The 57156-nt window shown below is 62.9% G+C and carries 54 protein-coding genes and 1 tRNA gene (2 of these 55 running past the window's edge); 5 read left to right on the forward strand and 50 right to left on the reverse strand.

Annotation, left to right across the window (positions count from 1 at the left end; all coding sequences use genetic code 11):
* The 38 genes from rseP to AB4097_RS04090 form a co-directional block, all read right to left on the reverse strand.
* A protein-coding gene (gene rseP / locus AB4097_RS03905) for an RIP metalloprotease RseP (RefSeq protein ID WP_442037297.1) crosses the window boundary here: on the reverse strand, positions 1-434 show its start. The gene continues 730 nt to the left of window position 1, outside the view; the window shows 434 of its 1164 coding nt (coding positions 1-434); it begins with the start codon at positions 432-434; its stop codon lies off the left edge, out of view.
* Positions 435-454: 20 nt separating this feature from the next.
* Positions 455-1636, reverse strand: a complete 1182-nt coding sequence (gene dxr, locus AB4097_RS03910; protein WP_442037298.1) for a 1-deoxy-D-xylulose-5-phosphate reductoisomerase — start codon at positions 1634-1636, stop codon at positions 455-457.
* Between the two features lie 6 nt (positions 1637-1642).
* Complete coding sequence (locus AB4097_RS03915) at positions 1643-2428, reverse strand: phosphatidate cytidylyltransferase (RefSeq protein ID WP_442037299.1); 786 nt, start codon at positions 2426-2428, stop codon at positions 1643-1645.
* 74 nt (positions 2429-2502) lie between these two features.
* Positions 2503-3270 (reverse strand): isoprenyl transferase, encoded by a 768-nt coding sequence (locus AB4097_RS03920; RefSeq protein WP_442037300.1) that lies wholly within the window; start codon positions 3268-3270, stop codon positions 2503-2505.
* Between the two features lie 26 nt (positions 3271-3296).
* A complete protein-coding gene (gene frr, locus AB4097_RS03925) occupies positions 3297-3857 on the reverse strand; it encodes a ribosome recycling factor (protein WP_442037301.1) in 561 nt (186 codons plus the stop codon).
* 72 nt (positions 3858-3929) lie between these two features.
* On the reverse strand, positions 3930-4643 hold the full coding sequence (gene pyrH / locus AB4097_RS03930; protein WP_442037372.1) for a UMP kinase: 714 nt from the start codon (positions 4641-4643) through the stop codon (positions 3930-3932).
* A gap of 71 nt (positions 4644-4714) precedes the next feature.
* Positions 4715-5644 (reverse strand): translation elongation factor Ts, encoded by a 930-nt coding sequence (gene tsf, locus AB4097_RS03935; RefSeq protein WP_442037302.1) that lies wholly within the window; start codon positions 5642-5644, stop codon positions 4715-4717.
* 105 nt (positions 5645-5749) lie between these two features.
* On the reverse strand, positions 5750-6772 hold the full coding sequence (locus tag AB4097_RS03940; RefSeq protein WP_442037303.1) for a 30S ribosomal protein S2: 1023 nt from the start codon (positions 6770-6772) through the stop codon (positions 5750-5752).
* A 175-nt stretch (positions 6773-6947) separates the two neighbouring features.
* Positions 6948-10421 (reverse strand): DNA polymerase III subunit alpha, encoded by a 3474-nt coding sequence (gene dnaE, locus AB4097_RS03945; protein ID WP_442037304.1) that lies wholly within the window; start codon positions 10419-10421, stop codon positions 6948-6950.
* Positions 10422-10812: 391 nt separating this feature from the next.
* On the reverse strand, positions 10813-11508 hold the full coding sequence (locus AB4097_RS03950; protein ID WP_442037305.1) for an ABC transporter ATP-binding protein: 696 nt from the start codon (positions 11506-11508) through the stop codon (positions 10813-10815).
* A 2-nt stretch (positions 11509-11510) separates the two neighbouring features.
* Positions 11511-12800 (reverse strand): lipoprotein-releasing ABC transporter permease subunit, encoded by a 1290-nt coding sequence (locus AB4097_RS03955; protein WP_442037306.1) that lies wholly within the window; start codon positions 12798-12800, stop codon positions 11511-11513.
* Between the two features lie 6 nt (positions 12801-12806).
* The gene (proS, locus tag AB4097_RS03960; RefSeq protein WP_442037307.1) at positions 12807-14135 is read right to left on the reverse strand and encodes a proline--tRNA ligase; all 1329 of its coding nucleotides are present in this window, start codon (positions 14133-14135) and stop codon (positions 12807-12809) included.
* 392 nt (positions 14136-14527) lie between these two features.
* Positions 14528-14866, reverse strand: a complete 339-nt coding sequence (locus AB4097_RS03965; protein WP_442037308.1) for a DUF1467 family protein — start codon at positions 14864-14866, stop codon at positions 14528-14530.
* 7 nt (positions 14867-14873) lie between these two features.
* A complete protein-coding gene (gene mce / locus AB4097_RS03970; protein WP_442037309.1) occupies positions 14874-15278 on the reverse strand; it encodes a methylmalonyl-CoA epimerase in 405 nt (134 codons plus the stop codon).
* A 14-nt stretch (positions 15279-15292) separates the two neighbouring features.
* Positions 15293-16966, reverse strand: a complete 1674-nt coding sequence (locus tag AB4097_RS03975; RefSeq protein ID WP_442037310.1) for a ribonuclease J — start codon at positions 16964-16966, stop codon at positions 15293-15295.
* Positions 16967-16971: 5 nt separating this feature from the next.
* Positions 16972-17796 (reverse strand): biotin--[acetyl-CoA-carboxylase] ligase, encoded by an 825-nt coding sequence (locus AB4097_RS03980; RefSeq protein ID WP_442037311.1) that lies wholly within the window; start codon positions 17794-17796, stop codon positions 16972-16974.
* 2 nt (positions 17797-17798) lie between these two features.
* Positions 17799-19238 carry an NADH-quinone oxidoreductase subunit NuoN gene (gene nuoN, locus AB4097_RS03985; RefSeq protein WP_442037312.1) on the reverse strand — a complete coding sequence of 480 codons (1440 nt, stop codon included), beginning with the start codon at positions 19236-19238 and terminating at the stop codon, positions 17799-17801.
* Between the two features lie 7 nt (positions 19239-19245).
* Entirely contained in the window at positions 19246-20757 is a 1512-nt protein-coding gene (locus AB4097_RS03990) for an NADH-quinone oxidoreductase subunit M (RefSeq protein WP_442037313.1), read from the reverse strand.
* Positions 20757-22796, reverse strand: a complete 2040-nt coding sequence (nuoL, locus tag AB4097_RS03995; RefSeq protein WP_442037314.1) for an NADH-quinone oxidoreductase subunit L — start codon at positions 22794-22796, stop codon at positions 20757-20759. The genes AB4097_RS03990 and nuoL overlap by 1 nt, the downstream gene beginning before the upstream one ends.
* Positions 22797-22825: 29 nt before the next feature.
* Positions 22826-23134 carry an NADH-quinone oxidoreductase subunit NuoK gene (nuoK, locus tag AB4097_RS04000; RefSeq protein WP_114943804.1) on the reverse strand — a complete coding sequence of 103 codons (309 nt, stop codon included), beginning with the start codon at positions 23132-23134 and terminating at the stop codon, positions 22826-22828.
* A gap of 11 nt (positions 23135-23145) precedes the next feature.
* Positions 23146-23760 carry an NADH-quinone oxidoreductase subunit J gene (locus AB4097_RS04005; protein WP_009491125.1) on the reverse strand — a complete coding sequence of 205 codons (615 nt, stop codon included), beginning with the start codon at positions 23758-23760 and terminating at the stop codon, positions 23146-23148.
* A 138-nt stretch (positions 23761-23898) separates the two neighbouring features.
* Positions 23899-24387: an NADH-quinone oxidoreductase subunit NuoI gene (gene nuoI, locus AB4097_RS04010; protein WP_009491124.1), complete on the reverse strand. Its 489-nt coding sequence runs from the start codon at positions 24385-24387 to the stop codon at positions 23899-23901.
* Positions 24388-24399: 12 nt separating this feature from the next.
* The gene (gene nuoH, locus AB4097_RS04015) at positions 24400-25425 is read right to left on the reverse strand and encodes an NADH-quinone oxidoreductase subunit NuoH (protein ID WP_442037315.1); all 1026 of its coding nucleotides are present in this window, start codon (positions 25423-25425) and stop codon (positions 24400-24402) included.
* Positions 25426-25437: 12 nt separating this feature from the next.
* Positions 25438-27516 carry an NADH-quinone oxidoreductase subunit NuoG gene (nuoG, locus tag AB4097_RS04020; RefSeq protein ID WP_442037316.1) on the reverse strand — a complete coding sequence of 693 codons (2079 nt, stop codon included), beginning with the start codon at positions 27514-27516 and terminating at the stop codon, positions 25438-25440.
* A gap of 8 nt (positions 27517-27524) precedes the next feature.
* Entirely contained in the window at positions 27525-28826 is a 1302-nt protein-coding gene (gene nuoF / locus AB4097_RS04025; RefSeq protein WP_442037317.1) for an NADH-quinone oxidoreductase subunit NuoF, read from the reverse strand.
* Positions 28827-28840: 14 nt separating this feature from the next.
* Positions 28841-29896 (reverse strand): NADH-quinone oxidoreductase subunit NuoE, encoded by a 1056-nt coding sequence (gene nuoE / locus AB4097_RS04030; RefSeq protein ID WP_442037318.1) that lies wholly within the window; start codon positions 29894-29896, stop codon positions 28841-28843.
* A gap of 113 nt (positions 29897-30009) precedes the next feature.
* A complete protein-coding gene (locus tag AB4097_RS04035) occupies positions 30010-31200 on the reverse strand; it encodes an NADH-quinone oxidoreductase subunit D (RefSeq protein WP_442037319.1) in 1191 nt (396 codons plus the stop codon).
* 18 nt (positions 31201-31218) lie between these two features.
* Complete coding sequence (locus tag AB4097_RS04040) at positions 31219-31821, reverse strand: NADH-quinone oxidoreductase subunit C (RefSeq protein ID WP_442037320.1); 603 nt, start codon at positions 31819-31821, stop codon at positions 31219-31221.
* A 14-nt stretch (positions 31822-31835) separates the two neighbouring features.
* Complete coding sequence (locus AB4097_RS04045; protein WP_442037321.1) at positions 31836-32420, reverse strand: NuoB/complex I 20 kDa subunit family protein; 585 nt, start codon at positions 32418-32420, stop codon at positions 31836-31838.
* A complete protein-coding gene (locus AB4097_RS04050) occupies positions 32411-32776 on the reverse strand; it encodes an NADH-quinone oxidoreductase subunit A (RefSeq protein WP_442037322.1) in 366 nt (121 codons plus the stop codon). Before AB4097_RS04050 ends, AB4097_RS04045 begins: the two co-directional genes overlap by 10 nt.
* A 173-nt stretch (positions 32777-32949) precedes the next feature.
* Positions 32950-33378 (reverse strand): low affinity iron permease family protein, encoded by a 429-nt coding sequence (locus AB4097_RS04055; RefSeq protein ID WP_442037373.1) that lies wholly within the window; start codon positions 33376-33378, stop codon positions 32950-32952.
* Positions 33379-33561: 183 nt separating this feature from the next.
* Positions 33562-33638 (reverse strand) — tRNA-Asp (locus AB4097_RS04060).
* A 123-nt stretch (positions 33639-33761) separates the two neighbouring features.
* Positions 33762-34265: a MerR family transcriptional regulator gene (locus tag AB4097_RS04065; RefSeq protein WP_442037323.1), complete on the reverse strand. Its 504-nt coding sequence runs from the start codon at positions 34263-34265 to the stop codon at positions 33762-33764.
* A 22-nt stretch (positions 34266-34287) separates the two neighbouring features.
* Positions 34288-34599, reverse strand: a complete 312-nt coding sequence (locus tag AB4097_RS04070) for an integration host factor subunit alpha (protein ID WP_009491113.1) — start codon at positions 34597-34599, stop codon at positions 34288-34290.
* 119 nt (positions 34600-34718) lie between these two features.
* Positions 34719-35696: a beta-ketoacyl-ACP synthase III gene (locus tag AB4097_RS04075; RefSeq protein WP_442037324.1), complete on the reverse strand. Its 978-nt coding sequence runs from the start codon at positions 35694-35696 to the stop codon at positions 34719-34721.
* Positions 35697-35708: 12 nt separating this feature from the next.
* The gene (plsX, locus tag AB4097_RS04080; RefSeq protein WP_442037325.1) at positions 35709-36743 is read right to left on the reverse strand and encodes a phosphate acyltransferase PlsX; all 1035 of its coding nucleotides are present in this window, start codon (positions 36741-36743) and stop codon (positions 35709-35711) included.
* A gap of 139 nt (positions 36744-36882) precedes the next feature.
* Complete coding sequence (locus AB4097_RS04085) at positions 36883-37398, reverse strand: YceD family protein (RefSeq protein WP_442037326.1); 516 nt, start codon at positions 37396-37398, stop codon at positions 36883-36885.
* 12 nt (positions 37399-37410) lie between these two features.
* Complete coding sequence (locus tag AB4097_RS04090; RefSeq protein WP_442037327.1) at positions 37411-37941, reverse strand: ubiquinol-cytochrome C chaperone family protein; 531 nt, start codon at positions 37939-37941, stop codon at positions 37411-37413.
* Between the two features lie 102 nt (positions 37942-38043).
* Between AB4097_RS04090 and AB4097_RS04095 the strand changes: the two genes are divergently transcribed.
* The gene (locus AB4097_RS04095; protein ID WP_442037328.1) at positions 38044-38499 is read left to right on the forward strand and encodes an outer membrane protein assembly factor BamE; all 456 of its coding nucleotides are present in this window, start codon (positions 38044-38046) and stop codon (positions 38497-38499) included.
* Between the two features lie 127 nt (positions 38500-38626).
* Here the strand turns inward: AB4097_RS04095 and AB4097_RS04100 are convergent, their stop codons facing one another.
* The 9 genes from AB4097_RS04100 to glyA form a co-directional block, all read right to left on the reverse strand.
* Positions 38627-40753 (reverse strand): sodium-translocating pyrophosphatase, encoded by a 2127-nt coding sequence (locus AB4097_RS04100; protein WP_442037374.1) that lies wholly within the window; start codon positions 40751-40753, stop codon positions 38627-38629.
* Positions 40754-40909: 156 nt separating this feature from the next.
* Entirely contained in the window at positions 40910-42139 is a 1230-nt protein-coding gene (locus AB4097_RS04105) for an MFS transporter (RefSeq protein WP_442037329.1), read from the reverse strand.
* Positions 42114-43103: a thiamine-phosphate kinase gene (thiL, locus tag AB4097_RS04110; RefSeq protein WP_442037330.1), complete on the reverse strand. Its 990-nt coding sequence runs from the start codon at positions 43101-43103 to the stop codon at positions 42114-42116. The genes AB4097_RS04105 and thiL overlap by 26 nt, the downstream gene beginning before the upstream one ends.
* A 28-nt stretch (positions 43104-43131) precedes the next feature.
* Positions 43132-43614 carry a transcription antitermination factor NusB gene (gene nusB / locus AB4097_RS04115; RefSeq protein WP_442037331.1) on the reverse strand — a complete coding sequence of 161 codons (483 nt, stop codon included), beginning with the start codon at positions 43612-43614 and terminating at the stop codon, positions 43132-43134.
* A 2-nt stretch (positions 43615-43616) separates the two neighbouring features.
* The gene (gene ribH, locus AB4097_RS04120) at positions 43617-44105 is read right to left on the reverse strand and encodes a 6,7-dimethyl-8-ribityllumazine synthase (protein ID WP_442037332.1); all 489 of its coding nucleotides are present in this window, start codon (positions 44103-44105) and stop codon (positions 43617-43619) included.
* Between the two features lie 178 nt (positions 44106-44283).
* Complete coding sequence (locus AB4097_RS04125; RefSeq protein ID WP_442037333.1) at positions 44284-44919, reverse strand: riboflavin synthase; 636 nt, start codon at positions 44917-44919, stop codon at positions 44284-44286.
* Complete coding sequence (ribD, locus tag AB4097_RS04130) at positions 44919-46058, reverse strand: bifunctional diaminohydroxyphosphoribosylaminopyrimidine deaminase/5-amino-6-(5-phosphoribosylamino)uracil reductase RibD (protein WP_442037334.1); 1140 nt, start codon at positions 46056-46058, stop codon at positions 44919-44921. Before ribD ends, AB4097_RS04125 begins: the two co-directional genes overlap by 1 nt.
* A complete protein-coding gene (gene nrdR, locus AB4097_RS04135) occupies positions 46055-46558 on the reverse strand; it encodes a transcriptional regulator NrdR (RefSeq protein WP_009491100.1) in 504 nt (167 codons plus the stop codon). The genes ribD and nrdR overlap by 4 nt, the downstream gene beginning before the upstream one ends.
* 179 nt (positions 46559-46737) lie before the next feature.
* Positions 46738-48036, reverse strand: a complete 1299-nt coding sequence (glyA, locus tag AB4097_RS04140; protein ID WP_442037335.1) for a serine hydroxymethyltransferase — start codon at positions 48034-48036, stop codon at positions 46738-46740.
* 248 nt (positions 48037-48284) lie between these two features.
* On the opposite strand from glyA, the gene AB4097_RS04145 reads away from it, so the two are divergent.
* The gene (locus tag AB4097_RS04145; RefSeq protein WP_442037336.1) at positions 48285-50063 is read left to right on the forward strand and encodes a cadherin domain-containing protein; all 1779 of its coding nucleotides are present in this window, start codon (positions 48285-48287) and stop codon (positions 50061-50063) included.
* Positions 50064-50169: 106 nt separating this feature from the next.
* On the opposite strand, the gene AB4097_RS04150 is transcribed toward AB4097_RS04145, so the two are convergent.
* The 3 genes from AB4097_RS04150 to AB4097_RS04160 all read right to left on the reverse strand — a co-directional run bounded on the left by AB4097_RS04150 (position 50170) and on the right by AB4097_RS04160 (position 53192).
* Positions 50170-51426, reverse strand: coding sequence for a L,D-transpeptidase family protein (locus AB4097_RS04150; protein ID WP_442037337.1), 1257 nt, complete (start codon positions 51424-51426; stop codon positions 50170-50172).
* A gap of 252 nt (positions 51427-51678) precedes the next feature.
* Positions 51679-52140, reverse strand: coding sequence for a hypothetical protein (locus AB4097_RS04155; RefSeq protein ID WP_442037338.1), 462 nt, complete (start codon positions 52138-52140; stop codon positions 51679-51681).
* On the reverse strand, positions 52140-53192 hold the full coding sequence (locus AB4097_RS04160) for an enoyl-CoA hydratase/isomerase family protein (protein ID WP_442037339.1): 1053 nt from the start codon (positions 53190-53192) through the stop codon (positions 52140-52142). The genes AB4097_RS04155 and AB4097_RS04160 overlap by 1 nt, the downstream gene beginning before the upstream one ends.
* A gap of 316 nt (positions 53193-53508) precedes the next feature.
* Between AB4097_RS04160 and hemB the strand changes: the two genes are divergently transcribed.
* The 3 genes from hemB to AB4097_RS04175 all read left to right on the forward strand — a co-directional run.
* On the forward strand, positions 53509-54552 hold the full coding sequence (hemB, locus tag AB4097_RS04165; RefSeq protein WP_442037340.1) for a porphobilinogen synthase: 1044 nt from the start codon (positions 53509-53511) through the stop codon (positions 54550-54552).
* Positions 54553-54661: 109 nt separating this feature from the next.
* A complete protein-coding gene (locus AB4097_RS04170; RefSeq protein ID WP_442037341.1) occupies positions 54662-56044 on the forward strand; it encodes a branched-chain amino acid ABC transporter permease in 1383 nt (460 codons plus the stop codon).
* A gap of 28 nt (positions 56045-56072) precedes the next feature.
* A protein-coding gene (locus tag AB4097_RS04175; protein ID WP_442037342.1) for a threonine ammonia-lyase crosses the window boundary here: on the forward strand, positions 56073-57156 show its 5' portion. Its footprint extends 158 nt past the window's final position; only the first 1084 of its 1242 coding nucleotides appear in the window; it begins with the start codon at positions 56073-56075; its stop codon lies off the right edge, out of view.

Here is a 57156-nt window from a genome sequence, read left to right on the forward strand (position 1 = left end):
CGGCCGCTGAAGTAGTTGAAGCCTGCGAAGATGGCGATCGCCAGGATGAAATTGGCGATGGGGCCGGCAGCCACGATGGCGGCGCGCTTGGCGACATTCTGGTGGGGAAAACTGATCGACCGCTCCGCGGGCGGCATCCGGTCGAGCTCATCCTGATCCGGAACGCTCGCCGCATTGAGGTCGCCGACGAACTTGACGTAGCCGCCCAGGGGAATCGCGCAGATCTTCCAGCGGGTGCCCTTCCTGTCCGTCCATCCGACCAGCTCACGCCCAAAGCCGATCGAGAAGGCCGTCACGCCGACGCCGCAGAGGCGCCCAACCCAGAAATGGCCGAATTCGTGGATGAACACGACGACCGTGAGAACCACCAGGAAAGAGATCAGGGTGAGGAACAGGGAACCTGTCGCACCGCTGATCGTCGAAAGAACGTCCATCGTCATCCCTTTCGCGCGCTCTAGAGCCGCGTCGCTTCAGCATAGGTCGGAATGAGCTGCCGTGTCACTTGCCGGGCCTCCTGGTCGATCCCGAGGGCATCCGCCACGGTCGCCGGTGCGGAGATCCGTCTTCCCGAGAAAGTTGAGCAGACGCGCTCAACTATCTCTGAAATATCATAGAACCTGATATGACCTGCCATATAGAATTCAACGGCGATCTCATTGGCTGCATTCAGGATCGTGGGCATCGCCCCACCGGCCCTCAATGCGGCTTTGGCCAGAGATAGGCATGGAAACCGCTCTTCGTCAGGCCTCTCGAAGCTTAATCGGCCAATCGCAGCGAGATCGAGACGCGGCAGGTCCATCCTCAGGCGCCCCTGGTGCCGCAGGGCGTTGGCGATAGGGACCTTCATGTCCGGAAGGGCAATCCCGGCCGTCACGGCCCCATCGCTCCACTGCACAAGACCATGAACGATGGCCTCAGGATGGACCAGGACGTCGAGGCGGCCCTCCTCAAGGTCGAACAGGTGGTGCGCCTCGATCAGTTCAAGGCCCTTGTTCATCAAGGTGGCCGAGTCGATGTTGATCTTCGATCCCATGGACCACACCGGATGAGCCGATGCCTCCTTGGCGCTCGCCCGCGCGATGGCGTCTCTCGTCCAGGAGCGGAAAGGACCGCCGGAGGCGGTTATCACCGCCTTTTCCACATCCCTGCTCAAACCCGCTGCAAGAGCATGGTCGAGGGCGTTATGCTCGGAATCCACCGGCATGACCTCGACGCCGAGACGCCGGGCATCGGCCATGAAGGCAGCCCCCGCGCTGACGAGGCTTTCCTTGTTGGCGAGGGCGATCCGGCGACCCGGCTTCAGGGCCGCATGGGTCGGAGCCAAGCCGGCCGTGCCGCTGATGGCGGCCATGACAATGTCAGCCTCACGCTCGGCAGCTTCGAGAACGGCCGATGGCCCCGCACCGCTCCCGATTCCTGTTCCCGACAAGGCTTCCCTGAGCGTCTCGCCCCCGTTCTCATCAGCCAGGGCGGCGAACTTGGCGCCTAGTCTCCGTGCGACACCGGCGAGGGCAACCGCATCGCGTCCCCCGACCACAGCCTCTACATGGAACTCCCCCTGATGGGCGAGAACGACATCGGCCGTGGAGCGGCCGATCGAACCGGTTGCTCCAAGAATCGTAAGGGAACGGGTCATCAATGCCTATGAGGTCAAATGAATCGTCAAAAGAACGGCCGCAACGATAAGACATACGGCCCAGAAGCCATCCAGGCGATCCATCACCCCGCCGTGGCCTGGAATGAGATGGCTCGAATCCTTGACGTTGCAATGGCGCTTGAGAGCCGACTCGCCAAGGTCTCCGACCTGGCTCGCGACAGACGCGACGATGGAGATGACAGCAGTCCCGAGAAAGCCAAACGGCAAAGTCAGGCCGAATTTCTGCCCTGCCCAGGCGACGAGCATCCCACCCAGGGCAGCCGCGACAACCCCGCCTATGAAGCCGGACCACGTCTTCTTCGGGCTGATCGGCGGACAAAGCTTCGGACCGCCGAAAGTCCGACCCGTGAAATATGCGGCGATATCCGTAGCCCACACGACGGCGAACATCCACAAAAGGCCCAGGATGCCGAGTTCAGGATGGTCGCGCACGACTGGCGGAACAAGGACGATCGGCAATGCATAGAGAAAGCCCGTTGCGGACCAGATTTTGGCACTGCCGTCCCGCGTCAGGAGTGCGCCTGCAGCCAGGAAGGACAGCCCCGCAGCGATAAAGAGCCCGAGTTTCGCCTCCGATAGGAAAAGAGCTACCAGGACGCCAAGGCCGACGGCGAGAACGCCCTGCACCAGCAGCCGTGGCTCAACCCCTGTCATACGGGTCCATTCGACCATGATCGCGATGCCGGCAGCCAGCCAGAACAGAGCAAAGGGCCAACCGCCCCAATAGGCCGTGAAAAGGGCTATGGCGACCATGACGAGAGCGGACAACACTCGGGTCGTCAGCTCCTTGGACGCGGCTGGCTCGGAACTGGACGGCAAGCTGGAGCCTTGGTCCGAGACCATCGTCAGCCTGCCCGGACGCTCAGGCCGCCGAACCGGCGGTCACGCCTGAAATATTCGTCAATGGCCGACTTGAATGCAGCCTCGTCGAAATCCGGCCAGAAGCAGGGCAGAAAAATGAACTCGGAATAGGCTGTCTGCCACGTCAGGAAGTTCGACACCCTCTGCTCGCCCGAGGTTCGGATCACAAGGTCCGGATCCGGAATGTCATGGGTATCGAGGGCCATACCGACCGTAGCCATATCGATATCGGCCGGGTCGAGCGTCCCTTCCTTCACCTTGCGCGCAAGAGCCCGCATGGCGCTCACGATTTCCTGGCGCCCGCCGTAATTGAAGGCGATGACGAGCGTCAGGCCAGTATTGGACGCGGTGAGATGCTCCGCTTCATCCAGCAACAGGCGAATGTCGGAGGCCAATCCTTCACGCTCACCAATGATCCGAACGCGAATATTATTGGCGTGAAGCTCGGCCAGATCATGCCGGACGAAACGCTTGAGCAAACTCATGAGGTAGGAGACCTCATCCGCAGGCCTGCGCCAATTCTCGGCCGAAAAGCTGTAGACCGTCAGGTATCCGATACCAAGATCCGTTGCCGTGCGAACCGCACGGCGGATCGCCTCGATCCCCTTTCGATGTCCTTCGAACCGGGGCAGCCCTCTCTGAGCGGCCCAGCGCCCGTTTCCATCCATGATGATGGCAACATGGCTTGGAATTCCCTCGCCTGCCTCTTGCTGGGCAAGAATGGGGGCCGACCGCTTGGCTTCGCCGCTCATATTTCCGTCCCGATGCACGCCTGAGATCAAACGTGCATGATTTCCTTTTCCTTGGTCACAAGAAGCGTATCGATCTCGGCTACGAACTGATCGGTGGCCTTCTGGACCTGGTCAGCATGACGCTTGCCGTCATCCTCGCTGATCGTGCTGTCCTTCTCAAGCTTCTTGAGCAGATCGAGACCGTCGCGGCGCACGTGACGGACAGCAATCTTCGCCTCCTCGGCGTATTTATGTGCGACCTTCACCATCTCCTTGCGGCGCTGCTCGTTCATCTCGGGGATGCGCAGGCGGATCACCTGGCCTTCGGTCTGCGGGTTGAGGCCAAGGTCCGACTCCCGGATCGCCTTCTCGACAGCGGCGACCATGCCCCGATCCCACACCTGGACGCTCAGGAGGCGCGGCTCAGGAACGTTGATCGTGGCGACCTGGGTAATCGGCATCAGGGAGCCATAAGCGTCGATCTGGATAGGATCGAGAAGGTTCGGCGAGGCGCGCCCGGTCCGAAGGCTAGCCAGGTCGTTCTTGAAAGCGGTGATGGCGCCCTGCATGCGGCGCTTCACATCGGCGAGATCAAAGGTCGTGGCCATCAGATTTTGTCCTTACGCGAACTATTTAAAACGGGCTTACGCCGCCCAGGGTCCAGCATCAAGGCCCTTGGATCAAGGGGCGACGACCGTCGAGGGCACTTTCCCCTGGAGAAGAGCGGTTACGGAGCTGGGGGCGTGCACTGAACCGACGATGATCGAGAGCTTACTCTCGCGCGCCAGGGCGAACGCCGCCGTATCCATCACCTTCAGGTCCTTGGCGATGGCCTCGTCATGAGTCAGGCGGTCGAATCGAATGGCAGCCGAGTCCTTCTTCGGATCAGCCGAATAGACGCCATCGACCTGGGTCGCCTTCAGGACCGCGTCGCAGCGCAGCTCGGCCGCACGCAGGACGGCAGCCGTGTCGGTGGTGAAGAAGGGGTTGCCTGTGCCTCCCGCCAAAACCACCACTTGTCCTTTGTCGAGGTGGTGAAGAGCCGGCTGACGGGCATAGGTCTCGCAGATCGTCGGCATGGAGACCGCCGACATGGTTCGAGCGGGTACACCCGCGGCGTTCAGAGCCGTCTCGACGGCGAGGGAATTCATGACCGTGCCGAGCATGCCCATCGAATCGGCGGTGGGGCGGTCGATCCAGCCGGCGGCGCTCATGCGGGCACCGCGAATGATGTTGCCGCCACCGATGACGACTGCGATCTCGAAACCGGCGCGGGTGGCCTGAGCTAGGTCTTCGGCCAAGGAAGACAGGATCTGAGTGTCGAGCCAGTAGCCGTCGGGAGCCATCAAGGCCTCACCGGAAAGCTTCACCAGGATGCGCCGGAACGTTGCCATCATCAGACCTTTCTTTTCGAGACCTCTCATGAAAACGGCGGCTGAAGAGCCGCCGTTTACTTGGGTTCGATTTAGGCCTTGAGACCGGCCTGGGCGGCCACTTCCGCCGCGAAGTCCGGAGCCTCCTCCTTCTCAATGCCCTCGCCGAGGGCATAGCGGACGAAGGCCTTGAGGGTGACCGGCTTGCCGGCCTTGGACTCGGCCTCCTTGAGGACCTGGGTCACGGTCTTCGACGGATCGTGCACGAAGGGCTGCTCCAGGAGGGTGACTTCCTTGAAGTAGCTCTTCAGGCCGCTCTCGATGATCTTCTGCATGACATGGTCCGGCTTGCCGGCGTTCTTGTCGCGCAGGATGGCGCTCTCGCGCTCGACGGTCGCCTGATCGACGCCGGAGGCATCGAGGGCCACCGGGTTGGTGGCGGCCACGTGCATGGCGATCTGGCGGCCGAGCGTGCTCAGGGCATCGACGTCACCTTCGGACTCGAGCGCCACGAGAACGCCGATCTTGCCGAGGCCTTCGCTCACGGCGTTATGCACGTAGGAAGCAATCACGCCCTTCGAGACTTCGAGCTTGGCGATGCGGCGCAGGGTCATGTTCTCGCCGATGGTGGCGATGAGCTCCTGCAGGCGGTCCTTCACGGTCGTGGAGGAGCCGGGGAAGGTGGCGGCTTCCAGCGACTCGATGGTGCCGTTGCCCATCAGGCCGATCTTGGCGGCTTCGCGGACGAAGGCCTGGAACTGATCGTTGCGGGCGACGAAGTCCGTCTCGGAGTTGACCTCGAGGATCGTGGCCGTGTGACCAGACGACTCGACAGCCACGAGGCCCTCAGCCGCGACGCGACCGGCCTTCTTGGCGGCCTTAGACAAGCCCTTCTTTCGGAGCCAGTCAATCGCGGCCTCCATGTCGCCATTGGTCTCGGCGAGAGCGGCCTTGCAGTCCATCATGCCGGCGCTGGTCGTCTCGCGCAGCTCTTTCACCATCGCAGCGGTAATGTTCGCCATGGCTTTTCCTTTCAAAGGTTCACGCATAGAGGGAGCCCGGCGCTCGTGGAACGCCGGGCTCGATCATTCGTTCAAGCGGCGCTGCATCTTGCGGCGCCGTAAGGCTTACGCAGCAGCGGCTTCGATCATCGAGCGGGCCTGGTTGATCCAGCCGTCACGCTCGAGGCGGCCGTTCAGCTTCAGGTCCTTGTCGAGCTGGGCAACATCGCCCGCCTGCATGGCGGCCAGCTGCCAGTAATGGAAGATACCGGCTTCGTTGAGCTTCTTCTCGAGCTGCGGGCCGACGCCGTTCAGCTTGGTCAGGTCGTCGGGAGCGCCACGGGGGGCAGCCAGACGCTCGAACTGCTCGCCTTCGTAGGCGGCGACAGGCGTGTCGTTCGCCGGAAGCTCCTCGGCCATCGGGTTCTCGGACTCGCCGATGTCGATGCCCATGGCGCCGGCGCCACGGGAGATGCCGTCGAGAGCGGCGCGGGCAATGAGGTCGCAGTAGAGCGAGATCGCGCGGCCGGCGTCGTCATTGGCCGGAACCGGGAAGGTGATACCGTCCGGATCGCAGTTCGTGTCGACGATGGCAGCCACCGGGATGCCGAGGCGCTTGGCCTCCTGGATCGCCAGCTGCTCCTTGTTGGTGTCAATGATGAAGATCAGGTCGGGCGTGCCGCCCATGTCCTTGATGCCACCGAGAGCGCGCTCGAGCTTCTCTTTCTCGCGGGCGAGCATGAGACGCTCTTTCTTCGTGAGGCCCTGTCCGCCGCCGGCGAGGATCTCGTCGACCTTGCGCAGGCGCGCAATCGAGCCGGAGATCGTCTTCCAGTTGGTCAGCATGCCGCCGAGCCAGCGGGCGTTCACGTAGTATTGAGCCGAGCGCTTGGCCGCATCGGCAACCGCATCGGAAGCCTGACGCTTGGTGCCAACGAAGAGCACGCGACCGCCCTTGGCCACCGTGTCGCTGACCGCTTGGAGGGCGCGGTGCAGCATCGGAACCGTCTGGGCGAGGTCGATGATATGGATGTTATTGCGGGTGCCAAAGATGTACTGACCCATCTTCGGGTTCCAACGGTGGGCCTGGTGGCCAAAGTGAGCGCCAGCCTCAAGCAGGCTGCGCATCGAGAAATCGGGAAGCGCCATAGTTTATTCTCCGGTTAAGCCTCCGCGGAACAGTGGACCGGTCTAGCCGGCCACCGGGACACCTCAAGGGCTTATGAGGTTGATTCCGCGTGTGGGATAGGCGCGCATATAGGGGCAAGCGGCTCCAAACGCAAGCCCGACGTTACCCTGAGCCACTCAGACTATAGCGGAAAGGCTAGTTCACATGAACGTCGACGACGCCTGGCACGGCCCGGAGCGCTCCCGCGATCTGGGGGGTGGCCATGTACCTGCCTGGAAGCTTGACCTCGACCTCCCGGTCGCCGTCGTCGAGGATGAGGACGAGGGACACCTCTCCCTCGCCCCGGGCCTTGAGCCGTTCATAGACGCTGGTGATCGGACGCTCGTCCCGAAGGAAGATCCGCATGCTCTTCTGGTGCTTGGCGACAGCCTCGTCCAGGGGCTCGGCCATGCCGATCCGCGCCCTCACCTCCTCGCCTTCGAGACCCGCCTGGAGCATCAGGACCACGGCGGAGCCGGGTTCCAGAACCTCGCGCAGACGTTGAAGGCCTTCCGAGAAGATGATGGCCTCGAACTGCCCGGTCTGATCCGAGAGAGTGAGAATGCCCATCTTGTTGCCGGTCTTGGTCCGACGCTCCTGACGGTCGAGGATGGTGGCGGCGACCCGCCCCACGGAGTTGCCGGCCTTTACCGAACGGCAGAACTCGACCCAGGTTTGCACGCGCAGCTTCTTGAGAAGATCGCCATATTCGTCGAGCGGGTGGCCTGAGAGGAAGAACCCGATGGCATCGTATTCCCGCTGCAATCTCTCGGCGGACGGCCAGGGCTCGTAAGGGCCGATACGCAGTTGGACACCGGCTGCGGCGACCCCGCCGAACATGTCTATCATGCCGCCATTGGCCGCCTCGTGCGATTGCTGGGCGAGGCTCATCATGGCGTCGATGGAGGCGCAGGCCTTCGCACGATCCGGCTCCAGCTCGTCGAAGGCCCCGGCGGCGATGAGATTTTCGAGCGTGCGCTTGTTGATTGCCTTCGGATTGATGCGCCGGGCGAAGTCGGCAAGATCCTTGAAGGGTTTGTCGCCTCTCGCCTCGACCACCGCCTCGATGGCCTGCCGGCCCACGCCCTTCACGGCCGCGAGCGCGTAGAGAATCTGGCCCTTGCCCTCATCGTCGTATTTCACGTCGAAGACGACTCCCGAGCGGTTGATCGAGGGTGGGATAACCTTGAATCCGAGGCGCTGGGCCTCACGGCGGAATTCCGAAAGCTTGTCGGTGTTGTCGAGATCGAGCGTCATCGACGCGGCCAGGAACTCGACCGCGTGATTGGCCTTCAGATAGGCCGTCTGGAACGCGACCAGCGCGTAGGCTGCCGCGTGGCTCTTGTTGAAGCCGTAATCCGCAAACTTGGCAAGCAGATCGAAGATCTCGTTCGACTTCGCCTTATCGAGACCGCCCTCCTTCGCGCCGGACACGAAGCGTTCGCGCTGCGCGTCCATTTCGGCTTTGATCTTCTTACCCATGGCACGGCGCAGAAGGTCGGCGTCGCCGAGCGAGTATCCGGAGAGGACCTTCGCCACCTCCATCACCTGCTCCTGATACACGATGATACCGAAGGTCTCGCGCAGGATCGGCTCCAGCTTGTCGTGAGGATACCAATCCTTCTTGTTGTGCTCGTCCTTACCGAGCTTGCGCGCGCAATAGACCGGAATGTTTGCCATCGGGCCTGGACGATAAAGCGCCACGAGGGCGATGATGTCTTCGAAGCGGTCGGTCTCCATCTCGACGAGCGCTTTTCGCATGCCCACCGATTCCACCTGGAACACGCCGACCGTCTCGCCGCGCTGGAGCATCTCGTAGGTCTTGCGGTCGTCGAGCGGCAGGGCCGAGAGATCGATCTCGATTCCCTTTCGCCGGATGAGATCGACCGCCGTGCGCAGAACGGTAAGAGTCTTGAGGCCCAGGAAGTCGAACTTCACGAGACCCGCCTGCTCAACCCATTTCATGTTGAACTGGGTCACACGCATACCGGTCTTCGGATCTCGGTAGAGCGGCACCAACTCCTGAAGCGGACGGTCGCCGATCACCACGCCGGCAGCGTGGGTCGAGGCGTGCCGGTGCAGGCCTTCGAGCTTCTGCGCGATGTCGAGCATGCGCTTGACGACAGGCTCCTCATCGATGGCAGCCTGCAGCTTCGGCTCGCCCTCGATGGCTTGCGCCAGCGTCACCGGATTGGCCGGGTTCTGCGGCACCAGCTTGGTGAGCTTGTCGACCTGGCCGTAAGGCATCTCGAGCACGCGGCCGACGTCCCGGATCACGCCGCGCGCGAGCAGCGTACCGAAGGTGATGATCTGCGCGACCTGCTCCTCGCCGTAGCGCTGCTGCACGTACTCGATGACGCGCTCGCGCCCCTCGACGCAGAAGTCGATATCGAAGTCCGGCATCGAAACGCGTTCCGGATTGAGGAAGCGCTCGAAGAGCAGAGCGAACCGCAAGGGATCGAGATCGGTGATGGTGAGCGCATAGGCCACGAGCGATCCCGCACCCGAGCCACGGCCCGGCCCGACCGGGATGTCGTGATCCTTCGCCCACTTGATGAAGTCGGAAACGATTAGGAAGTAGCCCGGGAACTTCATGTTCCGGATGATGCCAATCTCATAGGCGAGACGGTCGCGGTAATCCTGCTCGGTCAGGCCCGGCGCCGGGCCATGGGCAGCGAGGCGCTTCTCGAGCCCCTCTTCCGCCTGCCGTTTCAGCTCCTCTCCCTCATCCAGAGAAGCGGCGTCTGGACCTGTGCCGAAATTCGGTAGAATGGGTTTGCGGGTTCTCACGCGCGTGGCGCAGCGCATGGCTATCTCGACGCTGGCCTGGAGCGCATCAGGCAAGTCCGAGAACAGCTCCATCATCTGCTGGCGCGTCTTGAAGTGATGTTCCGGCGAAAGGCGGCGGCGATCCGGATTGGAGACTATCTGCCCTTCGGCGATGGCGAGCAGCGCGTCGTGCGCCTCGTAATCCTTGGACGACGAGAAGAAGGGCTCGTTCGCCGCCACGATCGGCAGCCCGTTGCGATCCGCCAGGGCGAGCAACTCGCCTTCGATCAGGCGTTCATCTTCCAGGCCGTGACGTTGAATCTCGACATAGAGTTGATGGCCGAAGGCATTCTTCAGCACCTCGAGCCGTGCCTGTGCCAGGTCCTGGCGCGCACCGTTGCGCAGGGCGCAATCCAGTGGACCCGAGAAGCCGCCTGTCAGGGCAATCAGCCCCTCGCTGTGGGCCGACAGCACCGGTCCCATCACACGTGGGTTCTCGCCCAGCGGCACACCGAAATAGGCATGGCTCACGAGGCGCATGAGGTTGCGATAGCCCTCCTCATTCTGCGCGAGGAGCACGATGTCGGACGGCTGCGGAACCACGCGGGCAACAGGATCCGGCTCCTCGAAGCAGACAGACAGCTGGACGCCTGCGATGGGCTGGATACCGGAGCCTGCGAGCTTCTCGGAAAACTCGAGGGCGCCGAAGAGATTGTTGGTGTCGGTTAGCGCAAGAGCCGGCTGCTTGTCCGCAGCTGCGAGTTTGGCCAGTTGCGCGACCTTCAATGCCCCCTCGAGCAGCGAGTAGGATGAATGGACATGCAGATGGACGAAACCGATATCGTGAAGAATGCGCGCCATGGAACTCTACTCAGCAAACGGCACGCATAGTGGCACGATTCTTTTCTAAGGAAGCCTAACCTCCGGCCACGAGGACTATGTTCCTGTGAATCCCGGTGAGTTGTTGTGGATCCCGGTATCAAGCAATGGGAGAAAGGACCAGAGCCCAGATTGCCACGGCAGAGCCGAACATTGCCAACGAGGCGATTTCAGCGGTGGTCTCAAGGATGAAGCGAAGCATGGTGTGTTCTCCGTGTTCCCAATATGTTCATCTTTGTTCATTGGATGTTCTGTGTAAAGCGTGTGCAGAGTCCAGGCTCGAGACGGAGTCAACAGAACGTTAAGGCATACAAGCGTGCGTCGTCACCCGCGCTGACCACGCGTCTCCCAATGTGAATTTGAAGGATTGCCCTTAAGGCAGCTGGACGATCAGGCCATCGCGGATCGTTACGCGCCGGTCCATGCGGGCTGCGAGATCCAGGTTGTGCGTGGCGATCAGGGCCGCGAGCTTGGACGCTCGGACGATGGCGACAAGCGTCTGGAAGACGCGATCAGCCGTGTTGGGGTCGAGATTCCCCGTCGGCTCGTCGGCCAGAAGCAGACGCGGCGCATTGGCGACTGCTCGGGCGATCGCGACGCGCTGCTGCTCTCCGCCTGACAGTTCGCCAGGACGGTGATCGAGGCGCTTGCCCAAGCCTAGGAATGTCAGAAGCTGCGTGCCGCGATCCTGGGCTTCCGTCTTCGACAGGCCGCGGATGAGTTGCGGGATCACCACGTTCTCAAGGGCTGAAAACTCGGGCAGGAGGTGGTGGAACTGGTAGACGAAGCCGAGTTCCTCGCGCCGGATGCGGGTGCGCTCCTGATCGTTCATGGCAGCGGTCTGCTTCGAGCCGACGAAGACCTCGCCGCCATCGGGCCTCTCGAGCAAACCCGCGAGATGAAGCAGGGTCGACTTGCCCGTGCCGGATGGTGCGATGAGCGCAACGATCTCACCCGGCCAGATCGCGAGATCGGCGCCGCGCAGCACTTCGAGGAAGCCGTCCCCTTGCGGGTAACGGCGTTCGACCTTGGAGAGGTACAGGGCGGGTTGGGCTTGAGTCGGCGACATACTTATCCGTAACGCAACGCTTCGACGGGATCGAGCTTCGCGGCTCGCCAGGAGGGATACAGGGTCGCTAGGAGCGACAGCACCATGGCCATGATGAGGATGGTCGCCACTTCAGTGGGATTCACCTCTGCCGGCAACCGGCTCAGGAAGTAGAGCTCCGCCGGGAAGAGATTGGTATTCGTCAGCCGGGAGATGACGTCGCGGATCGTCTCGACATTGAGCGCCAGCAGCAGCCCCAGGCCGAAACCCGCGATGGTGCCGACGATGCCGATCGACGCCCCCGTGATCAGGAAGACGCGCATAATGGCGCCGCGCGTCGCTCCCATGGTGCGCAGGATCGCAATGTCCTCCGACTTGTCCTTCACGAGCATGATGAGCCCGGAGATGATGTTGAGCGCCGCCACCAACACGATGAGCGTCAGGATGAGGAACATGACGTTCCGCTCGACTTCGAGCGCGCCGAAGAACGTTCGGTTGCGCTGGCGCCAGTCGGTCATGAGGATCGGGCGCCCCGCCGCCTCGTCGATGGCGACACGAGCCTCGTCGACCCGGTCCGCGTTATCGAGATAGACCTCGATGAGCTGCACGTCGTTCTGGCGGTTGAAGTAGTTCTGCGCCTCGGTCAGCGGCATGAACACGAAGGTCGAGTCGAACTCCGACATGCCGATCTCGAAGATCGCCTTGACCGGGTATCCCTTGACCCTGGGCGCCGTGCCGAAGGGGGTCGAGGCTCCACGCGGCGTGATGATCGTGAGAGTATCGCCGGCCTGGAGAGAGAGCGCATCGGCGAGCCGCCGGCCGATGGCGACCCCCTCGCTGTCCTCGAAGTTCTCCAGCGTACCCTGGCGCAGATTGCCGGCGATATGATCAATCTTGCGCAGGTCCTCCGCCCGTATGCCGCGAACGAGGATGCCGCTGCCGTTATATTGGGAGGAACCGAAAGCCTGCCCCTCAACAAGCGGGATTGCCCGCTTGACGCCGGGCACTGCCGCAATGCGCGCAGCGACCTCCGGATAATCAGTAAGGGGACTTTCGAGCGGCGCAACGAAGATGTGGCCGTTGATACCGACGATCTTGTCGAGCAGCTCCTTGCGGAAGCCGTTCATCACCGAAAGCACCACGATCAACGTGGCCACGCCGAGCATGATACCAAGGAAGGAAAACCCCGCGATGACCGAGACGAAGCCCTCCCGCCGCCGCGTGCGCAGGTAACGCCCTGCGAGCATCCACTCGAAGAGCGAAAAGGGCTTCGTTCCCGTCGGGGTCGTCTTGGCGTCTCTTTCCTTGGCCATAGCCGCCTATTTACGAATCGTGAGCCGAGTGACCACGTCGTCGAGCGCAAGGTGCTCGCGCTCTCCGGTGGCGCGATTTTTCAACTCTACCTTGCCTTCGGCAAGCCCCTTCGGTCCGACCAGGATCTGCCAGGGAACGCCGATAAGGTCGGCCGTGGCGAACTTGCCGCCGGGACGCTCGTCCCGGTCGTCATAGAGAACATCGCGTCCCGCGGCTCCCAGCTCGCGATAGAGCTGCTCCGAGGCGGCATCGGTCGCGGCGTCCCCGACCTTCAGGTTCAGGACCGTGACGTCGAAGGGAGCGACTGCTTCGGGCCAGATAATACCGTTCTCGTCGTGGCTCGCCTCGATGATGGCTGCGATGAGGCGGCTCGGGCCGATACCGTAGGAGCCCATATGGACGGGCTTCTCCTGCCCGTCGGGCCCCATGACCTTCGCGCCCATGGGCTCGGAGTACTTGGTTCCGAAGTAGAAGATGTGGCCGACCTCGATACCGCGAGCCGACATCTTCTTGTCCTCCGACACCGCTTCGAAGGCCGCTTCATCGTGCATCTCGGACGTGGCGGCATAGAGCGACGTCCATTTGTCGACGGTGCTCTGAAGACCGGCCACGTCGTCGAAATTCGTCTCGGCCGGCGGAATGTCGAAGTTCAGGTAATCCGCGTGGCAGAACACCTCGCTCTCGCCCGTCGAAGCCAGGATGATGAATTCGTGGCTCAGGTTTCCGCCGATGGGGCCCGTATCGGCGCGCATCGGGATTGCCTTGAGGCCCATGCGGGCGAAGGTGCGAAGGTAGGCCACGAACATCTTGTTGTAGGAATGCACGGCCCCGGCCTGATCCAGGTCGAAGGAATAGGCATCCTTCATCAGGAACTCACGCGAGCGCATGACGCCGAAGCGCGGACGCACCTCGTCGCGGAACTTCCATTGGATATGGTAGAGGTTCAGTGGCAGATCCTTGTAGGATCGCACATAGCCCCGGAAAATCTCCGTCACCATCTCCTCGTTAGTCGGACCGAAGAGCATTTCGCGCTCATGCCGGTCCTGGATGCGCAGCATCTCCTTGCCATAGGCATCGTAACGGCCGGATTCTCGCCACAGGTCCGCCGACTGGATCGTGGGCATGAGAAGCTCGATAGCGCCGGAGCGGTTCTGCTCCTCGCGGACGATGGCATTGACCTTGTTGAGCACCTTCAAGCCAAGCGGCAGCCAGGCATAGATGCCTGCCGCTTCCTGGCGGATCATACCGGCGCGCAGCATCAGGCGGTGAGACACGATCTCCGCCTCTTTCGGCGTCTCACGGAGAATGGGGAGGAAGTAGCGGCTCAAACGCATGGGACGCCTTTAGGTCTCGATCAGAATAGGAAATAGGTAGCGACTCGCTTCCAGCACACAACACAGGCACCACTCAAAAGACAAGCTGTGATCGTCTTGACGGGCCTGCGGCGAGATGGATTAGACCAAAGATCAATACAAGAAATGCCGAAAAATGCATCAGGGCGTGCCTACAAAAGGTGACACCGCAGGGCAAGGTGACTATAAACGAAATCCTAACGCCTTGGACCTTCAAAGGTCGGAGGCTACGGTCCGAGTTTCGGGAGGAACAAGATCCCCAAGCGCCAAGAGGCGCTGGTCTGAGAAAGCCAGGGATCAAAAATTGCCAAAAGGCAGTTTAGGCAAGGCGAAAGCCTTGCTTTTCTTTTTTGGCTTCCCGGATCTGCTTCCGATCAGAGACCCGCCAGTGGAAAGACTGCGGCGGCGATGACGAGAACGACGGATGCGACGAGCGTCGTCCAGATCGCCTTTTCCTGCAGAGCTGGAAGCGATGGGGCTCCGGGCTCGCTTCCACGGACGACATCTCCGGTCTCAGCTTGGCTGCGAATGCCGAAGGGCAGAACGGCGAAGAGCAGGATCCACCAGATCACGAAGTAAAGCGCCAGGCCTCCGCTCACCCTGAGACCAAAAACGCTGACACTGATGGCGACAGCGATTCCCGACACGATCATCACGACGGCGATCGTGGACCAGAGCGACCCTGCGAGATTTTTTACAAAGCTTATCAACACCTTGTCCTCAGGCCTGCTCAAGTTCTATGAGCGTGCCGTTGAAATCCTTGGGATGCAGGAAAAGCACGGGCTTTCCATGGGCTCCGATCCGTGGCTCGGCTGAGCCAAGCACCCTTGCACCGGAATTCACAAGCTGATCCCGCGCCGCGATGATATCATCCACCTCGTAGCAGACGTGGTGCATGCCGCCATCTGGGTTCCTCTCCAGGAACCGGGCGACGGGCGATTCCCCGCCCAACGGCTCTAGGAGCTCTATCTTGGTGTTGGGAAGGGTAATAAAGACGACCGTCACGCCATGCTCTTCCAGAGCTTCGGGCGCCGAAACCTCGGCCCCGAGCGTCTTGCGATACATTTCAGCGGCAGCTGCGATGTCGGGCACAGCGATGGCGACATGGTTGAGACGTCCGATCATCGGAACTTTCCCTTTCAGGCCTCGATGACGAGTACGTGGCAGGCGGGCTTCTTGCCCCATTCCTGGTTCACCGCCGCACGGACAGCCCGATGAACCGCATTTTCGACGGCCTCCGGATCCCGCCTCTTGGCTTTCGGCAGACTGTCGAGCAGATCGCCCACCGTATCGGCAATGATGTCGGTCAGATCCCGCCCTTGGCGATTCTTATCAGGCAGGCCCATGGCATCGATCACGGGGTCGCCGACGAGCTCGCCTCGGTTGTCGATAGCGATAGCCACGGTGACGATGCCGGCGAAAGCAAGTTTACGGCGCTCCGGCAGGGCCCGTTCGCCAGCTCCGATGACGATATTGCCATCGCGGTAAAGGCGGCCCGCCGGAATGTTGTCGACGATCTCGGCCGTGCCCGGGGCAAGGCGCACGAGGGCTCCGTTCTTGGCGCGCACGACTTCCGGCACACCTTGGGCTCTGGCGAATTTCGCATGCTCGCTCAGGTGCAGCGGCTCGCCATGGGCGGGAATGGCGATGCGCGGCCGGGTCCACCGGTACATCTGCTCCAGCTCTCCGCGACGAGGGTGGCCGGAGACGTGGACAAGCTCCGTGCGGTCGGTAATGACCTCGATACCCTGCTCGATCAGGCTGTTGATGATCGAGCCGACACCCTTCTCGTTACCTGGGATAGCCCTGGATGAAAAGATCACCCGGTCGCCCGATGAGAGTGCGATATCCGGGTGCTCGTCCTGGGCGATCCTGGCAAGAGCTGCGCGGGGTTCGCCCTGGGAACCCGTCAGGATTGCAACGATCTTGTCGCGGGGAATGTAACCGAAGTTCTCCGCAGAGCGGAATTCGGGCAGGCCCTCCAGATAGCCGCACTCCTTGGCCACCTCGACGACTCTGTCCATGGCGCGGCCGACCACCACCACATCACGTCCGCACTCGCGGGCCGCCTCCGCTACGGAGCGGATGCGGGCAACATTCGACGCGAAGGTGGTAACCGCGACGCGATGGGGCGCGTCCTTGATCAGCTGAGCAAGATTCCTGGCAACGTCGGACTCGCTTGGGCTGGTGCCCTCTCGGACCACGTTGGTGGAATCGCAAACAAGTGCCAGCACCCCCTCGTCTCCCAACGCGCGGAAGGCGCCCTCCGATGTCAGGCTGCCGAGGTAAGGGGTATTGTCGAGCTTCCAGTCGCCCGTATGCACCACGAGCCCTCGAGGCGTACGGATGGCGAGCGCATTCGACTCCGGGATCGAGTGGGCGACCGGCACGTACTCGATATCGAAAGGGCCAAGCTTCAGGCGCTGGCCGGGCACGATCTCGTTGAGGTCGACCTTCGGTGCATCGGGCTCCGACAACCGCCGCGTCTCCAGAAGACCGATGGCGAACTTTGTCGCATAGACTGGAGCCTGGAGGCGTGGCCACATCTCGACGAGCGCGCCGATATGGTCCTCATGGGCATGGGTGATGAAGATGCCCAGCAAATTGTGGCGTTCTTCCTCGATGAAGCGCAGATCAGGATAGACGAGGTCGATGCCAGGCAGGTTCTCCTCACCGCCGAAGCCCATGCCGCAATCGACCAGAATCCACTGCCGCTCAGCCTCCGATCCGAAGCCGTAGAGCGCGGCATTCATTCCGATTTCGCCGAGCCCTCCAAGAGGGAGAAAGACCAATTCGTCCTGATTGGATGCCATTCAATTCAAAACCTTCTCGAGCCAGCCGCAGGCTTGGCTATATCGTGCAGCAAATTGGGAAAATAAAGGTCGCCTGCATCGATGAGTTCCAAGCCGCAAGGGCTTTTCAACTGCAAGCGTCCGAACCTGTCGAGCCCCTCGAATGTTCCCTTCTTCTCACCCGAAGGCAAGCGGAGCGTCACCTCCTGCCCGACGCCTGCGGCACGCTCCAGCCAGAGCCGCCGGATTGCGCCGAAGGGATCCGATGCATTCATCCTCGACGATGTGCGCCATGCGGAGAACGTCCGGGCGAAGGCGGAGGACAGGGCGTGGAGGACGTCGCCCCTGTCGAGCCCTGACCGAAGCGTCTGCAAGGTCGTTGCCGGGTAAGGCGTCCCGGTGGGCGCGAAAGCGACGTTCACCCCGAAGCCGATGACAATGGCGAGAGCCCCGTTAGGCCGAAGTCGATGCCCCTCCAGCAGCAGGCCGGAGACCTTGGCGCCGTCGAGCAGAAGGTCGTTCGGCCATTTCAACAAGAGGCGCGGAGCACCAATTCCCGTCACGGCCTCGACAGCCTCATGCAAGGCAAGCCCGGCGACGAAGCCGAGCTGTGGGGCGGAGGGCATGTCGCACGGATCAATCAGAAGCAGGCTGGCATAGAGATTGCCAGGAGGCGACGACCATTGCCTGCCGTGCCGCCCCCTACCCGCCAGCTGCTCGGCTGCAGTGATCCAGAGTTGCCCTGGATCACCGTCACGCGCAGCCTGGAGAGCATCGTCGTTCGTCGAGCCCGTCGCCTCAAGCGAGAGAAGCCGATAGCCGGCGGTCTCGGTCTCGGGCGACAGATGCACGATCAGAACAAGGAGCGCGCAGCGGCGCCCGCGGCGTTGACGATAGGAGCCGGCACCAGCCAGAACAGCAGTACCACGGCGCTCGACACCACGAGAACGAAGCTCACGCCCGGGGACATGCGCTCGAACCGCTCGACCGGCGCATCGAAGTACATGACCTTTACGATCCGCAGATAGTAATAGGCACCGATCACGCTCGTCACGACACCGATCACCGCAAGCGTCACCAGATTGGCTTGGATCGCGGCAGCGAAGACGTAGAACTTGGCGAAGAAGCCTGCCAGCGGCGGAATTCCGGCCAGAGAGAACATCATCATCGCCAGGCAGAACGCCAGGGCCGGATGGGTTCGGGCGAGACCGGAGAGATCGTCGATCGACTCGAACATCACGTTGCCACGGCGCATACCGAGAATGACCGCGAAGGTGCCGAGCGTCATGGCAAGGTAGATCGCCATGTAGATGACGACGCCCTGGATGCCCTCGGGCGTGCCGGCTGCAAGGCCGATCAGCGCATAGCCCACATTGCCGATGGAGGAATAGGCCATCAGGCGCTTGAGGTTGCGCTGGCCGATAGCCGCGAAGGAGCCGAGCGCCATCGAGGCGATCGAGATGAAGACGATGATCTGCTGCCACTGGACCAGGATGCCAGGGAAGCAATCGATGAAGACGCGGGTGGCCATGGCCATGCCGGCCATCTTGGGCGCGGCGGCGAAGAAGGCCGTCACGGGGGTCGGCGAACCTTCGTAGACGTCCGGCGTCCACATGTGGAACGGCACGGCGGAGATCTTGAAGGCAATGCCGGCTGACACGAACACGAGGCCGACAATGGCGCCGATGCCCACATTCCCCTGCAGGACCCCGGCGATCACCGGGAAGGACACGCTGCCGGCGAAGCCATAGACCAGCGACGCACCATACAGCAGCATGCCCGAGGAGAGCGCACCCAGCACGAAGTACTTCAGGCCGGCCTCGGTCGAGCGCCCATTGTCACGGTCGAAGGCCGCGATCACATAGGACGAGAGGCTGAGTAGCTCGAGGCCGAGATAGAGAGCGATCAGGTCGTTCGCCGAAATGACCATCATCATGCCGATGGTCGAGAGAATGATCAGGATCGGGTACTCGAACCGGTAGATCCCCTCACGGCGCATATAGTCCAGGGAGAGGATGATGCCGCCGGCCGAACCCAGAAGCGTCAGCGCCTTCATGAACTTGGCAAACTGGTCGACCACAAAGGAGCCGGCCATGGTCTCGACACGCTCGCCGGGCAGCATCAGCACCGCCACGAAGGTGACGGCGAGAAGCGCCAGAGCGATGATGCTCATGCCGTAGCCGGGACGCTCGCCGCGGAACGCGCCGAACAGGACCAGGACGAGGACTCCGACTGCCATGAGGATCTCTGGCAGCATCGGACCGAAAGCTGGAATGGTGAGGGCGGGATTCATCGGAACCTCAGTGTGCGGCGACAGCGGCCGTTTTCACGGTGGCGAGCGCAGCCTGAACGTTGCTCATGAGCGCATCCGTCGGAGCCGCGAAGGCGTCGAGGATGGGGCCGGGCTGCACGCCGTAATAGATGATGAGCAGGATGAGCGGCGCGAAGGTGATGATCTCGCGACGGTTCAAATCCTTGATGCCCTGGAGGGCTGGCTTGTCGAGCGGTCCGTAGACCACGCGCCGGTACAGCCAGAGCGCATAGGCGGCCGAGAGGATCACACCGCTCGCGGCGAAGAAGGCAACCCAGGTATTGGACCGGAAGGCCCCCATGAGGGTCAGGAACTCGCCGATGAAGCCGGAGGTGCCGGGAAGCGCCACGTTCGCCATGGTCAGGATGAGGAACACGACCGCATAGAGAGGCATCCGATTCACCAAGCCGCCATAGGCCTTGATCTCGCGGGTGTGCATCCGGTCATAGATCACGCCGACGCTGAGGAAGAGCGCGCCCGAGACGAGGCCGTGGGAGATCATGGTGAACATGGCACCCTGAATGCCCTGCTCGTTCATGCTGAACAGGCCCATGGTCACGAAGCCCATATGCGCCACTGATGAGTAGGCGATGAGCTTCTTGATGTCCTCCTGCATCAGCGCGACCAGCGACGTGTAGATGATCGCGATGACGGAGAGAGCGTAGACCAGCGGCGCGAAATAGAGCGACGCATCCGGAAACATGGGAAGCGACACTCGGACGAACCCGTAGCCGCCCATCTTCAAGAGAACGCCCGCCAGGATCACCGAACCTGCCGTCGGCGCTTCCACGTGCGCATCCGGCAACCAGGTGTGAACCGGCCACATTGGCATTTTTACTGCAAAGGAGGCAAAGAACGCCAGCCAGAGCCAAATTTGCAGGTTCGAAGCGAACTTGTAGGCAAGCAGGGTCGGAATGTCGGTCGTGCCGGCGGTCCAGTACATGGCCATGATCGCCAGCAGCATCAGGACAGAGCCGAGCAGAGTGTAGAGGAAGAACTTGAAGCTCGCGTAGATGCGCCGCTTGCCGCCCCAGATGCCGATGATGAGGAACATCGGGATGAGGCCTGCCTCGAAGAACAGGTAGAACAGTACGAGGTCGAGCGCGCAGAACACGCCGATCATCGTGGTTTCGAGCACCAGGAAGGCGACGAAGTATTCCTTCACCCGGGTTTCAATCGAATCCCAAGAAGCCAGGATGCAGAACGGCATCAGGAACGTGGTGAGCAGGACGAGCGGCATGGAGAAGCCATCGACGCCGAGCTTGAACCGGATCGTGTCGGTCAACCAGACATGACTTTCCACGAGCTGGAACGAGGCCGCCGCGATGTCGAAGCGCGCCCAAGCCACGAGCGACAGCAGGAAGGTCGCGATGGTCGTCGCAAGAGCGGCCCAGCGGGCGTTCGAGCGAGCAGAATCGCTGTCGCCACGCAGGGTCAGGATGAAGGCCGCTCCGACGAGAGGAAGGATCAGAAGGCCGGAGAGGATGCCGAAGCCGAGCATTAGTGGGCTCCCCTGAAGAGATAGAAGGTCACGAGAGCGGCAACGCCGATCAGCATCGCGAAGGCATAGTGGTAGACGTAGCCGGTCTGGACACGCACCACGCCACGCGTCACATCGAGGACGCGCGCCGAGATGCCGTCAGGACCGAGCCCATCGATGATCCGCTGGTCGCCCGTGCGCCAGAAGAAGCGCCCGATGGCCATGGCCGGCCGCACGAAGATCGCATCGTACAGCTCGTCGAAGTACCACTTGTTCAAGAGGAAGCGGTACAGGATCGGGTGATCGGCCGCGAGCTTCGCCGGCTGCTTGTTGTCGATGATGTACATGTACACAGCGACCAGGAAACCGAGGATCATCATGATTGTGGGCAGCAGCGGGACCCAGCCCGGGAGATGGTGCATCGTCTCCAGGATCTCGTTCTCGGGACGGGTGAACAGGGCCCCCTTCCAGAACTCCTGGTAACCCTCGCCGATGAAGGCACCGTGGAATACGAAGCCGGCAACGACCGCTCCGATGGCCAGCACGAGGAGCGGCAGAAGCATCACGAGAGGGCTCTCGTGAGGCATGTGCGAAGCATGGTGGCCATGCTCGTGCTGAGCATGTGTCGCAGGTTCCACATCCCGGTTATGATCGTCATGCTCCACGCCTTCATGATCATGCGGCGCATGGGCATGATGGTCGTGGTGGCCCCAGCGGGCGCTTCCCTCGAAGGTCAGGAAGAACAGACGCCATGAGTAGAACGAGGTCATGAAAGCCGCGACGACGGTCGCCAAGAAGGCAAAGGAGCCTGCTGACGAGTGAGCTGCATAAGCCGCCTCGATGATCGCGTCCTTCGAGTAGTAGCCTGCCGTGAAAGGGAAGCCGGTGAGAGCCAGGGTTCCGACAGCCATCATCGCCGTGGTGAAGGGGATGTAGCGACGGAGCGCTCCCATGTGGCGGATATCCTGCTCATGGTGCATAGCATGGATGACCGAGCCGGCGCCGAGGAACAGCAACGCCTTGAAGAAGGCGTGCGTGAACAGGTGGAACACGCCGGCCCCATAGGCTCCGACACCCAGGCCGACGAACATATAGCCGAGCTGCGAGCAGGTCGAATAAGCGATGACGCGCTTGATGTCGTTTTGGACCAGACCGACGGTCGCAGCGAAGAAGGCCGTAATGCCACCAATGACGGTGACGACCGTCAGAGCCGCCGGAGCGTACTCGAAGACCGGCGACAGGCGGGCGACCATGAACACGCCGGCGGTCACCATGGTGGCGGCATGGATGAGCGCGGAAACCGGAGTCGGGCCTTCCATCGCGTCCGGAAGCCAGGTGTGCAGCAGGAACTGAGCCGACTTGCCCATGGCGCCCATGAACAGCAGCAGGCAGGCGATGGTCAGGGCGTGCCACTCGATCCCGAGGAAGTGGAACTTCGCATCGGCGAACTCGGCCACGCGCGGGAAGATCTGGTCGAAGGTAACGCCGTTGAACAGGACGAAGATCGTGAAGATACCGAGCAGGAAGCCGAAATCACCGACGCGGTTGACGATGAAGGCCTTCATGGCAGCCGCGTTGGCGGAATCCTTCTGGTACCAGAAGCCGATCAGCAGATAGCTCGCGAGGCCCACGCCTTCCCAGCCGAAGAACATCTGGACGAGGTTGTCCGCCGTCACCAGCATGAGCATGGTGAAGGTGAAGAGCGACAAGTAGGCGAAGAAGCGCGGGCGGTGCGGGTCCTCATGCATGTAGCCGATGGAATAGAGATGCACGAGCGCCGAGACCGTGTTGACCACCACCAGCATCATGGCGGTTAGCGTGTCGATGCGGAATGCCCAATCGACCTGAAGGTCGCCCACGGACATCCACTGAGCGATCTGCACCCGGATCATCGGCTCTTCGCCGAAGCCCACATGGATGAAGGACACCCAGGAGAGGACCGCCGCCACGAACAGCAGAGCTGTGGTAATGATCTCGCTCGGCCGAGCGCCGAGGAGGCGCCCGAAAATGCCTGCGATGAGGAAGCCGACGAGCGGCAGGAAGACGATTGCGTGATACATGTTCGTTTACTTCGCCAATCCGTTCGGGCTTAGCCCCTCAACCTGTTGACATCCTCGACCGCGATCGAGCCGCGGTTGCGGAAGAACACCACCAGAATGGCAAGGCCGATCGCCGCCTCCGCCGCCGCGACCGTCAGGATCAACATGGCGAAGATCTGGCCGACGATGTCGTTCAGATGGGTCGAGAACGCGACCATGTTGATGTTCACCGCGAGCAGAATGAGCTCGATCGACATCAGGATGACGATCACGTTCTTCCGGTTGATGAAGATGCCAAAAACCCCGAGCGTGAAGAGCACGGCAGCGACGGTGAGATAATGACCCAGTCCGATAACCATTGCCTGCCTCCTTAGATACCCTGACGGAAGGGAACCTTCCGCACCTCGACGGCTGTTTCCTGCGTCCGGGCGTTCTGCTTGGAAATGTCCTGGCGCCGGACACCGACGCGCTCGCGCAGGGTCAGCACGATGGCACCGATCATGGCGACCAGCAGGATCAGGCCGGCGGCCTGAAAGAAGTAGAAGTAACGGGTGTAGAGCACCTGGCCGAGAGCCTCGGTATTGGTCATGACCTCGGGCGACGGAATGGGAACCGCCGGCGAGCGGACGAGGCCCGGGTCGATGGAATAGGCACCGACAACCAGGATCAGCTCGAGCAGGAAGATCACCCCGATCACCCCGCCGATGGGCAGGTATTGCAGGAAGCCCTGGCGGAGCGCAGCGAAATCCACGTCGAGCATCATGACGACGAAGAGGAAGAGCACCGCGACCGCGCCCACATAGACGATGACCAGGATCATCGCCAGGAACTCGGCTCCCATCATCAGGAACAGGCCCGCCGCGTTGACGAAGGCCAGAATGAGAAACAGCACCGACTGCACGGGATTGCGGGAAGCAATCACCATGAAGCCGGAGGCGATCGTGATCGTCGCGAACAGATAGAAGAAGGCGGCGGTAACCGTCATGCTCAGCTTAAGCCGCTAAAGAGCGGCCCCTTCCGACGTGGCCCCGGAGAATCCGGCGGCCTGTCTATAAAATCCGAATCCGACGGGCACAACCCGCCGGACCTGCTTGACCCCTGCCCTTATTGGCAGAAAGAGCTCTTACCGGTACGGCGCTGTCTTCGCGATGTTGCGCGCGATTTCCCGCTCCCAGCGCTCCCCATTCTCGAGAAGCTTGGCCTTATCGTAATAGAGTTCCTCGCGGGTCTCCACGGAGAACTCGAAGTTCGGCCCCTCCACGATGGCATCCACCGGGCAGGCCTCCTGGCACATGCCGCAATAGATGCACTTCACCATGTCGATGTCGTAGCGCGTCGTGCGACGGGTGCCGTCGTTGCGGCGCGGACCGGCTTCGATGGTGATGGCCTGGGCCGGGCAGATGGCCTCGCAGAGCTTGCAGGCGATGCAGCGCTCTTCCCCGTTGGGGTAGCGGCGCAGGGCGTGCTCGCCGCGGAAGCGAGGTCCGCGATGGCCCATTTCGAACGGGTAGTTGAGTGTGGCCTTCGGCTTGAAGAAGTACTTCACCGTCAGGACGAAGCCCGAGATGAACTCCTTCAGCAGGAGGGACTGAGCGATGCGGTCGAGCTGCATGGCCGATCTCCTTTAGCGGACGCCCGGCGCATTGCCGGTCGCCATCAGGACGGCTGCCACGATCACGACCATCGCCAGGGAAAGCGGAAGGAAGACCTTCCAACCGAGGCGCATGAGTTGATCGTAGCGGTAGCGTGGAACCAGGGCTTTCACCATGGCAATGAGGAAGAAGAGGAAGCTTGCCTTCAGCACGAACCAGATCACGCCCGGTACCCAGGTAAAGGGTGCAAACGGGATCGGTGACAGCCAGCCGCCGAGGAACAGGATCGTGCCGAGCGCGCACATGGTCATGATGGCCACGTACTCGCCGAGCATGAAGAGCAGGTACGGGGTGGAGGAATACTCGACCATGTAGCCTGCCACGAGCTCGGATTCGGCTTCCGGAAGGTCGAAAGGCGGGCGGTTCGTCTCGGCCATGGCCGAAATGAAGAACACCACGAACATCGGGAAGAGCGGCAGCCAGTACCAGCCGAGGATGCCCAGGCGGGTGTTCTGCGATTCCACGATAGCCGACAGGTTCAGCGTTCCCGCGCACATGAGGACCGTCACGATCACGAAGCCGATGGAGACCTCGTAGGACACCATCTGGGCCGCGGAGCGGAGGGCGCCGAGGAACGGGTACTTCGAGTTCGACGCCCATCCGCCCATGATGACGCCGTAAACGCCGAGGGACGAGATCGCGAAGATGTAGAGAATGCCCACGTTGATGTCGGCGATCGCCCAGCCCGCATTGAGCGGAATGACCGCCCAGGCGGCGAGCGACAGGGTGCACATCACCAGGGGGGCCAGCAGGAACATGCCCTTGTTGGCCGGCGCCGGGATCACCGGCTCCTTCAGGACGAACTTCAGCAGGTCGGCGAATGACTGGAACAGACCCCAGGGACCTACGACGTTCGGGCCACGGCGCAGCTGGACCGCCGCCCAGACCTTGCGGTCGGCATAGAGGGCATAGGCGATGAAGATGAGCAACGCCACCAGCATGAGCAGGCTCTTGCCCAGCATGATCGCGACTGCGAGGAGGATGTCTCCAAATTCCATGATCCGTTCCTCTTACTCAGCCGCCTCGAGCTTCAGCTCACGGGCGAGCGCGGAGCACTCGGCCATGACGCCGGAGGCGCGGGCAATCGGGTTCGTCAGATAAAAGTCCTTCACCGGGCTCACGAACGGCTCGCGGCCCGGGGTGCCGCCGATTCCGGCAAGCGCCTGAACGGCAGCGAAACCGTCGGCCGGCTGGACCGTGTCGATAGCCGCGAAGTGCGGGTAATGGGTATAGAGCTTCGCCCGCAGCGCATTGAGCGAGTCGAAGGGCAGACGGTGGCCCAGCACGTCCGAGAGGGCGCGCAGGATGGCCCAATCCTCACGGGCCTCGCCGGGTGCGAAGGCCGCCCGGTTGGCGAGCTGAACCCGTCCTTCCGTGTTCACGTATGTGCCGGACTTCTCCGTGTAGGTCGCCCCAGGCAGGATCACGTCGGCCCGGTGAGCGCCGCGGTCGCCGTGGGTGCCCTGATAGATCACGAAAGCGCCGGGCGCGATGTCGATCTCGTCCGCGCCGAGGTTGAACAGCACGTCCACCTCGCCCTGCGCCATGGTTCGGGCATCGAGGCCCCACTCACCCGGTACGAGGCCGAGATCGAGCGCGCCGACCCGGGAGGCGGCGGTGTGGAGGACAGAGAAGCCGTTCCAGCCGTCCTTCACGGCACCCACATCGCGGGCGAGCTGCGCCACGGCCGAGAGAACGGCCAGACCGTCCGGGCGCGAGAGCGCGCCCTGCCCCACGATGATCAGCGGACGCCCAGCCGCACGCAGCTTCTCGATGAAGCTGTGACGGCCGCCGGTCAGTTCCGCCAGGGTCTCGGGGCCGGCGCCGATGTAGTCGTAGGGATAGGTCAGGTCGGCATGCTCGCCGATCAGGGCGATCGGCGGCGGGGCCATGCGCCAGCGCTTGCGGATGCGCACATTGACGAGCGAAGCCTCGATGCGCGGGTTTGCCCCAACGATCAGGATCGCGTCCGCGTCCTCGATGCCCGAGATGGTGGTGTTGAAGAGATAGGAGCCGCGCCCGTAGACCGGGTTCAACACGGTGCCGTCCTGGCGAGCGTCGATGTTGGTGACACCGAGGCTCTCCATGAGGAGCTTCAGGGCATACATTTCCTCGACCGCCGCGAGATCGCCGACGATGGCGCCGACGCGCTTGGGATCCGTGCTCTTCACCCGGTTGGCAATGGTGGCAAAAGCCTCCTGCCAGGACGCGGGGCGCAACCGGCCGTTCTCACGCACGAAGGGGCGGTCGAGGCGCTGCAGGCGCAGGCCGTCGACAATCTGACGTGTCTTGTCCGTGATCCACTCCTCGTTCACCGCCTCGTTCACGCGCGGCAGAATGCGCATGACCTCACGGCCGCGGGAATCGACCCGGATCGAGGAGCCGACCGCGTCCATCACGTCGATGGAATCGGTCTTGGTGAGCTCCCAGGGACGGTAATGGAACGCTTCGGGCTTATGGGTGAGCGCGCCGACCGGGCAGAGGTCCGCCACGTTGGCCTGCAGCTCGGAGCCGAGGGCCCGTTCGAGATAGCTCGTGATCTCCATGTCCTCGCCGCGCCAGATGGCGCCGAGATCCGGCACGCCGGCCACTTCGGCGGAGAAGCGCACGCAACGGGTGCAGTGGATGCACCGGTTCATGGAGGTGCGCACCAACGGGCCGAGATACTTGTCGGTCACGGCACGCTTGTTCTCGTGATAGCGGCTAGTGTCGACGCCGTAGGCCATGGCCTGGTCCTGCAGGTCGCACTGGCCGCCCTGGTCGCAGATCGGGCAGTCGAGCGGGTGGTTGATGAGCAGGAACTCCATCACCCCTTCCCGTGCCTTCTTCACCGTCGGCGACTTGGTCGAGATTTCCGGCGGCTCACCGTTCGGGCCCGGACGGCAGTCGCGCACGCCCCAGGCGCAGGACGCCACCGGCTTCGGCGCGCCCTTTACCTCGACGAGGCACATGCGGCAATTGCCGGCGATCGAAAGCCGCTCGTGGTAGCAGAAGCGCGGAATTTCCGCCCCCGCCGCTTCTGCGGCCTGGAGCAGGGTGTATTCCGCGGGGACGTCGACCTCGACGCCATCAACGATGATTTTCGCCATCTTCAATCTCACTCCGCCGCGATCAGGACGGATTCGGAATGCGGGTTTGCCGCGTAATCGTCGATCCGCTTCTCGATCTCATGACGGAAGTGACGGATCAGACCCTGAACCGGCCAAGCCGCCGCGTCGCCGAGCGCGCAGATGGTATGGCCTTCGATCTGGGTCGAGACTTCGAGGAGCATGTCGATCTCGCGCTTCTGGGCGCGACCTTCGGCCATGCGGGTCAGCACGCGCCACATCCACCCAGTGCCCTCACGGCACGGCGTGCACTGGCCGCAGCTCTCGTGCTTGTAGAAGTACGAGATGCGGGCGATGGCCCGGACGATGTCGGTCGACTTGTCCATGACGATCACGGCGGCGGTGCCGAGACCTGACTTGAGGTTCCGCAGCGTATCGAAGTCCATGTAGGCATCGGCAATCTCGTGGGCCGGAACGATCGGCACGGACGAGCCGCCGGGGATGACCCCGAGCAGGTTGTCCCAGCCGCCCCGGATGCCGCCGCAATGGCGGTCGATCAGTTCGCGGAAGGTGAGGCCCATCGCCTCTTCCACGTTGCAGGGCTTGTTGACGTGGCCCGACACGCAGAACAGCTTCGTACCGACGTTGTTCGGACGGCCGATGCTGGAGAACCAGGCGGCGCCGCGGCGCAGGATCGTGCCGGCGACGGCAATCGACTCGACGTTGTTGACCGTAGTCGGGCAGCCGTAGAGGCCCATATTCGCCGGGAACGGAGGCTTCAGGCGCGGCATGCCCTTCTTGCCTTCCATGCTCTCGATGAGAGCCGTCTCCTCGCCGCAGATGTAAGCGCCTGCGCCGTGATGGACGTAGAGATCGAAGGGATAGCCGTAGATGTTGTCCTTACCGATGAGCTTGGCCTCGTAGGCCTCGTCCACCGCCCGTTGGAGCGCATGGCGCTCGGCCACGTACTCGCCGCGGATGTAGATATACGCCGCATGGGCTCCCATGGCGAAGGACGCGATAAGGCAGCCCTCGACGAGGAGATGCGGATCGTTCCGCATGATCTCCCGGTCCTTACAGGTGCCCGGCTCCGACTCATCGGCGTTCACGACCAGGTAATGCGGACGGCCGTCCGACTGCTTGGGCATGAAGGACCATTTCAGGCCCGTGGGGAAGCCGGCGCCGCCGCGACCGCGCAGGCCGGACGCCTTCATCTCGTTAACGATCCAGTCGCGGCCCTGTTCGAGAAGGAACTTCGTTCCGTCCCAGGCGCCGCGCATCTTCGCAGCTTTGAGATCCGGCGAATGGAAGCCGTAGAGATTGGTGAAAATACGATCTTTGTCCTGAAGCATTCCCGATCACTCCATCAGGACGACTTGTTGTCTTTGTCGACGATCACGCCCGGCTTGCTCTCGCTGCCGTCGCGACGGGTCTCCGCCTTTGACGGCGGCGTCCCTGCGGAAGGTGTCGTTGGGCTGGAAGGCACAGCCTCACCCTTCTTCTTAGGCGAAGCCACATAGGACTTGCCGCTCTGCGGGGCCGGCTGGGCGCCCGCCTGCTTGGGCTCGACCTTGGTCGCCTTCGACGAATCCGCGGCTTCCTTCTGGTCCGCCGTGCTGATCGGCTTCTCACCCTCTTTGGCGCGCTTGGCCGGAGTATCGGCGGCGTCGCTCTCGATGGGGCGACCGGCCGTCGGCTTGGCGGCCTTGGCTTCCTGGGGGACGCTCGCCATCGCAGCAGCAGCCTCGCCGGTTTCCGCGACCTTCGCCTGCTCCTCGAAGCGCTTGCGCCAGGCGCCAACGACCGAGCCGTCGTAGAGAGCCGGGTCCTGAAGGGTGTTCACGGCCTCGAAGGGCTCAGAGCGGTTGCGGCCGATCTGAGATCCGACCTTCACGGGACGTCCGGCCCCGAGGTCGTCCAGCAACTTCTCGAAGTTCTCGGTGGTCAGGTCCTCGTAGTAGTCGTCGTTGATCTGCACCATCGGAGCGTTGGAACAGGCCCCGAGGCACTCGACTTCCAGCCAGGAGAAATTGCCGTCCGACGTTACATGGTTCTGGTCGCCGACGCGACGCTCCAGCACCTTCCTGATGTCGCCCGCACCGCGCAGCACGCACGGCGTGGTGCCACAGAACTGGATGAAATATTTTCCAACCGGCTCCAGGTTGAACATCGTGTAGAAGGTCGCCACCTCCATGACACGGATCACCGGCATGTCGAGCCTGGCCGCGACGGCATCGATGGCCTTGCGAGGCAGCCAGCCGCCGGCCTGTTCCTGAGCCTTGGTCAGGAGGGCGATCACGGCCGAAGCCTGCCGGCCCGGCGGATATTTGGCGATTTCCTTTTCCGCGAAAGCTTCGGTCTCGGCGGAGAGAACGAAGCTCTCGGGCTGCATGTTTTCAGGCGCGAGCTTACGAACGGCCATACACTCTTCTCCTCATCGCCATGGCCGGGCATCAGCCCGGCCAATCGCGACTTGAACTTGTCCAGCACGCCTTAAGAGCGTGGATATCCGCCCCGGAACCGGGACGGTTTTAATTAGCGGTCGACCTCGCCGAACACGATGTCGATGGAGCCCAGGATCCCTGCGACGTCGGCCAGCATGTGACCCCGACACATGAAATCCATACCTTGAAGGTGAGCGAATCCCGGAGGACGGATCTTGCACCGGTAAGGCTTGTTGGTGCCGTCCGACACGAGGTACACGCCGAACTCGCCCTTCGGAGCCTCCACGGCGGCATAGACTTCGCCCGCCGGGACGTGGAAGCCTTCCGTGTAGAGCTTGAAGTGGTGGATCAGCGCTTCCATCGAGCGCTTCATGTCCTTGCGCGACGGCGGAGCAACCTTGCCGTCGAGAGTGGCCACTGGCCCCTGCCCGTCCGGCGCCCGGAGCTTGTTCAGGCATTGGCGCATGATCCGGACGGACTGGCGCATCTCCTCCATGCGGATGACCTGACGGTCGTAATTGTCACCGTTCTTGCCCACGGGGATATCGAATTCCATCTCCTCGTAGCACTCGTAGGGCTGCGACTTGCGCAGGTCCCAGGCGACGCCGCAGCTGCGGACGATCGGGCCGGAGAATCCCCAGCGGAAGCAGTCGTCCAGCGTGAGGACGCCGATGTCGACGTTACGCTGCTTGAAGATCCGGTTGCCGATGACGAGGGTGTCGAGGTCGTCGAGCACCTGCAGGAACGGGTCGCAGAAGGCCTCGATGTCGTCGATCAGCTCAGGCTGGATGTCCATGTTCACGCCACCGGGGCGGAAGTAGTTGGCATGCATCCGCGAGCCGGAGATCCTCTCGTAGAAGATCATCAGCTTCTCGCGCTCCTCGAAGCCCCAGAGGGGCGGCGTGAGCGCGCCGACATCCATGGCCTGCGTGGTCACGTTGAGAAGGTGGGAGAGAAGACGGCCGATTTCCGAGAACAGGACGCGGATCAGCTGAGCGCGCCGGGGCACCTCGATGCCGAGCAGCTTCTCGGTCGCCAAGCAGAAGGCATGCTCCTGGTTCATCGGCGCAACGTAGTCGAGCCGGTCGAAGTAAGGATTCGCCTGAACGTAGGTCTTGTACTCGATCAGCTTCTCGGTGCCGCGATGCAGCAGGCCGATATGCGGATCGACTCGTTCAACCACCTCGCCGTCCAGCTCCAGCACGAGGCGCAGCACGCCATGCGCCGCCGGGTGCTGCGGTCCAAAGTTGATGGTGAAGTTGCGGATATTGTGCTCGCCCATGGGTCGCCCTTCCGCTCCTTATGCCTTGGCCTTCTCGTCGCCGGGCAGCACGTAGTCGGTGCCTTCCCAGGGCGAGAGGAAATCGAAGTTGCGGAATTCCTGGTTGAGCTTCACCGGCTCGTAGACGACGCGGCCCTGCCCGTCGTCGTAGCGGACCTCGACATAGCCAGTGAGCGGGAAGTCCTTACGGAGCGGATGTCCCTCGAACCCGTAATCCGTCAGAATCCGGCGCAGATCCGGATGGCCGGAGAACAGAATTCCGTAGAGGTCATAAGCCTCACGCTCGAACCAGTTGGCAGCGGGCCAGAGACCGACGAGGGAGGGCACTGGGGTCAGCTCGTCCGTCTCAACCTTCACCCGGATACGCCGGTTATGGTGCGGCGCAAGGAAGTGATAGACCACGTCGAAGCGCTTATCGCGGGCCGGATAATCGGCGCCACAGATATCGATGAAGCAGACGAAGCGGCACTGTGGGTCGTCCCGCAGGAAGGTCGCGACCCGGACGATGTCCTCGCGGCGGGCGACGATCGTCAGCTCGTCGAAGGCAATGGCCCTGCTCTCGATCGCCTCGCCGAGGGACGAGGCGATGTGATCGCTCAGGACTTGGAGATCAGCACTCATGCGACGACCTTTGCTCAGCGCTCGATGGTGCCGGTTCGGCGGATCTTCTTCTGCAGAAGCAGCACCCCATACAGGAGCGCCTCGGCCGTCGGCGGGCAGCCCGGCACGTAGATGTCGACCGGCACGATCCGGTCGCAGCCACGAACCACGGAATAGGAATAATGATAGTAGCCGCCGCCATTGGCGCAGGAGCCCATGGAGATGACATAGCGCGGTTCCGGCATCTGGTCATAGACCTTGCGGAGGGCGGGCGCCATCTTGTTTGTGAGCGTGCCGGCCACGATCATCACGTCGGACTGGCGCGGCGAGGCGCGCGGCGCGAAGCCGAACCGCTCGACGTCGTAGCGAGGCATGGACATCTGCATCATTTCGACGGCGCAGCATGCCAAGCCGAAGGTCATCCACATGAGCGAACCGGTACGCGCCCAGGTGATGAGATCCTCGGTCGAGGTCACGAGGAAGCCCTTATCGGACAACTCCTCGTTGATGGAGACGAAATAAGGGTCCGTCGATCCAACCGGTCTGCCGGTATTGGGGTCGATGACGCCCCGCGGCGCGGGAGCGACCAGTGTCGACTGGGTATCGGAGATCAATCCCATTCCAGGGCCCCCTTCTTCCACTCGTAAATGAATCCGACCGTCAGGACGCCCAGGAACAGCATCATGGAGATAAAGCCGAACCAGCCCAGGTTCCCGAACGTGATGGCCCAGGGGAACAGGAATGCCACTTCAAGGTCGAAAATGATGAAAAGGATGGCGACGAGGTAGAACCGCACGTCGAACTTCATGCGGGCATCGTCGAAGGCATTGAAACCACACTCGTAGGCGGAAAGCTTCTCGGTATCAGGTCGGCTGTAGGCAACGATGAACGGAGCCACGAGCAGCGCCACCCCGATCAGGAGTGATACGCCGATGAAGATTACGAGAGGCAGGTAGTCGGCGAGGAGATTCGTCATACGACACCTAGAAGGTACGGAGCGCGGCCAAAGGCCGGCAACCTTAAACGCATTTAAGCCCCAGATGGGCCCGACAAAAGCCCCTGCGGCAACACGTTGATTGCGCGGGAGGCTTAACCGAGTTCCCCTTCCGTGACAAGTGTTTGCACTGCCGCAAAAAGAACCATTCCAAATTAGGATGTGGCCTTTTCCGCCGCTTTTGCCGCTTTTCGGTTTGCTGCGGCCTCAGCCTGCCCTGCGGCAGCCTCCGCCTTGGCCTTGGCCTCGCACTTGGCTCGAATCTCGTCGAGCTCTTCCTGGGTCAGATGTTCGATACCGATGAACACATTCTGGGCCGCGCTGGCTCGGATCAGCTCGTCAAGCTTGGCCTGGATGGCGGCGCCGTCGCGATTCTGGGTATTCTGAATCAGAAATACCATCAGGAAGGTCACAATGGTCGTTCCGGTGTTCACGACGAGCTGCCAAGTATCGGAGAACCCGAACAGGGGGCCACTGAGAGCCCAGGCTAGGATGATAAGAAGGCTGGCACCGAAGGTGATGGGCCGCCCCGCTACCTGGGCCACCCAATTTGAGAAACTCGTGAACACTCTGGACGTCATCATAGACAACAACCCCATACGCACTTTTCGACAACGCTCAGCTTCGCCAAACGCACCGGAACAGTAGGGAGAATGCATTTTCCCGCGAAAAGTGCCGCTTGATGACAGGCGCGGCCATCGAAACAACCAAAGAGCTCCCGGATCGTTCTATCCTAGGCGATGGTGAAGCTAATTGTATGGAGATAGTGGCGCGGGCGACGGGGCTCGAACCCGCGACCTCCGGCGTGACAGGCCGGCACTCTAACCGACTGAGCTACGCCCGCGCATTGGACCGCCGAGGCGGTGTGGGTGCGGTTTAAGGGTGGCCCCGCCCCCTGTCAAGCACTGAATGCAATCGTTCCGAAAAGCCTGCACGACCGAGGATTTCTCCGATTGCCGACCATCTCTTACTCGGCTGCCGCGACCTCACACGCCCCCATCAAGGAGGACAGCACCCGGTCGCATTCGTAGAGTTCCTCAAGGGCAGCCCGGAGACCAAGAAGCGCTTCGGGAGGCAGGCCTTGACGACGAGGAATGCTGGCAGCCTCCTCTTCGTCACAGAGGTCGGCTTCGCTCGATGACGTGCTGTCTTCAACGACTGCCTGACCGCCCACGGCAGGAGGCGCGGAGACGCTCTGCTCGCCGCGTCCGATGGACTGAACGAAGCGGACCCCCTCTTCTTTCAGGATTCGCTGCACGCCCTTGATCGTATAGCCCTCGCCGTAGAGGAAGTGGCGGATGCCCTTGAGCAGGTCAACATCGTCCGGGCGGTAATAGCGCCGCCCGCCGCCGCGCTTCAACGGCTTGATATGGCTGAAACGGGTTTCCCAGAAACGAAGCACATGCTGAGGAACATCGAGGTCTTCGGCGACCTCGCTGATCGTGCGGAATGCGTCGGGGCTTTTGTCCATGACGCCGCTCGCCATGACCGGATTAGTCCTCGCCTTCGAAGGTCTCACCGTTGATGTGCGCCTTCAAGACGTTCGAAGGCTTGAAGACCATGACTCGCCGGGGATCGATCGGAACCTCGACACCCGTCTTGGGGTTCCGGCCGACCCTTTCGCCCTTGCTGCGCACGATGAACGATCCGAAGGATGACAGCTTGACGGTCTCGCCGGCAGCGAGGCTGTCGCAGATCTCGGCTAGGACCCGCTCCACCAGTTCGGCCGATTCGGTCCGCGAGAGCCCTACCTTCTGGTAGACGGCCTCGCTCAGATCCGCTCTCGTTATCGTCTTGCCAGCCATTGAGCTCCCCAGCGCGAATGAGTTCGTTGGTCGTATCGTCCGAGACGACGCTATGCAGATGGCTCCCTATGGTCAACCGCCAAGGTCGATAAACCGGATACCACTAGAGTCGAAGCCTTTTACCAGCGGATCAGGGCGCTACCCCAGGTGAAGCCGCCGCCGATCGCCTCGATCATGACGAGATCCCCGTCCTTGATCCGTCCGTCCCGCCGGGCCGTATCCAGGGCGAGGGGAATCGATGCCGCGGACGTGTTGCCGTGCTTGTTGACGGTGATCACCACCTTCTCCGGTGCGATGCCGAGCTTGTCGGCGCTTGCCGTGATGATGCGCTTGTTGGCTTGGTGCGGCACGAACCACTTCAACTCCTCGGCACTCGTTCCGGTTGCCTTGAAGGCATCCTGTACGACATCGGCCACCATGCCTACGGCGAACTTGAAAACCTCACGGCCTTCCATCTTCAGAACACCGGTCGTCTTGGTCGAACCTGGACCGCCATCGACGTAGAGCTTATCCCGATAGCGCCCGTCGGACCGGAGATGGGAGGTCAGGACGCCACGGTCGGAGGACGTGCCCTCCCCCTCCTGAGCCTCGAGCACGATGGCTCCCGCTCCGTCACCGAAAAGGACGCAGGTCGTCCGGTCGTTCCAGTCCAAGATGCGGGAGAACGTCTCGGCGCCGACGACGAGGGCCCGCTTATGCGAGCCGGACTGCAGGAACTTGTCCGCCGTCGCCACCGCATAGACAAAGCCCGTGCAGACGGCTTGGAGATCGAAGGCAGCCCCGTGCGCCATGCCGATCCCGGTCTGGATCATCGTGGCCGTCGAGGGAAATGTGTAGTCCGGTGTCGAGGTCGCACAGATGATCAGATCGATGTCCTCGGCCCGGAGGCCGGCATCGGCCAAGGCTGCCTGCGCCGCCTTGATCCCGAGGACGGACGTGGTCTCGTCTTCATCGGCGATGTGGCGCTCCTCGATGCCGGTCCGCTGCACGATCCAGTCGTGGGAGGTGTCGACCAGCTTCTCAAGGTCCTGGTTTGTCAGCTTGCGCCTCGGCAGATAGGAGCCGACACCGCGTACGACGGAACGAATGCGTTTCAAGATGCGCCTTCCTCAGGCCGATTGGCCCACCGGATCATGGTCCAACATGCTCCGGATCGTGTTCATCAATTCAAAATGCGCCATGTCGTAGGCGACATCGATGGCGCTCGCGAAACCGAGATCGTCCGTGCCGCCATGGCTTTTGACGACGACCCCTTCGAGACCCAGGAAGACGCCACCATTGACCTTACGGGGGTCCATCTTGTCACGGAGAGCGTTAAAGGCCTGTTTCGCAAACAGATAGCCGATTTTCGCCATCAGGGTGCGGCTCATGGCCGAGCGCAGGTACTGGGCGATCTGCTTGGCCGTTCCCTCGGCGGTCTTCAAGGCGATATTGCCCGTGAAACCCTCGGTCACCACGACGTCGACGGTACCCTTGCCCAGGTCATCACCCTCAACGAAACCGCGATAATCGAGGTGCGGGAGGTTGGCTTCCTTCAGGATCCGGCTCGCCTCCTTGACGGCCTCGATCCCCTTGATTTCTTCCGTGCCGACATTGAGGAGGCCGACGGTCGGGCGATCGAGATCGAAGACGATTCGCGCCATGGCGGCGCCCATGATCGCCATATCCACCAGATGCCCCGCATCCGCCCCGATGGTCGCACCGACATCGAGCACGATGCTCTCGCCCCTGAGGGTCGGCCACATGCAGGCGATGGCCGGGCGCTCGATATGGGCCATGGTCTTGAGGCAGACCTTGGCCGTCGCCATGAGGGCTCCGGTATTCCCCGCCGACACGGCCGCATCCGCCTCCCCGTCCCGGACGGCCTGGACGGCCCGCCACATGGACGATTTTCCCCGCCCCATCCGGATGGCTTGGCTGGGCTTCTCGTCCATGGCGATGGCGATGTCCGTATGGCGTAGCTCCGTGGCTTGCTTCAGCCTGGGATGAGCGTTCAGGAGGGGCGCAACAATCGTTTCATTGCCGAACATCAGGAAGCGGAGATCCGGGTGGCGCTCCAAGGCCAAGGCTGCGCCCGGGATCACGATGGATGGACCGTGATCGCCCCCCATCGCATCAAGCGAAATACGCACCGGCTTCGGCATGAACGATTGTTCTTTCTTTTAAGTCATTCAACAGGGGGCGGAAAATAGCGGTTTGCGGTTGCTCCGCAACTGAATTCTCGGGACTGCGACTACCTTACGTAATGTGCAGATATGCTTCGAGGACTGATGCCACCACCCCCTACTTGATCCCCTTGAGCCTGTTCAACGCCGCGAATGGAGAATCCTTCGCATCCGCAGGATCCTGGTAGTTGAAATCCACCCCGGGCTTGCGTGGATAAGGATCCAGGCCAAGGGCCAGGAACTCGGCTGTGAGCGCACCGAGATCGATCTGGCCATTCACGACCTCGTCCGGCGGTTCATATTCATTGATATCGGTGGGCGGCTCGGCTGGCATTCCGGACGGCTCCGCGAAATCCACCTCGACTTCTTCTTCGATGGTGGAATCGAAGGGATCCAGGGTCATGACGCAGACCTGGGTGATCGACGCCTTGACCACGCCCGTCACATTAATCCCCTTGGCCGAGGTTCTCAGTTGAAAGTCGCCGGAGAGCGCCTGGATCCCCGGCAGGCCGAAATCCTGCGCCAGGGCGGCACATTCCTCGGCTGTTGCCTCCACATGGACCTCCTGTCCGCGAGGCGGAATCCTCATGACGTCGATCAGCCGCGACAGGGGGCCCACTGTTTCGGGTGTCATCAGATTGCCTCCTTAAGCAAAGGTCTGAGGTTCAGGGAAAACGGGCCCTGTCTCCAGGAGCGTGTCCAGATCTACGATCTTGAGGCTCCGATCGGCTGCAAAAGCATAACGCGCCAAGGCTGTGGCCGGTGCCTCGCTGCCGTAGACGTTGCGGCCGAGTGCGGGCGCCAGACCCGCCTCGTCTTCGCCATTGAGAGGGGCATCATAGGCATGGGCTCGACCATAAAAGGACTCCGCAACCTTCTTCATGCGCTTCGGCACCACCGTGTCGCCGACACCCATTTCCCTCAAGGAGGCATCCATGTCCCTGAAGAAGGCGTCCGTCAGATCCTTAGCCACTTCATCAGCCGGATGCGGGAGCTGGCGCAAGGCACGCAGGACCAGCACCATATGAAGCGACAGGGCTTCGAAACGTCCTTCCAAAGTGTCCGGGATGCCAAGTGCCGCATAGAGCCCGGGAGCACGCGATGCCGTCGCGATTCTCTTGTAGAGGGTCGCTATGGCCGTTCGCCGAGGGTCTTTGCGGAAGAGACTGAAGATCACGGCTCTGCCCTTCCAAGCTTGTCAAATTCCTAGCCTCGGGTTACGCCATCACCATCCGTAGGCGCAAGCTTATACGCGCCGCAATTCTGGAAGAACCGTACGATGCGTCGATATCATCCCCTTTTGGTGCGTTTGGCTACTGCTACCGTTCTCGCCTCGTCCCTAGCTGCCTGCAACGGCGTCGGCGAGGATTTCCAACGCGGCTATGTCGTGGATGAGCGCGCCGTCGCTTCGGTGAAGAAGGGCATGAGCGCCGACCAGGTCCTTCAGACCCTTGGAACACCGTCCACCGTATCCACCGTCGGCAACCGCAACTGGTACTATATCAGCCAGAAGTCCCGTAGGACGCTCCAGTTCATGGGCGAGCAGGTGGTGGACCAGCAGGTGACTGCCGTCTATTTCGACAACGGCCTGAGAGTCGAGCGCGTCGCACTTTACGGCCTGCAGGACGGCAAGGTCTTCGATTTCATCAGCCGCACCACCCCGGCCGGCGGCGAAGAGGCCAGCTTCCTCGGCCAGATCTTCAAGGGAATGACCAGCTTCAACCCGTTCGGTTGACCGACTGTCATCAGGATGAATTCACAATGGCCGGGCTCTGCCCCGGCCATTTTCTCTTTGTGAAACCTGCTACGGAAAAACCCGCAGCTTTCGCCGCGGGTTCTCTGATAGCTGCAGGACGACGCCTTTACGAATGCGCGAGGATCGCGAGGAGCAGCAGGGCGATGATGTTCGTGATCTTGATCGCCGGGTTCACGGCAGGACCTGCCGTGTCCTTGTAGGGGTCGCCGACGGTGTCGCCTGTGACGGAGGCCTTGTGGGCCTCCGAGCCCTTGTGATGGGTCGTGCCGGAAGCATCCGTGAACCCGTCCTCGAAGGACTTCTTGGCGTTGTCCCATGCGCCGCCGCCCGAGGTCATCGAGATGGCGACGAAGAGGCCCGTCACGATGACGCCGAGCAGCATGGCCCCCACAGCTGAGAACGCCTCGGACTTGCCAGCCACCCAGTAGACGACGAAATAGGTGACGATGGGCGCCAGGACCGGCAGGAGCGACGGAATGATCATTTCCTTGATCGCCGCGCGGGTGAGCATGTCGACGGCCCGTCCATAATCGGGACGGTCGGTCCCGGCCATGATGCCCGGCCTCTCGCGGAACTGACGGCGCACCTCCTCCACCACGGCCCCCGCCGCCCGGCCAACCGCCGTCATGGCGATGCCGCCGAAGAGGAACGGGATGAGGCCGCCGAACAGCAGGCCGACCACCACATAGGGATTCGTCAGTGAGAAGTTCGGCGCTACGCCCTGGAAATAGGGATATTGCGTGGCGTTCTGCGTGAAGTAGTTCAGGTCGGAGGTATAGGCCGCGAACAGAACCAGGGCGCCGAGGCCCGCGGATCCGATGGCATAGCCCTTCGTCACCGCCTTGGTGGTGTTGCCGACCGCATCCAGAGCATCCGTCGATTTGCGGACCTCCTTCGGCAAACCGGCCATCTCGGCGATGCCGCCGGCATTGTCCGTGACAGGGCCGAAGGCATCGAGGGCCACGATCATGCCGGCCAGCGCAAGCATGGCCGTCACGGCAATCGCGATGCCGAACAGGCCCGCGAGCTTGAAGGCCACGATGATGCCCGCGATGATCACGATGGTCGGCAGTGCCGTGGATTCCAACGATACAGCGAGGCCTTGGATCACGTTCGTGCCATGACCGGTGACGGAGGCTTGAGCGATGGACCGGACGGGACGGAAGCCCACGCCGGTATAGTACTCGGTGATGACCACGATCAGCGCCGTCACGGCCAAGCCGACCATGGCGCACCAGAACAGTGCCTGACCGGTGAAATTGGAGCCGGCAATCGGCCCGAAACCGATCATCTGCCACGTGACGAGGGCAATCGCCGCCGCAGACAGAACGCCCGTCGCGATGAGGCCCTTGTAAAGCGCGCCCATGATGGATTCGTTCTGCCCGAGCTTGACGAAGAAGGTGCCGATGATGGAGGTGACGATGCAGGCTGCCCCGATGGCGAGCGGGTACATCAGCATGGTGTCGAGGGTCGCTTGGCCGGCGAAGAAGATCGCCGCGAGCACCATGGTGGCGACTACGGTCACCGCGTAGGTCTCGAACAAGTCCGCCGCCATGCCGGCGCAATCGCCGACATTGTCGCCCACATTGTCGGCGATAGTGGCCGGATTGCGCGGATCGTCTTCCGGAATGCCGGCCTCGACCTTGCCCACGAGGTCGCCGCCCACATCGGCACCCTTGGTGAAGATGCCGCCGCCGAGACGGGCGAAGATCGAGATCAGCGAGGCTCCGAATCCGAGAGCCACGAGGCTGTCGATGACCACGCGATCGGACGGGTTCAGGCCGGCGACCCGGGTCAGATAGCCGTAGTAGAGCGCCACGCCGAGAAGGGCGAGGCCTGCAACCAGCATTCCGGTAACCGCGCCCGCCTTGAAGGCGACATCGAGACCGCCGCCAAGCGACTGCGTGGCGGCCTGAGCAGTGCGGACATTGGCCCGGACCGACACGTTCATGCCGATGAAACCCGCCGCTCCGGAGAGGATCGCACCGATGGCGAAGCCGATGGCGACACGGATTCCGAGGAGATAGGCGATGATGGCGAACAGGATGATGCCGACGATGCCGATCGTGAAATATTGCCTGCGGAGATAGGCCTTCGCGCCCTCTGCAATCGCCCCGGCGATTTCCTGCATGCGCTGAGAACCGGCGTCCCGCTTCATCACGTCGCCAATGGCCCAGAAGCCATACACAATCGAGAGAACGCCGCCCACGATAATTAGGGTGAGTGCCATCATGCCATCCTTGTTATGGGAAAGCAGAAAGCCGCTCATCAAGGCCTGTTCGTCGACCTTGATTGGCCCCTACCCCCAGCGAACTCTATATTTGGTGGCAAAAAACTAGTCAGTACGCAACAATCCTACCGGCGCAACTCACAGGAAGGCCTTAATACTTTAAGCGGGTGCGATCACCTTCGTCTTCTGCTGCCAAGCTAGCAGAAGTAGTGCGACGACGACCGGCGGGAAGACCAGCCAGTTCACGCTTTCCCAGCCCCCAGCACTCAGGAGCTTGCCCGACGAGAAGGACGCCACGGCAACCGAGCCGAAGATGAGGAAGTCGTTGGCCGCCTGGACCTTGGCGCGCTCCTCGGGGCGGTAGCACTCGGTCACGAGGGCCGTAGCTCCGATAAATCCCAGGTTCCAGCCGAGCCCGAGCAGGACGAGAGCCGACCAGAAATGGGCGATGCCAATGCCGGACAGGCCGACGATGGCGGCAAGAGCGATCAACACGAGGCCTGTAGCCGTCACGGGCCCCTTGCCGAACCGGGCGATCAGTCGGCCGGTGAAGAAGCTCGGCCCGAACATCGCCAGGATATGCCATTGAATACCGAGCGCCGCCATGCCGACCGGGTGACCGCAGCCGATCATCGCCAGGGGCGCCGCCGTCATCATGAATGTCATGAGGCTGTAGGAGACCAGACCAGTCACGGCTGCCACGATGAAACGGGGCTGGCGTACGATCTCTAACAGGGGCCTCCCGCCCGACTTCGCCGACGCCGTGCTCACGGGGGCGGGTCTCAGGAACGACACAGTGATCATCGAAAGCATCGCGAGGGTCGCCTGTCCCAGGAAGGCGCCCGCGTAGGGGGCCGCTTCCACCGCGTCCCTCGTCCATATCACGGTTTGCGGCCCGATGATTCCGGCCACGAGCCCTCCCGTCATGACCCAGGAAATCGCCTTCGGCTTGAATGCCTCGGAGGCTGCATCGGTCGCGGCGAAGCGGTAGCTCTGGTTGAAGGAACCGTAGCTCCCGATGATGAGAGTGCCGAGGCAGAACAGGGCGAAGCTGAATGAGGCAATGCCGAAAGCCGCCAAGCAGCCGCCCGCAAGGCCGATGCTGGCACCGACGATATAGCCGATGCGCCTCCCCGCCTTACGCATCAGCATGGCGGCCGGAATCGTCCCGAGGGCGAGGCCCAGGTTGAGCAGGCTGACCGGGAGCGTCGCCAGTTCCTTGTTCGAGGCGAGCGCCTGTCCGACCAGGCCGCCGAGGGACACGACGATGGCCGGACTCGAGCCGCCGAGCGCCATCGCGACGGCGAGCACCACCGCGTTGTGCTTGGCAATGGAATCGCTGGAAGCCGTGTGGAAGGAGGTATCAGAAATGCTGGTAGGAGCCGACATCGTAGCGTCTTTCGAGACCGTTCATCCGAAAGACCGGCAGGTCATGTTCTGAGACGACTCGGCCGATGACGGAGAGGGCGATCCCGACCCTATCGGCCTCTTTCCGGAAACTGTCGAGATTCTTTTCCGGCACAGTGCAGAGAATTTCGTAATCGTCCCCTCCGGTCAGGGCGAGATCGAGCAGGTCAGGAACCGCCTGAACCGCCTTTACGGCCGCCCCCGAGAGCGGAACCCGGTCGACATCGATGAGGGCGCTCGCACCACTGACCCGCAACATCTTGGCGAGGTCACCGGCAAGGCCGTCCGAGACGTCCATGGCGGCGCTGGCGTGGTTGCGCAAAGCCTCCGCCAGGCGATGGCGCGGCTGCGGATGGAGATAGCGGTCGGCGAGATGCGCCTTCTCGTCCGGGGACAGGTTTTCGGCCCAGGCTGGGGCGGAGCGGAGCCTCAACCCCAGGGCCGCGTCGCCGATGGTGCCGGTGACGCAGATTAGATCGCCGACCTGGGCGGCCGTCCGCCGGACCATGCGGTCTGTCGGAACCTCACCGATCGCCGTGATCGACAGGGTCAGGGGACCCGTGGTCTTCACAGTGTCGCCGCCGAGGAGCGGACAGGCGAAATCCCGCGCCGCCTCCCCAAGACCGGCAACGAAAGCGGCCAGCCATTCTTCGGTCCAGGTTTCGGGCAGGGCGAGACTGAGCAGGAAACCGGCGGGCTCTGCGCCCTTGGCGGCGAGATCCGAGACGTTCACGCCCAACGCCTTGCGGGCAATGGAACCGGGAGCATCCTCGGGAAGGAAATGGACCCGTTCCACCAGCGCGTCCACGGTGAGGACGAGGTCGTGGCCGGGCCGGGGTGTGAGGAGGGCCGCGTCGTCCTTCAGGCCAAGGCCGCCCTCGCCCGCAATGGGGGCGAAGAAGCGAGCGATGAGGCCGTCCTCGCCGGGGCGCTCTCTCGAACTCATCGGCCGACCGCCCTCACCCGCATGATGCCTATCGCTTGCCCTGCCCGGCCGCCTTCTTCTCGAGCTCGCCCGGACGGACTTCGCGGGCGAGCTTGTCCAGGACGGCGTTCACGAGGCCCGGCTCGTCCTCGCCGTAGAAGCCATGGGTCACATCCACGTATTCCGTGATCGCGACGCGGGCCGGCACATCCTTGCGGAACATGAGCTCATAGGCGCCCGCGCGCAGGATGGCGCGCAGCACCGCCTCCACGCGCTTCAGCGGCCAGTCGGTGGCGAGCGCGTTGTCGATCTTCACGTCGATCTCGCGCTGGTTCTTGACCACGTTCGAGAGGATGTCGCGGAAGAAGGTGTTGTCCGAGGGCTGGAACTCGATTCCCTCGACCTCGCGGCCGATCCAGAAGGTCTCGAACTCGGCGAGCGCGTCGAGCACGGTCTTGCCCGACACGTCCATCTGGTACAGGGCCTGGACGGCAGCGAGGCGAGCGGCCGAGCGCTCTGCTGGCTTCGTCATGATCAGGCCTCCAGTTTCTGTTTGATGCGCAACACGGCCAGAGCCGCATCCACCGCTCCACCGCCCTTGTTCAATTCATTCACGCTCGCGCGGGTCCAGGCCTGCTGATCATTCTCGACCGTCAGAATGCCGTTGGCGAGCGGGATCCTGCGGGCGACCGACAGGTCCATGAGGGCGCGGGCGCTCTCGCCCGCGACGATGTCGTAATGCCCGGTCTCGCCGCGAATGACGCAGCCGAGGGCCACGACGGCATCGTAAGGCCGGCCGGCCGTTTCCGCCGCGTCGAGCGCGATGGCGATGGTGGCGGGGATCTCGAGCGCGCCGTCGAGGGTCAGCACGTCCATGGTGGCCTGAGCCGCCTCGACGGCGCCCCTGGCGCCGCGCAGAAGCTCGTCGGCGATATCGTCGTAGAACCGGGCCTCGACGACCAGGATGCGGGCACCGGGAACCGGCGAGCGGGGGATTTTCGGCTTATCGGAAGGCGCGACCATGAGAAATCCGTTCAGAATTCCAACAATGTCTCCGACCTTATCCTGAGGAGCAGACGACGTCTGCGTCTCGAAGGAGGATCCAGAGAGCACTGGAGACGCCCTGATCCTTCGAGACGCCGCTTTCAGCGGCTCCTCAGGATGAGGGCTATATAGAGGATACGGGAAACGTTAGACGTCCCTACTCCGCCCGGCGCGCATCCGCAAGCCGCGCGGCATAGCGGGCCATGAGATCGACTTCGAGATTGAGCTTGTCGCCCACCTGCCGGTCGCCCCAGGTGGTGACGGCGAGGGTATGCGGGATGATGAGCACGGAGAACATGTCGTCGTTCACCGAGTTCACCGTGAGCGACGTGCCGTCGAGGCAGACGGAGCCCTTCTCAGCGATGAACGGGGCCAACGCAGGCGGCGCCTTGATGGTGAAGCGGGCGGTTGGGCCCCACGGGTCGTCGCCCGCGGTAATCGCTTCCTTGGCCACGATGGTCGCGATGCCGTCCACGTGCCCTGTCACGATATGGCCGCCGAGTTCGTCGCCGATCTTCAGGGAGCGCTCCAGGTTCACCTTGGTACCCGCCTGCCAGTCGCCCACGGTGGTGCGATCGAGGGTTTCGGCCGCTGCGTCCACGTCGAACCAGCAGCCGCTCTCGCGCGGGCCGACCGCGACGACGGTCAGGCACGGCCCGCCACAGGCGATGGAGGCGCCCAGCGCGATGGTGGCGGGATCGTAGGACGCGTGGATGCGCAGGCGCTTCAGCGTTCCCTGAGCGCCCTCGGCGGTTGCAATCTCACCGACATCGGTGACGATACCCGTGAACATCAGGGTCTCTCCCAGAACATGAAAAGGTCGGGGCCGATCTGCTCCTCGGCCCGGCAATCGAGAAAATCCATCCGGTCCTGCAGCGCCGGGCCGAGGGCCGGCACATCGCCCTGCCCTCTGGCCGAGCGCCCGGTGATCAGGACCAGCTCGTCGACGAGGTCGGCTTTGGCCAGCGCATCCGCCAGCCCGGGACCGCCCTCGCAGAAGATCCGCGTGAGGCCGCGCGTGCCGAGAAGCTGCAGGGCCTCGGGCAACGAGACGCGGCCGCTATCATCGCTCTCGACACGCAACACCTCGACGCCTTGGGCTGTGAGGGCCTTCTCCGCCTCGACGGGAGCCGCGAGGCTCGTGACGACCCAGGTCGGGATATCCCGCGCCCCGGTGACGACGCGCGCGCTCGCAGGCGTGCGCAGGTTCGAATCGACCACGATACGGATGGGCGAACGGGCTTCGAGGCCGGGCAGGCGCACATTCAGCAGCGGATCGTCGGCAAGAACCGTTCCAACCCCGACCATGATCGCATCCGCATGGGCGCGCATCAGGTGGACCTTCGCATTGGCGATTTCGCCCGTGAGCATCAGGCGCGTACCGTGACGGGAACCGGCCAAGCCCTCGGTGCTGCGCGCGAGCTTTACCGTGACGGCGGGCCGCCCCTTGGTCACGCGGGTGATGTGGCCGAGATGGGCCCGGTGGGCTGACCTCGCCAGACATCCGACCGACACCGCGATGCCGGCCTGCCGCAGTCGCGCATGGCCGAGCCCCGCCACGCGGGAATCGGGATCCTCAAGGGCGGAGACCACCCGGGCCACGCCCGCTTCGACCACCGCGTCCGCACAGGGCGAGGTCTTGCCGTAGTGCGAGCAGGGTTCGAGGGATACGTATAGGGTGGCTCCCTTGGCACGTTCGCCCACGGCGGCCAGGGCCACCCGCTCGGCATGGGGGCGGCCGCCGGGTTGAGTGGCGCCCTGCCCGATGATGACCGGAGCGCCACCACTCTCGTCCACGATCACCGAGCCCACGGACGGGTTCGGCCAAGTGAGCCCCAGATTGCGCTCGCCAAGAGCAATCGCCAGGCGCATGAAGCGCTCGTCCCGATCAGCCCTGTCGGAATGCTGCCCCGTCGCCCCCGACCCGCTCATGGCTCGCTCGGAGCGCGCTTCTTCTTCGGCGGCGGCGGAAGATCGTCCTCGCCTTCAGCCAGCTTGCCAAGAATTTCCTCGAAGTCCTTGGCTTCACGGAAGTTCTTGTAAACGGAAGCGAAGCGCACGTAAGCGACATCGTCGAGCCCCTTGAGGCCCTCCATGACCAGTTCGCCCACGGTCTCGCTCGGCACCTCGCCGTCGCCCATGCTCTCGAGCTGGCGCACGATGCCGTTGATCATGCGCTCGACGCGCTCGGGATCGACCGGGCGCTTGCGGAGCGCAACCTCGACCGATTGCTGGAGCTTGTCCCGGTCGAACGGCACCCGCCGGCCGGAGCGCTTCAGGACCGTCAGCTCACGCAGCTGCACACGCTCGAAGGTCGTGAAGCGGCCGCCGCAATCCGGGCAGATGCGGCGACGGCGGATGGACGAGGAATCGTCCGTGGGGCGGGAATCCTTCACCTGGGTGTCCAGGCTCCCGCAATAAGGGCAACGCATCAGCCTTCTACCCGAAATTCGAAGTCAGGAATTCTCTGGACAATATGCCTTGTCATGGCCGGGCTTGTCCCGGCCATCCCGATGCTGTGAAGCGCGGCGCTTCTCGCATCGGGATCACCGGCACGAGGCCGGTGATGACGTGGGAGGTGAAAATCTAGCCACACACTAAAGCCTATGGTTCACCCATAGATCGGGAACCGGCGGGTCAGTTCATGGACCCGGCTCTTGACCGATTCCTCGACCGAAGCGTTGGCCTCGTCGCCGTGCTTGGCAAGTCCGTCCAGGGTCTCGACGATCAGCTCGCCCACCCGCTTGAACTCCGCCACGCCGAAGCCGCGCGAGGTGGCGGCGGGGGTGCCGAGGCGGATGCCGGAGGTCACCATCGGCTTCTCGGGATCGAAGGGAACGCCGTTCTTGTTGCAGGTGATATGGGCGCGACCGAGGGCTGCTTCCGCGGCCTTGCCGGTGAGCTTCTTCGGGCGAAGGTCCACCAGCATCAGGTGGTTGTCCGTGCCGCCGGCCACGATGGCATAGCCGTTCGCCAGCATGGTGTCGGCCAGCACCTTGGCGTTCTCGACCACCGAGCGGGCATAGAGCTTGAACTCGGGGCGCAGGGCCTCGCTGAAAGCAACCGCTTTCGCCGCGATCACGTGCATGAGCGGGCCGCCCTGGAGGCCGGGGAAGATCGCGGAATTGACCTTCTTGGCGATGTCCTCGTCGTTGGTGAGGATCATGCCGCCACGCGGGCCGCGCAGGGTCTTGTGGGTGGTGGTGGTGACCACGTGCGCGTGCGGGAACGGCGACGGATGCGCGCCGCCGGCCACGAGACCGGCGAAGTGGGCGATGTCGACCATGAAGAAAGCCCCGACCTCGTCGGCGATCTCGCGGAAGCGGGCGAAATCCCAGAAGCGCGAATAGGCCGAGCCGCCGGCGACGATCACCTTCGGCTTATGGGTCCGGGCGAGTTCCGCCACCTCGTCCATGTCGATGATCTGGTCGCTCTCGCGGACCTTGTAGCTCACCACGTTGAACCACTTGCCGGACATGTTGACCGGGGAACCGTGAGTTAGGTGGCCGCCACAGGCGAGGTCGAGGCCCATGAAGGTGTCGCCGGGCTTCATCAGGGCCATGAACACGGCCTGGTTGGCCTGGGAGCCGGAATTGGCCTGGACGTTGGCGAACTTGCAGTCGAACAGGCGCTTGGCGCGCTCGATGGCGAGCTCCTCGGCCATGTCCACGAACTGGCAGCCGCCATAATAGCGGCGGCCCGGATAGCCTTCCGCGTATTTGTTGGTCATCACCGACCCTTGCGCCTCAAGAACGGCGCGGGAGACGATGTTCTCGGAGGCGATCAGTTCGATCTCGTCGCGCTGGCGGCCGAGCTCAAGCCCGATGGCGCGGGCGATCTCAGGGTCGCTGTCGGCAAGGCTCGCCGAGAAAAAGCTGTTGGAGAGATGGCTGTGTGCCGCTTCGCTCATGGGATCCAAACCTTCTGCCGCTCTCGGAGGAGCTTTCGCCGACCTGTGGGGCCTTTATCACGCCGGGCCCTAAAGCGCCAAGCCGCCCTTTGCCGCTGGTCGCATGCCTCAGGGCGAACATTGGTGCCCTGCACGAATGGTGGGAGTTTATGGCACGCATAGCTCATCTATTGCGGTTGATTGATATATAATAACGTGTAAACAACTTATTTAGAGACAACTATGCCGCGCAAATTTGAGGTTTCACCATGGCGACACAGACCACTACTCCGACTGATGGGGACGACATCTACCTTATTGCGGAGAATCAAGTGGCCGGAGGCAGTTTCGACGGAAAGTTGGGGAACGATACCCTTCAACTGACCGGGAACACTTCCGCAGGCACCGCACTGTCATTTGATTTTACGAGCGCGACACTTCTGAGCGGATTCGAAACCATCCGCGGCTCGACGTCGACAGATTATATTACATTGTCCAGCACGCAATTGGCCTCAATATCCACCTACGACAGCGGCGGCGACGGCTATATCGATTTTCTCCAGATCAGAGGCACAACCATCGATCTCCGTGACAAAGCAATTATAGGACCAATTCAGATTAGTCCTATGACTTCCTCCGCCACGGTGACGGTCAACAGCAAGGCGCTTGCCGAGAAAATATATGGACGCCATGCGCCGGGAATGCTTCTCGTCCTGGAGGGCGTCACCCTCACGGCAGCCGAGAGGCAGACTCTTCACAACAAGGGCATCGACAACATCACCGATGCCAGTGGGGTGACGAGCACAGATACGGCACCGCAGCTTTCCGGTATTGGCGGCGACATAACGACGATCCAGGCTGGACAAACCTACCATGTCGATATCGGTCAGAATGCGGTGATCACTGAAGACCATATTTTAAGTAGTATGAATATCGAATTGGATAATTTTTTCGATGCGAACGCAATGCTCGATATCGATACAGCTGGAAACGTTGATCTTGTGCCAACAAATTTCAACGAGAAAGTCTTCGTCAACAACATCGAAATCGGAACGGTGACGCGCATCACTTGGGCAGGCACGTTTCGATTCTCCTTCAATGCGAGCGCAACGCCAGCGCTCGTCCAAGAGCTCATCCGTGCCGTCACGTTCAAATACAACGGGTCGGCGATGCCCTTCGGGAGCAACGAAGTGAGCGTCGAAGTGATCGATTCGGGCAATCGGTCCGCGAAGTCGAAATTCACCCTCGCATATCAGAACGATGCGCCGACGGACTTGACTCTTTCTCAGGCGACAGTCGCTGAGAATACCCGCTCGGGAACTCAAGTGGGCAAGATTACTGCCTCCGATCCCAACGAGGGCGATCGCATGAACTTCTCGCTTTTGGACGATGCCGGCGGACGCTTCTCGCTAGGCTGGGATGGCACGCTATTCGTCAAAGATGCGGGCAAGCTCGATTACGAACAGGCGCATTCTCATACGATCAGAGTCAAGGCGACGGACAGAGGTGGCCTGACTATTGAAAAATCCTTCGTGATTGCCGTCACCGATATGCCGGAAGATGGCACGTCCAGACCTGATCAGCCGGCTACAGATTTGACGACGATCAGAGGCTCGTCGAGAAAAGACATTTTGCAAGGCACCGCGGCAGATGAGATCATCTTCGGCGGCCTCTCCAACGACACGCTGACAGGAGGGCTCGGTCGAGACGTCTTCGCGTTTGATTCGAAGCCGGGCACAGCCGCAACGGATCGGAAAGTAAACTTCGACAAGATTACCGACTTCAACGTCAAGGACGATTCAATCTGGCTCGACAACAAGTATTTCACCAAGCTTGGCAAAGGCACTTCCGCTGAGCCCGGCAAACTCAACGCCAAGTTTTTCAGTATAGGCGATCATTCCAAGAACAAGAGCAATTATCTGGTTTACAATAAGAAGACCGGCGTATTGTCCTACGATGCTGATGGTTCGGGCTCGAAACTGGCCGTTGAGATTGCCCTTCTCAAGAAAGGCCTCGCGCTGACCTCTCAGCACTTTTTCGTCATCTGAGGGTCGCGCCGGCACGACCGACACCACATATTCCCGTCTTCAACAAAAACAGCCCGCCGGAAGGCGGGCTGTCGCAGTAAATAAAGAGTATCGTTCCTGCGGAACCTCAGTTCTGCAGGAACATCTCTTCGTCCGGTTCGGTTGGGGTGCGGCTAGCGACCGGGATCGCGCTGCCGAGGCCGTCCTTGTTGTAGATGTCGTCGCGGAACTGGACGAGGCCGTCCGGGGTCGCCCAGGCGGTCATGTAGATCCAGTGGATCGGAACGGGCTGCGACAGGCGGGCGTCCACGCGGTCGCCGGACTTGAAGACGGCGTCGATCTGCTCGCGGCTCCAGCCGGGGGTATCCTTCAGGAGCCACTCGATGTAGTCGCGCACGTTCTGAACGCGGATGCAGCCCGAGGAGACGAAGCGGAAATCATCGCCGAAGATGCCCTTGGAGGGCGTATCGTGCATGTAGACGCCATCCTTGTTCGGGATGTTGATGCGCACGAAGCCCATGGAATTGAGCTCGCCGCCCGGATCCTGGCGGAAGCGGTAGCGGGTCGCCTCGTCCGAGAACCAGTTCACCTGCGAGGGCGAAAGCTCGGTGTTGCCGTTGAAGATGCGGATCTTGTTGTCCGTCAGGTAGTTCGGCTCCTTCTGCATCTTCGGGATCAGGTCCTTCTTGATGATCGAAGCGGGCACGGTCCAGAACGGGTTGAAGTTGACCTCGACCACCTTGGTGTTCAGGAGCGGCGACTGGCGGTCGCTCTTGCCGACGCCGGCGGCGTGGCGGGTGTGGACGACGCCGCCCTCCACCGTCTCGACCAGGGCGGCCGGGATGTTGGCGACCACGTACCGGTTGGGAAGGCCGCCGGCCACCAGGGTGCGCAGGCGGGAGACGTTGATCTCGAGCTGGCGGATGCGCACGTCCACGGGCACGTTCATGGCGGCGACCGTCGGGGCCGTCACGGTGCCGGTGGAGCTGATGCCGTGGCGGGCCTGGAAGCGGCGCACGCCGGCCTCGACGTAGGAATCGTAGATCGGCGATTCGCCGGCGGCCTGATCGAGATCGCCGGTGATGATGAGGCGCTGACGCAGGGCCACGACCGCCGGGCTCTTGGAGCCGACGCGCAGGCCCTGGACGCCCTGGACCGGCTGCCAGCCGCCGCGAGCCGCGATGTTGCGGTAGTACTCGATCATCTGCTCGGTCGCGGCCAGCGATTCCTGCGAGAGCATGGGGGTCGAGGTGCGCTGAACGCGGGTGCGGGAGACCGCCTCGTAGTTCTGCGACCACTCGGCCTGGGTCTGAGCCAAGGCAACGGTGGCCGGCGTGAAGATCAGGGCGAGCGATCCGGTCAGGAGGGTACGGCGAGACAACATGAGCGCAGGCTCTTCCCGGTTAGAAGTGGTCGATATGAGGACGGCGGACGAGCGCCCGCTTATGCCCCCGTTCCCAGCATAAGTGCCGGGATAGGATTAAAGAACGGTATCGAAAACAAGGAACATCGGGGCCGTTTTATGGCAAACCGGCCCGCCTCCTGTTCCCGGCGTCCGCGAACCGCTTTCAGGGCACATGTAACTTTGAACTGTGCTCTTGGGGATACACTTCTGCGTGAGGAGGGCGCGCCTCCGTCACCGGTTCTCCTGCGCGGCCAGCCAAGAGATCCCGAGATAGACGGCGATCAGGGTCAGGAAGAACGCCACCATCATGACGCCACCGGAGACGATGCCGGGGAAGAACGCCGCGAGAATCAGGTGGCTCATGATGGCGAGCAGCCACATGATCCCGCCCCAGGTGCTGGCCATCCAGAGGCCGACGGCGGCGATCAGGTCGATCAGGGCGAAATAGATGATGGTGGCCTGGTAGCCCGTCGAGCGCCCCTCGAAATGCCCCACCGGCGTCCAGACGCCGAGAATCACCGCCCAGGCGCTCAGGCCCTTCATGATCCAGAGGATCGCCAGGACCCGCATGAACCAGGTGAGCACGAAGCTCCAGCGCATGATCGACGTGGCGACGGGCCGCTCCTCGATGCGGTCGGACAGGTATTCCCGGGCCGCCTGGGCGGGCGTGCTTTGATTGCCGCTGCGGAACATCAGCCGATCTCCAGTTCCCGGTCGCCCAGATCGGCGAAGTGATGCTCGATGGCGGCCTTCTCTACCCCCTTCAGGGAGGCTGGCTGCCAGGCGGGCCGGTTGTCCTTGTCGATCAACACCGCCCGCACGCCCTCATGGAAGTCGTGGCCGTCGCCGATGCGTGAGACGATGCGGAACTCGGTCCTCATGGCGTCCTCGAAATCCATCGAGGCGCCCCGGCGCACCTGCTCGAAGGCAAGGCACATACTAGTCGGCGACTTCAGCCGCATGCCCGCGGCGGTTTTCGCAGCAAACTCGGAGCCTCTCTCGGCCGCCGCGTCGAGCCGCTTCAGGATCTCGACGACGCTCCCGGCGGAGAAGCAGGAATCGATGAGCTCCCGCTGGTCTTCCAGGGGCGCCTCGTCGGAATCGGTCGCGACCCGGGCAAGCGCCGCCTCGACGGCGTCGCCGCCGATCAGCCCGTCGCGCAGGCCAGCGATGTTCCCGCTCGGCACCGCATGGGTCGCAAGCCCCAGCATCATCGCGTCGGCCCGCTTCACCCGCTCGCCCGCGAGCGCGAGATACATCCCCGTCTGCCCCGGCAGGCGCGGGAGCGCATAGGTCGCGCCCACATCGGGAAAGAAGCCGATGCCGACCTCGGGCATGGCGAAGAGATAGCGGTCGCCGGCCACCCGGTAGGTGCCGTGCAGGGACACGCCGACGCCGCCGCCCATGCAGATCCCGTCGATGAGGGAAATGTACGGCTTAGGATAGCGCTTGATCCGGATGTTGAGCTGGTATTCCTCGCGCCAGAAGGCGAGCGCCTCCTCGCGGCGCCCTGCCTTCAGGTCTTCCGTGAGCTGCCGGATGTCGCCCCCGGCGCAGAAGGCCTTCTCGCCCGCGCCCTGGACGACGACCCGCGTCACGGCCGGATCCTGCGCCCAGGAATCGAGGGCGCGGCGCATCTCGCGCACCATGGTAAGCGTCAGGGCGTTGAGCGCCTTCGGACGGTTGAGCGTGATGAGGCCCGCCTCGCCCTGCTTCTCGCAGAGGACTTCAACGCTCTCGTCCATGGAACACTCCTTCGTTTCAATTCGGCTTAGAACAAGGCGCCGCCCGGCCGTCAATGGACAGACTTGTCATCCCCGGCGGCCGCAGGCCGGGAAGGGGATCCATTGTGCCGAGCATGTGAGTGGATTCCCTTCCCCTCCGCTGCCGCTCCGGCCGGGAATGACAACGGTGCCCCCGCCCTCTCTGCATGGCTGGGTTGAGGGCAATTTCACACGGATGGGGCCGAACTGCGACCTCGAACCCTTTTTTAGAGCAATTTAAATGTGCTAACCCTCTGGTCCTTCGCCGGCGCATCGAAGCCGGCGCCGTGTGAGGACCATGTCGAAACTGTCGCCGCTCCCCCGCCGCTCCCCGGATGAAGCAGCCGCCTCCTCCCTGAACCTGTCCCACCGCCTGCGACGCAACCGCAAGGCCGAGTGGTCGCGGCGGCTGGTGCAGGAGAACGTGCTGACGGCAAACGACCTGATCTGGCCGATCTTCGTCGTCGAGGGCGCGAACGGCCGGACGCCGGTTGCCTCCATGCCGGGCGTCGATCGCCTGACCATCACGGAGGCGGTGCGCGAGGCCGAGCGGGCGGCGTCGCTCGACATCCCGGCCATCGCGCTCTTTCCCTATACCGATCCCGCCTTGCGCGACCCGGTCGGATCCGAGTCCCTCAACAGCCGCAACCTGGTCTGCCGCGCCGCGCGCGAGATCAAGAAGGCCGTGCCGAACATCGGCATTATCTGCGACGTGGCCCTCGATCCCTATACCAGCCACGGCCATGACGGGGTGATGGACGGCGAGCGCATTCTCAACGACGAGACGGTCGCCCTGCTGGTGCGTCAGGCTGTGCTCCAGGCGGAGGCCGGCGCCGACATCATCGCCCCGTCGGACATGATGGACGGGCGCGTGGCCGCCATCCGCGAAGGCCTCGACGCAGCCGGGTTCCTGGACGTGCAGATCATGGCCTACGCGGCCAAATACGCCTCCGCCTTCTACGGCCCGTTCCGGGACGCCATCGGCACCAGCGCCACGCTAGTGGGCGACAAGCGTACCTACCAGATGGATCCGGCCAATTCCGACGAGGCCATGCGGGAGGTCGCCCTCGATCTCGAGGAAGGCGCCGACATGATCATGGTCAAGCCCGGCATGCCCTATCTCGACATCGTTCGCCGGGTGAAGGAGACCTTCGCGGTTCCGACCTTCGCCTACCAAGTCTCCGGCGAGTATGCCATGATCCAGGCCGCGGCCGGGAGCGGCTGGATCGACGGGGAACGGGCGATGATGGAAAGCCTCCTGGCCTTCAAGCGTGCCGGCGCGGACGGCATCCTCACCTATTTCGCCCCGCAGGTCGCGCAGAAGCTGAAGAACCGGGGCTGACGATTACTGGCAGTGCCTTTTCCCACGTCATTACCGGCCTTGGGCCGGTAATCCCGATTCGAAAAGCGCCGCGCCTCTCTGTATCGGGATGGCCGGGACGAGCCCGGCCATGACGGTGGGGGACACCCTGTCCATGGTCTTCATGGGCGGCTTCCTGAAGCTCGCTCGCTCCGCCGCGCTCCTGCTCGGCCTTTGCCTCCTCGCCGCCTGCGGGCTCACCATCGACGCGGATCAGGCGCGGGTCTGCCGCTCCGCCCTTCCCGCGCTCAACCCCGGCGCCAGGATCACGGTCGAGCACATCCAGAAAGGTCCTGTTCCGAGGAGCCTGCGGGTCGATTATCTGGCGGAGTACCTGGACCGGCCGATCCTCCAGCGCTTCGCGATCTGCCAGTTCATGGCCGAGGGGCTCTCTCCCAACAAGGCAGAACTGGAGGGCCTCGCGACCGAGGAAGGTCCGCTTTCCGGCGCGAATCTCTACCTGCTCAAGCGCTACTACCTCGCAACGCCCGAAGGGATGGCGGGGGATCCGGGAAGCCGCCCCTCCGCCAACGCGATCGAGATCCCGGAAAGTGTCGCCTACTGGCTCCAGCAGATCCTGGTGAGCCTGCCGAGAACGGCGATCTACGCGCTTCTGTCCGTCGCCTACGCGCTGGTCTTCGGCCTGACCGGCCGGATCAACCTGGCCTTCGGGGAACTCGCGGCCGTCGGTTCGGCGGCGACCATCGCTGGGGCGTCGATCCTTCTTGCCTCCGGCACGAGCGCGCCCGTTCTCGGTCTCGCGGCCGGACTGGCGGCGGCGCTTTTCGCGGGGGCGATCCACAGCGCTGCCGGCGGCTACTTCACCATTGGACGCATCGCCGGCCCGAGTTCGCAACCGAGCCTGATCGCGACCGTCGGCATGGGCCTCTTCCTGATGGAATACCTGCGCCTCGTGCAGAGCCCCGTGACGGTCTGGCTGCCGCCGATCTGGTCCGAGGCCTGGCCGCTCGCCCGCGCGGCGGACTTTCTCGTCAGCCTGACGCCGATCACCGTCGTCACCGCCGGAACGGGTCTCGTGGCGGCCCTCGGCCTCCTGTGGCTCGTCCAGGCGACGGGATTCGGACGGGCCTGGCGGGCCTATGCGGACGATGCGCACGCCGCAGCGCTCATGGGCGTCGACGGGATGCGTCTCCTGGTTCAGACACTCGCCCTGGCCGGCGCCATGGCCGGGCTCTCGGGCATGCTGATCGTGGCGCAATACGGCGGCCTGGGGTTCGCCGGAGGGTTCCAGTACGGCCTCAAGGCGCTGATCGCCGCCGTCATCGGGGGCATTGGCTCGATCCCCGGTGCAATGTTAGGAGGTTTCGCCGTGGGGCTGTTCGAGACGCTCTGGTCGGCGTATCTCCCCATCGAAATGCGCGACATGGCGCTTTACGTGGCCCTTGTCGTGTTTCTGATTTTCCGGCCCGGCGGCCTACTGGGATTCAGGGACCCGACACCAAGAGCCGTTTAAGGCGTATAGTAGAATTCTGGAGGACGACGTGGCCGATTACGCCATTACCATCGAGGACGTGAAGCGCGCGGCGGAGACGATCCGCGGGCAGGTCCTGCGGACGCCGCTCGTGCCCGCCCCTCGCCTGTCGCAGCTCACCGGCGCGACCGTCTTCGTCAAGCACGAGAACATGCAACCGACAGGCTCCTTCAAGGAGCGCGGTGCCACCACCAAGCTGGAAAGCCTCACGGAGGCCGAGCGCAAACGCGGCGTCATCGCCATGTCGGCCGGCAACCACGCCCAGGCCGTCGCCTATCACGCGCGGCGCCTCGGCATCCCAGCCACCATCGTGATGCCGGAAGGCACACCCCTGGTGAAGGCGGAGAATACCCGCTCCTACGGCGCAAGGGTGATCCTGGACGGCGAGACGCTCTACGAATCGGCCGCCCGGGCCCGCGCAATCGCCGAACAGGAGAGCCTCGTCCTGGTCCATCCTTACGACGATCCCAAGATCATGGCCGGCCAGGGCACTATCGCGCTCGAAATGCTGGCCGACGCTCCCGATCTCGACCAGATCGTCGTGCCCATCGGAGGCGGCGGCTTGATCTCCGGCATTGCCATCGCGGCAAAGGCCCTGAAGCCGTCCATTGAGATCGTCGGCGTGGAAGCGGCCCTCTACCCGTCCTTCCGCAACGCCATCCTGGGCGAGGACCGTCCCATCGGGGGCGCGACGCTGGCAGAAGGCATCGCGGTCAAGACCGTGGGGCAACTCACCCTGCCCATCGTCCGCGATCTTGTGCCCGTCATCATCCCGGTCGAGGAGCCCCTGATCGAGCGCGCGGTGAATGCCTATGCCACCTTGCAGAGGACCATGGCGGAAGGTGCGGGCGCGGCCGGTCTTGCGGCCATGCTGGCGCAGCCGGAGCGGTTCCAGGGCAAGCGCGTCGGCCTCGTGCTCTGCGGCGGCAACATCGACGCGCGCATCCTCGCCTCCGTGATGGTACGCGAGCTGGAGCGGGACGACCGGATCACGTCGTTTCGCATCACCTCCAACGACAGGCCGGGCCTGCTCGGCCGCGTGGCAAGCCTGCTTGGCAATCTCGGAGCCAATATCCTCGAGGTTTCCCACGGCC

Source organism: Microvirga sp. 2MCAF35, from assembly GCF_052115545.1.
Lineage (GTDB): Bacteria > Pseudomonadota > Alphaproteobacteria > Rhizobiales > Beijerinckiaceae > Microvirga.

Excerpts from the sequence above, each read along its gene's own strand:
- dxr (WP_442037298.1), bottom strand. The coding sequence starts at position 1,636 with ATGACCCGTTCCCTTACGATTCTTGGAGCAACCGGTTCGATCGGCCGC.
- AB4097_RS03920 (WP_442037300.1), bottom strand. The coding sequence starts at position 3,270 with ATGAGCGGCGAAGCCAAGCGGTCGGCCCCCATTCTTGCCCAGCAAGAG.
- frr (WP_442037301.1), bottom strand. The coding sequence starts at position 3,857 with ATGGCCACGACCTTTGATCTCGCCGATGTGAAGCGCCGCATGCAGGGC.
- pyrH (WP_442037372.1), bottom strand. The coding sequence starts at position 4,643 with ATGGCAACGTTCCGGCGCATCCTGGTGAAGCTTTCCGGTGAGGCCTTG.
- tsf (WP_442037302.1), bottom strand. The coding sequence starts at position 5,644 with ATGGCGAACATTACCGCTGCGATGGTGAAAGAGCTGCGCGAGACGACC.
- AB4097_RS03940 (WP_442037303.1), bottom strand. The coding sequence starts at position 6,772 with ATGGCGCTTCCCGATTTCTCGATGCGCAGCCTGCTTGAGGCTGGCGCT.
- dnaE (WP_442037304.1), bottom strand. The coding sequence starts at position 10,421 with ATGGCGCGCATTCTTCACGATATCGGTTTCGTCCATCTGCATGTCCAT.
- AB4097_RS03950 (WP_442037305.1), bottom strand. The coding sequence starts at position 11,508 with ATGTCGCCGACTCAAGCCCAACCCGCCCTGTACCTCTCCAAGGTCGAA.
- AB4097_RS03955 (WP_442037306.1), bottom strand. The coding sequence starts at position 12,800 with ATGGCCAAGGAAAGAGACGCCAAGACGACCCCGACGGGAACGAAGCCC.
- proS (WP_442037307.1), bottom strand. The coding sequence starts at position 14,135 with ATGCGTTTGAGCCGCTACTTCCTCCCCATTCTCCGTGAGACGCCGAAA.
- mce (WP_442037309.1), bottom strand. The coding sequence starts at position 15,278 with ATGATCGGACGTCTCAACCATGTCGCCATCGCTGTGCCCGACATCGCA.
- AB4097_RS03975 (WP_442037310.1), bottom strand. The coding sequence starts at position 16,966 with ATGGCATCCAATCAGGACGAATTGGTCTTTCTCCCTCTTGGAGGGCTC.
- nuoN (WP_442037312.1), bottom strand. The coding sequence starts at position 19,238 with ATGAATCCCGCCCTCACCATTCCAGCTTTCGGTCCGATGCTGCCAGAG.
- AB4097_RS03990 (WP_442037313.1), bottom strand. The coding sequence starts at position 20,757 with ATGCTCGGCTTCGGCATCCTCTCCGGCCTTCTGATCCTTCCTCTCGTC.
- nuoL (WP_442037314.1), bottom strand. The coding sequence starts at position 22,796 with ATGTATCACGCAATCGTCTTCCTGCCGCTCGTCGGCTTCCTCATCGCA.
- nuoK (WP_114943804.1), bottom strand. The coding sequence starts at position 23,134 with ATGGTTATCGGACTGGGTCATTATCTCACCGTCGCTGCCGTGCTCTTC.
- AB4097_RS04005 (WP_009491125.1), bottom strand. The coding sequence starts at position 23,760 with ATGACGGTTACCGCCGCCTTCTTCTATCTGTTCGCGACGATCACGATC.
- nuoI (WP_009491124.1), bottom strand. The coding sequence starts at position 24,387 with ATGCAGCTCGACCGCATCGCTCAGTCCCTCCTGCTGAAGGAGTTCATC.
- nuoH (WP_442037315.1), bottom strand. The coding sequence starts at position 25,425 with ATGGAATTTGGAGACATCCTCCTCGCAGTCGCGATCATGCTGGGCAAG.
- nuoG (WP_442037316.1), bottom strand. The coding sequence starts at position 27,516 with ATGGCGAAAATCATCGTTGATGGCGTCGAGGTCGACGTCCCCGCGGAA.
- nuoF (WP_442037317.1), bottom strand. The coding sequence starts at position 28,826 with ATGCTTCAGGACAAAGATCGTATTTTCACCAATCTCTACGGCTTCCAT.
- nuoE (WP_442037318.1), bottom strand. The coding sequence starts at position 29,896 with ATGGCCGTTCGTAAGCTCGCGCCTGAAAACATGCAGCCCGAGAGCTTC.
- AB4097_RS04035 (WP_442037319.1), bottom strand. The coding sequence starts at position 31,200 with ATGGGCGAGCACAATATCCGCAACTTCACCATCAACTTTGGACCGCAG.
- AB4097_RS04040 (WP_442037320.1), bottom strand. The coding sequence starts at position 31,821 with ATGAGTGCTGATCTCCAAGTCCTGAGCGATCACATCGCCTCGTCCCTC.
- AB4097_RS04045 (WP_442037321.1), bottom strand. The coding sequence starts at position 32,420 with ATGGGATTGATCTCCGATACCCAGTCGACACTGGTCGCTCCCGCGCCG.
- AB4097_RS04050 (WP_442037322.1), bottom strand. The coding sequence starts at position 32,776 with ATGACGAATCTCCTCGCCGACTACCTGCCTCTCGTAATCTTCATCGGC.
- AB4097_RS04055 (WP_442037373.1), bottom strand. The coding sequence starts at position 33,378 with ATGATGACGTCCAGAGTGTTCACGAGTTTCTCAAATTGGGTGGCCCAG.
- AB4097_RS04065 (WP_442037323.1), bottom strand. The coding sequence starts at position 34,265 with ATGGACAAAAGCCCCGACGCATTCCGCACGATCAGCGAGGTCGCCGAA.
- AB4097_RS04070 (WP_009491113.1), bottom strand. The coding sequence starts at position 34,599 with ATGGCTGGCAAGACGATAACGAGAGCGGATCTGAGCGAGGCCGTCTAC.
- plsX (WP_442037325.1), bottom strand. The coding sequence starts at position 36,743 with ATGCCGAAGCCGGTGCGTATTTCGCTTGATGCGATGGGGGGCGATCAC.
- AB4097_RS04085 (WP_442037326.1), bottom strand. The coding sequence starts at position 37,398 with ATGACACCCGAAACAGTGGGCCCCCTGTCGCGGCTGATCGACGTCATG.
- AB4097_RS04095 (WP_442037328.1), top strand. The coding sequence starts at position 38,044 with ATGCGTCGATATCATCCCCTTTTGGTGCGTTTGGCTACTGCTACCGTT.
- AB4097_RS04100 (WP_442037374.1), bottom strand. The coding sequence starts at position 40,753 with ATGATGGCACTCACCCTAATTATCGTGGGCGGCGTTCTCTCGATTGTG.
- AB4097_RS04105 (WP_442037329.1), bottom strand. The coding sequence starts at position 42,139 with ATGTCGGCTCCTACCAGCATTTCTGATACCTCCTTCCACACGGCTTCC.
- thiL (WP_442037330.1), bottom strand. The coding sequence starts at position 43,103 with ATGAGTTCGAGAGAGCGCCCCGGCGAGGACGGCCTCATCGCTCGCTTC.
- nusB (WP_442037331.1), bottom strand. The coding sequence starts at position 43,614 with ATGACGAAGCCAGCAGAGCGCTCGGCCGCTCGCCTCGCTGCCGTCCAG.
- ribH (WP_442037332.1), bottom strand. The coding sequence starts at position 44,105 with ATGGTCGCGCCTTCCGATAAGCCGAAAATCCCCCGCTCGCCGGTTCCC.
- AB4097_RS04125 (WP_442037333.1), bottom strand. The coding sequence starts at position 44,919 with ATGTTCACGGGTATCGTCACCGATGTCGGTGAGATTGCAACCGCCGAG.
- ribD (WP_442037334.1), bottom strand. The coding sequence starts at position 46,058 with ATGAGCGGGTCGGGGGCGACGGGGCAGCATTCCGACAGGGCTGATCGG.
- nrdR (WP_009491100.1), bottom strand. The coding sequence starts at position 46,558 with ATGCGTTGCCCTTATTGCGGGAGCCTGGACACCCAGGTGAAGGATTCC.
- glyA (WP_442037335.1), bottom strand. The coding sequence starts at position 48,036 with ATGAGCGAAGCGGCACACAGCCATCTCTCCAACAGCTTTTTCTCGGCG.
- AB4097_RS04145 (WP_442037336.1), top strand. The coding sequence starts at position 48,285 with ATGGCGACACAGACCACTACTCCGACTGATGGGGACGACATCTACCTT.
- AB4097_RS04150 (WP_442037337.1), bottom strand. The coding sequence starts at position 51,426 with ATGTTGTCTCGCCGTACCCTCCTGACCGGATCGCTCGCCCTGATCTTC.
- AB4097_RS04155 (WP_442037338.1), bottom strand. The coding sequence starts at position 52,140 with ATGTTCCGCAGCGGCAATCAAAGCACGCCCGCCCAGGCGGCCCGGGAA.
- AB4097_RS04160 (WP_442037339.1), bottom strand. The coding sequence starts at position 53,192 with ATGGACGAGAGCGTTGAAGTCCTCTGCGAGAAGCAGGGCGAGGCGGGC.
- hemB (WP_442037340.1), top strand. The coding sequence starts at position 53,509 with ATGTCGAAACTGTCGCCGCTCCCCCGCCGCTCCCCGGATGAAGCAGCC.
- AB4097_RS04170 (WP_442037341.1), top strand. The coding sequence starts at position 54,662 with ATGACGGTGGGGGACACCCTGTCCATGGTCTTCATGGGCGGCTTCCTG.